The organism is Devosia sp. P3_B2, assembly GCF_056402875.1.
In genome coordinates this window covers 221,001-277,026 of the sequence record NZ_JBFUGO010000005.1, presented here as the reverse complement: position 1 = coordinate 277,026, position 56,026 = coordinate 221,001, and the positions used below count along the sequence as shown (strand labels likewise).

The 56,026-nt window shown below is 65.5% G+C and carries 53 protein-coding genes (2 of these 53 only partly in view); 15 read left to right on the top strand and 38 right to left on the bottom strand.

All coding sequences use genetic code 11. From position 1 onward, the window contains the following. On the top strand, window positions 1–584 hold the 3' portion of the coding sequence (gene nagA, locus AC1DV8_RS10105; RefSeq protein WP_477157369.1) for an N-acetylglucosamine-6-phosphate deacetylase. 538 nt of this gene lie to the left of the window's left edge; the window shows 584 of its 1,122 coding nt (coding positions 539–1,122); its start codon lies beyond the left edge, outside the window; it ends in the stop codon at window positions 582–584. Here the strand turns inward: nagA and AC1DV8_RS10100 are convergent. Beyond that, complete coding sequence (locus AC1DV8_RS10100) at window positions 581–838, bottom strand: hypothetical protein (RefSeq protein ID WP_477157368.1); 258 nt, start codon at window positions 836–838, stop codon at window positions 581–583. The genes nagA and AC1DV8_RS10100 overlap by 4 nt on opposite strands. Before the next feature lie 149 nt (window positions 839–987). Here AC1DV8_RS10100 and AC1DV8_RS10095 point away from each other — a divergent pair, with 149 nt between their 5' ends. Genes AC1DV8_RS10095 through AC1DV8_RS10085 form a run of 3 tightly spaced genes read left to right on the top strand, consistent with a single transcriptional unit; the run spans window position 988 to window position 4,384 of the window. Further along, window positions 988–1,800, top strand: a complete 813-nt coding sequence (locus AC1DV8_RS10095) for a BtpA/SgcQ family protein (protein ID WP_477157367.1) — start codon at window positions 988–990, stop codon at window positions 1,798–1,800. Further along, a complete protein-coding gene (locus AC1DV8_RS10090) occupies window positions 1,800–2,897 on the top strand; it encodes a M42 family metallopeptidase (RefSeq protein WP_477157366.1) in 1,098 nt (365 codons plus the stop codon). Before AC1DV8_RS10095 ends, AC1DV8_RS10090 begins: the two co-directional genes overlap by 1 nt. Next, entirely contained in the window at window positions 2,894–4,384 is a 1,491-nt protein-coding gene (locus tag AC1DV8_RS10085; RefSeq protein ID WP_477150338.1) for an FGGY-family carbohydrate kinase, read from the top strand. The genes AC1DV8_RS10090 and AC1DV8_RS10085 overlap by 4 nt, the downstream gene beginning before the upstream one ends. A gap of 121 nt (window positions 4,385–4,505) precedes the next feature. Here the strand turns inward: AC1DV8_RS10085 and AC1DV8_RS10080 are convergent, their stop codons facing one another. The 4 genes from AC1DV8_RS10080 to AC1DV8_RS10065 form a co-directional block, all read right to left on the bottom strand. After that, the gene (locus AC1DV8_RS10080; RefSeq protein WP_477157365.1) at window positions 4,506–5,441 is read right to left on the bottom strand and encodes a carbohydrate ABC transporter permease; all 936 of its coding nucleotides are present in this window, start codon (window positions 5,439–5,441) and stop codon (window positions 4,506–4,508) included. Beyond that, window positions 5,441–6,535, bottom strand: coding sequence for a carbohydrate ABC transporter permease (locus AC1DV8_RS10075; RefSeq protein ID WP_477157364.1), 1,095 nt, complete (start codon window positions 6,533–6,535; stop codon window positions 5,441–5,443). Before AC1DV8_RS10075 ends, AC1DV8_RS10080 begins: the two co-directional genes overlap by 1 nt. A gap of 88 nt (window positions 6,536–6,623) precedes the next feature. Beyond that, window positions 6,624–8,258: an extracellular solute-binding protein gene (locus AC1DV8_RS10070; RefSeq protein ID WP_477157363.1), complete on the bottom strand. Its 1,635-nt coding sequence runs from the start codon at window positions 8,256–8,258 to the stop codon at window positions 6,624–6,626. A gap of 296 nt (window positions 8,259–8,554) precedes the next feature. Beyond that, window positions 8,555–9,007: an RbsD/FucU family protein gene (locus AC1DV8_RS10065; protein WP_477157362.1), complete on the bottom strand. Its 453-nt coding sequence runs from the start codon at window positions 9,005–9,007 to the stop codon at window positions 8,555–8,557. Between the two features lie 68 nt (window positions 9,008–9,075). Between AC1DV8_RS10065 and AC1DV8_RS10060 the strand changes: the two genes are divergently transcribed. Beyond that, window positions 9,076–9,819 (top strand): creatininase family protein, encoded by a 744-nt coding sequence (locus AC1DV8_RS10060; RefSeq protein WP_477157361.1) that lies wholly within the window; start codon window positions 9,076–9,078, stop codon window positions 9,817–9,819. 112 nt (window positions 9,820–9,931) lie between these two features. Here the strand turns inward: AC1DV8_RS10060 and AC1DV8_RS10055 are convergent, their stop codons facing one another. From AC1DV8_RS10055 to AC1DV8_RS10030, 6 genes are all read right to left on the bottom strand, one after another. Then, window positions 9,932–10,633, bottom strand: coding sequence for an ABC transporter ATP-binding protein (locus AC1DV8_RS10055; protein WP_477157360.1), 702 nt, complete (start codon window positions 10,631–10,633; stop codon window positions 9,932–9,934). Next, window positions 10,633–11,421: an ABC transporter permease gene (locus AC1DV8_RS10050; RefSeq protein WP_477157359.1), complete on the bottom strand. Its 789-nt coding sequence runs from the start codon at window positions 11,419–11,421 to the stop codon at window positions 10,633–10,635. Before AC1DV8_RS10050 ends, AC1DV8_RS10055 begins: the two co-directional genes overlap by 1 nt. Before the next feature lie 90 nt (window positions 11,422–11,511). Continuing rightward, on the bottom strand, window positions 11,512–12,354 hold the full coding sequence (locus AC1DV8_RS10045) for a DUF2793 domain-containing protein (protein ID WP_477157358.1): 843 nt from the start codon (window positions 12,352–12,354) through the stop codon (window positions 11,512–11,514). Window positions 12,355–12,409: 55 nt separating this feature from the next. Then, a complete protein-coding gene (gene mce, locus AC1DV8_RS10040; protein ID WP_477150329.1) occupies window positions 12,410–12,835 on the bottom strand; it encodes a methylmalonyl-CoA epimerase in 426 nt (141 codons plus the stop codon). Beyond that, window positions 12,832–14,955, bottom strand: a complete 2,124-nt coding sequence (gene scpA, locus AC1DV8_RS10035; protein ID WP_477157357.1) for a methylmalonyl-CoA mutase — start codon at window positions 14,953–14,955, stop codon at window positions 12,832–12,834. The genes mce and scpA overlap by 4 nt, the downstream gene beginning before the upstream one ends. Next, window positions 14,952–16,928 carry an acetyl-CoA carboxylase biotin carboxylase subunit gene (locus AC1DV8_RS10030; RefSeq protein WP_477157356.1) on the bottom strand — a complete coding sequence of 659 codons (1,977 nt, stop codon included), beginning with the start codon at window positions 16,926–16,928 and terminating at the stop codon, window positions 14,952–14,954. The genes scpA and AC1DV8_RS10030 overlap by 4 nt, the downstream gene beginning before the upstream one ends. A 141-nt stretch (window positions 16,929–17,069) precedes the next feature. On the opposite strand from AC1DV8_RS10030, the gene AC1DV8_RS10025 reads away from it, so the two are divergent. Then, the gene (locus AC1DV8_RS10025) at window positions 17,070–18,020 is read left to right on the top strand and encodes a hypothetical protein (protein ID WP_477157355.1); all 951 of its coding nucleotides are present in this window, start codon (window positions 17,070–17,072) and stop codon (window positions 18,018–18,020) included. Window positions 18,021–18,040: 20 nt separating this feature from the next. Here the strand turns inward: AC1DV8_RS10025 and AC1DV8_RS10020 are convergent, their stop codons facing one another. From AC1DV8_RS10020 to AC1DV8_RS09995, 6 genes are all read right to left on the bottom strand, one after another. Continuing rightward, window positions 18,041–18,469 (bottom strand): endonuclease domain-containing protein, encoded by a 429-nt coding sequence (locus AC1DV8_RS10020; protein WP_477157354.1) that lies wholly within the window; start codon window positions 18,467–18,469, stop codon window positions 18,041–18,043. A gap of 91 nt (window positions 18,470–18,560) precedes the next feature. Continuing rightward, window positions 18,561–20,093 (bottom strand): acyl-CoA carboxylase subunit beta, encoded by a 1,533-nt coding sequence (locus AC1DV8_RS10015; protein WP_477157353.1) that lies wholly within the window; start codon window positions 20,091–20,093, stop codon window positions 18,561–18,563. A 137-nt stretch (window positions 20,094–20,230) separates the two neighbouring features. Continuing rightward, entirely contained in the window at window positions 20,231–20,497 is a 267-nt protein-coding gene (locus tag AC1DV8_RS10010) for a YiaA/YiaB family inner membrane protein (protein WP_477157352.1), read from the bottom strand. 42 nt (window positions 20,498–20,539) lie between these two features. After that, window positions 20,540–21,223, bottom strand: a complete 684-nt coding sequence (locus tag AC1DV8_RS10005; protein ID WP_477157351.1) for a PspA/IM30 family protein — start codon at window positions 21,221–21,223, stop codon at window positions 20,540–20,542. A 371-nt stretch (window positions 21,224–21,594) separates the two neighbouring features. Continuing rightward, entirely contained in the window at window positions 21,595–22,200 is a 606-nt protein-coding gene (locus AC1DV8_RS10000; protein WP_477150322.1) for a TetR/AcrR family transcriptional regulator, read from the bottom strand. A 266-nt stretch (window positions 22,201–22,466) separates the two neighbouring features. Next, window positions 22,467–24,296 (bottom strand): OmpA family protein, encoded by a 1,830-nt coding sequence (locus tag AC1DV8_RS09995; RefSeq protein ID WP_477150321.1) that lies wholly within the window; start codon window positions 24,294–24,296, stop codon window positions 22,467–22,469. Between the two features lie 181 nt (window positions 24,297–24,477). Between AC1DV8_RS09995 and nadC the strand changes: the two genes are divergently transcribed. The 5 genes from nadC to AC1DV8_RS09970 all read left to right on the top strand — a co-directional run bounded on the left by nadC (window position 24,478) and on the right by AC1DV8_RS09970 (window position 31,448). Then, the gene (gene nadC / locus AC1DV8_RS09990) at window positions 24,478–25,362 is read left to right on the top strand and encodes a carboxylating nicotinate-nucleotide diphosphorylase (RefSeq protein WP_477157350.1); all 885 of its coding nucleotides are present in this window, start codon (window positions 24,478–24,480) and stop codon (window positions 25,360–25,362) included. Continuing rightward, complete coding sequence (gene cysQ / locus AC1DV8_RS09985; RefSeq protein WP_477157349.1) at window positions 25,359–26,171, top strand: 3'(2'),5'-bisphosphate nucleotidase CysQ; 813 nt, start codon at window positions 25,359–25,361, stop codon at window positions 26,169–26,171. The genes nadC and cysQ overlap by 4 nt, the downstream gene beginning before the upstream one ends. Window positions 26,172–26,313: 142 nt before the next feature. Further along, the gene (locus tag AC1DV8_RS09980; protein ID WP_477150318.1) at window positions 26,314–26,862 is read left to right on the top strand and encodes a PadR family transcriptional regulator; all 549 of its coding nucleotides are present in this window, start codon (window positions 26,314–26,316) and stop codon (window positions 26,860–26,862) included. A 15-nt stretch (window positions 26,863–26,877) separates the two neighbouring features. Further along, a complete protein-coding gene (locus tag AC1DV8_RS09975; RefSeq protein WP_477150317.1) occupies window positions 26,878–28,098 on the top strand; it encodes an efflux RND transporter periplasmic adaptor subunit in 1,221 nt (406 codons plus the stop codon). Continuing rightward, the gene (locus AC1DV8_RS09970; RefSeq protein WP_477157348.1) at window positions 28,095–31,448 is read left to right on the top strand and encodes an efflux RND transporter permease subunit; all 3,354 of its coding nucleotides are present in this window, start codon (window positions 28,095–28,097) and stop codon (window positions 31,446–31,448) included. The genes AC1DV8_RS09975 and AC1DV8_RS09970 overlap by 4 nt, the downstream gene beginning before the upstream one ends. 67 nt (window positions 31,449–31,515) lie before the next feature. On the opposite strand, the gene AC1DV8_RS09965 is transcribed toward AC1DV8_RS09970, so the two are convergent. The 14 genes from AC1DV8_RS09965 to AC1DV8_RS09900 all read right to left on the bottom strand — a co-directional run bounded on the left by AC1DV8_RS09965 (window position 31,516) and on the right by AC1DV8_RS09900 (window position 44,450). Further along, on the bottom strand, window positions 31,516–32,505 hold the full coding sequence (locus AC1DV8_RS09965; RefSeq protein WP_477157347.1) for an acyltransferase: 990 nt from the start codon (window positions 32,503–32,505) through the stop codon (window positions 31,516–31,518). A gap of 131 nt (window positions 32,506–32,636) precedes the next feature. Further along, entirely contained in the window at window positions 32,637–34,535 is a 1,899-nt protein-coding gene (locus tag AC1DV8_RS09960) for an ABCB family ABC transporter ATP-binding protein/permease (RefSeq protein WP_477157346.1), read from the bottom strand. Further along, a complete protein-coding gene (locus tag AC1DV8_RS09955) occupies window positions 34,535–34,852 on the bottom strand; it encodes an ArsR/SmtB family transcription factor (protein ID WP_477150313.1) in 318 nt (105 codons plus the stop codon). Before AC1DV8_RS09955 ends, AC1DV8_RS09960 begins: the two co-directional genes overlap by 1 nt. A 191-nt stretch (window positions 34,853–35,043) precedes the next feature. After that, window positions 35,044–36,726, bottom strand: a complete 1,683-nt coding sequence (locus tag AC1DV8_RS09950; protein ID WP_477157345.1) for a LysM peptidoglycan-binding domain-containing protein — start codon at window positions 36,724–36,726, stop codon at window positions 35,044–35,046. 77 nt (window positions 36,727–36,803) lie between these two features. Continuing rightward, the gene (gene cimA / locus AC1DV8_RS09945) at window positions 36,804–38,402 is read right to left on the bottom strand and encodes a citramalate synthase (RefSeq protein WP_477150311.1); all 1,599 of its coding nucleotides are present in this window, start codon (window positions 38,400–38,402) and stop codon (window positions 36,804–36,806) included. Window positions 38,403–38,412: 10 nt separating this feature from the next. Further along, a complete protein-coding gene (locus tag AC1DV8_RS09940; protein WP_477157344.1) occupies window positions 38,413–38,901 on the bottom strand; it encodes a GFA family protein in 489 nt (162 codons plus the stop codon). Between the two features lie 7 nt (window positions 38,902–38,908). Next, window positions 38,909–39,451, bottom strand: coding sequence for a GFA family protein (locus tag AC1DV8_RS09935; RefSeq protein ID WP_477150309.1), 543 nt, complete (start codon window positions 39,449–39,451; stop codon window positions 38,909–38,911). Next, window positions 39,448–40,407, bottom strand: a complete 960-nt coding sequence (pip, locus tag AC1DV8_RS09930; protein WP_477157343.1) for a prolyl aminopeptidase — start codon at window positions 40,405–40,407, stop codon at window positions 39,448–39,450. The genes AC1DV8_RS09935 and pip overlap by 4 nt, the downstream gene beginning before the upstream one ends. Further along, window positions 40,404–40,904, bottom strand: coding sequence for a GFA family protein (locus AC1DV8_RS09925; RefSeq protein WP_477150307.1), 501 nt, complete (start codon window positions 40,902–40,904; stop codon window positions 40,404–40,406). The genes pip and AC1DV8_RS09925 overlap by 4 nt, the downstream gene beginning before the upstream one ends. Beyond that, complete coding sequence (locus AC1DV8_RS09920; RefSeq protein ID WP_477150306.1) at window positions 40,891–41,274, bottom strand: VOC family protein; 384 nt, start codon at window positions 41,272–41,274, stop codon at window positions 40,891–40,893. Before AC1DV8_RS09920 ends, AC1DV8_RS09925 begins: the two co-directional genes overlap by 14 nt. Continuing rightward, window positions 41,271–41,663 (bottom strand): VOC family protein, encoded by a 393-nt coding sequence (locus AC1DV8_RS09915; RefSeq protein WP_477157380.1) that lies wholly within the window; start codon window positions 41,661–41,663, stop codon window positions 41,271–41,273. The genes AC1DV8_RS09920 and AC1DV8_RS09915 overlap by 4 nt, the downstream gene beginning before the upstream one ends. 121 nt (window positions 41,664–41,784) lie before the next feature. After that, window positions 41,785–43,182, bottom strand: coding sequence for a cysteine--tRNA ligase (cysS, locus tag AC1DV8_RS09910; protein ID WP_477157342.1), 1,398 nt, complete (start codon window positions 43,180–43,182; stop codon window positions 41,785–41,787). A gap of 218 nt (window positions 43,183–43,400) precedes the next feature. Continuing rightward, window positions 43,401–43,847: a hypothetical protein gene (locus AC1DV8_RS09905; RefSeq protein WP_477150304.1), complete on the bottom strand. Its 447-nt coding sequence runs from the start codon at window positions 43,845–43,847 to the stop codon at window positions 43,401–43,403. 129 nt (window positions 43,848–43,976) lie between these two features. Then, window positions 43,977–44,450, bottom strand: a complete 474-nt coding sequence (locus AC1DV8_RS09900; RefSeq protein ID WP_477157341.1) for a c-type cytochrome — start codon at window positions 44,448–44,450, stop codon at window positions 43,977–43,979. Window positions 44,451–44,758: 308 nt separating this feature from the next. Between AC1DV8_RS09900 and AC1DV8_RS09895 the strand changes: the two genes are divergently transcribed. Next, window positions 44,759–45,922 (top strand): DUF2865 domain-containing protein, encoded by a 1,164-nt coding sequence (locus tag AC1DV8_RS09895; protein WP_477150302.1) that lies wholly within the window; start codon window positions 44,759–44,761, stop codon window positions 45,920–45,922. On the opposite strand, the gene gltX is transcribed toward AC1DV8_RS09895, so the two are convergent. The 3 genes from gltX to AC1DV8_RS09880 all read right to left on the bottom strand — a co-directional run bounded on the left by gltX (window position 45,867) and on the right by AC1DV8_RS09880 (window position 50,089). Then, window positions 45,867–47,192 carry a glutamate--tRNA ligase gene (gene gltX / locus AC1DV8_RS09890; RefSeq protein WP_477157340.1) on the bottom strand — a complete coding sequence of 442 codons (1,326 nt, stop codon included), beginning with the start codon at window positions 47,190–47,192 and terminating at the stop codon, window positions 45,867–45,869. The genes AC1DV8_RS09895 and gltX overlap by 56 nt on opposite strands. After that, complete coding sequence (locus AC1DV8_RS09885) at window positions 47,189–48,913, bottom strand: NAD+ synthase (RefSeq protein ID WP_477157379.1); 1,725 nt, start codon at window positions 48,911–48,913, stop codon at window positions 47,189–47,191. The genes gltX and AC1DV8_RS09885 overlap by 4 nt, the downstream gene beginning before the upstream one ends. 102 nt (window positions 48,914–49,015) lie before the next feature. Beyond that, window positions 49,016–50,089, bottom strand: coding sequence for a hypothetical protein (locus tag AC1DV8_RS09880; RefSeq protein ID WP_477157339.1), 1,074 nt, complete (start codon window positions 50,087–50,089; stop codon window positions 49,016–49,018). Between the two features lie 231 nt (window positions 50,090–50,320). On the opposite strand from AC1DV8_RS09880, the gene AC1DV8_RS09875 reads away from it, so the two are divergent. Continuing rightward, window positions 50,321–50,749, top strand: a complete 429-nt coding sequence (locus AC1DV8_RS09875) for a response regulator (protein WP_477150299.1) — start codon at window positions 50,321–50,323, stop codon at window positions 50,747–50,749. On the opposite strand, the gene AC1DV8_RS09870 is transcribed toward AC1DV8_RS09875, so the two are convergent. The 4 genes from AC1DV8_RS09870 to rpiA all read right to left on the bottom strand — a co-directional run bounded on the left by AC1DV8_RS09870 (window position 50,750) and on the right by rpiA (window position 54,909). Further along, complete coding sequence (locus AC1DV8_RS09870; protein WP_477157338.1) at window positions 50,750–52,132, bottom strand: class II 3-deoxy-7-phosphoheptulonate synthase; 1,383 nt, start codon at window positions 52,130–52,132, stop codon at window positions 50,750–50,752. A gap of 65 nt (window positions 52,133–52,197) precedes the next feature. Further along, window positions 52,198–53,571: a glutathione-disulfide reductase gene (gorA, locus tag AC1DV8_RS09865; RefSeq protein WP_477157337.1), complete on the bottom strand. Its 1,374-nt coding sequence runs from the start codon at window positions 53,569–53,571 to the stop codon at window positions 52,198–52,200. 67 nt (window positions 53,572–53,638) lie between these two features. Further along, on the bottom strand, window positions 53,639–54,178 hold the full coding sequence (locus AC1DV8_RS09860; RefSeq protein WP_477150296.1) for a DUF2059 domain-containing protein: 540 nt from the start codon (window positions 54,176–54,178) through the stop codon (window positions 53,639–53,641). Between the two features lie 38 nt (window positions 54,179–54,216). Beyond that, entirely contained in the window at window positions 54,217–54,909 is a 693-nt protein-coding gene (gene rpiA, locus AC1DV8_RS09855; RefSeq protein WP_477157336.1) for a ribose-5-phosphate isomerase RpiA, read from the bottom strand. 234 nt (window positions 54,910–55,143) lie between these two features. On the opposite strand from rpiA, the gene AC1DV8_RS09850 reads away from it, so the two are divergent. Next, window positions 55,144–55,737, top strand: a complete 594-nt coding sequence (locus tag AC1DV8_RS09850; RefSeq protein ID WP_477150355.1) for a L,D-transpeptidase — start codon at window positions 55,144–55,146, stop codon at window positions 55,735–55,737. A 94-nt stretch (window positions 55,738–55,831) separates the two neighbouring features. Beyond that, window positions 55,832–56,026: the beginning of a GTP 3',8-cyclase MoaA gene (gene moaA / locus AC1DV8_RS09845; RefSeq protein ID WP_477150294.1), read on the top strand. 846 nt of this gene lie beyond the right edge of the window; 195 of the gene's 1,041 nt are visible here — the first part of the coding sequence; the start codon lies at window positions 55,832–55,834; its stop codon lies beyond the right edge, outside the window.

The following is a 56,026-nucleotide window of genomic DNA, read 5'->3' as shown; positions in this document are numbered from 1 at the left end:
AGATCGCGCGGCTGGTGCGGGCCGGAATCGTGGTCAGCATCGGACATTCGGATGCTTCGTTCGACGTGGCGTCGGCGACGATCCGGGCGGGCGCCAGCATGGCGACGCACCTGTTCAATGCGATGAGCCAAATCGGCAACCGCGACCCGGGCGTGGTCGGGGCGGCGCTGCATCACGGCAGCGTGTGGGCTGGGCTGATTGCCGACGGCATCCACGTGAACCCGGCGACGCTGCGGCTGGCGCTGCGAGCCAAGACCGGACCGGGACGGATTTTTCTCGTGTCGGATTCCATGTCGCAGGCGGGTACGGACATGGCGAGCTTCGAGCTCAATGGGCGGACGATCTATCGCAAGGATGGCGCGTTGCGGCTTGGTGACGGGACGCTGGCAGGGGCCGACCTGACGCTGGATGCGGCGCTACGATACGCGCATTTTGAGCTGGGGCTGGAACTGGGCGAGTGCCTGCGGATGGCATCGCTGTATCCAGCGCAGGCGATCGGGGCGGAGGGGCTCGGGCGGTTGGTGCCGGGCGCGCCGTTCGTCTGGTTCGGCGATGACCTGAGGGTGCGGACGCTGCCCGCCTAGTCGCGAAAACTGTAGCGCGGGGCGTTTTCGGGCTGGAGCAGGATGGCGCGCAGCTCGGTGTCACCGGCTGTGTAGTCGACCTTGACGGGTGGCGGGCCGGAGAACGCCTGGATGCCGATCCAGCCGGCGACCAGCGCGCCGGCGAGGATGCCGGCGCCGGTGAAGCGGTACTTGCGGGCGCGTTTGGCGATCCGTCCCGGCAGCAGTAGCAGCCAGAAGATGGGGACCAGGAGGAGCAGAAGGAGCAGTTCCATCGGGGGAACCTCGCACTCATTCCCGCGCAAGGTACCGGATCGTGGTTAAGGATTGGTGTGGAACACGCTTACCGCCCGTCGCGGGCCGTAGACGCCGGGCTTGGCCGCTGCTACGCATAGGCGTCTAGTAAAGCGGTTTACAAGAAGCAATGACAAGCAAATTCAAGACGGTGTTCGGCGACAAGAAGCCGGTGATCGCGATGGTGCACCTTGGCGCCCTGCCCGGCGCTCCGCTGCACGACTACGAGGGGGGCGTGGAGGCCATCGTCGAAGGAGCGCGCAAGGATTTGCGGGCGCTACAGGCGGCGGGCTTCGATGCGGTGATGTTCGGCAACGAGAACGACCGGCCGTATGAGTTCAAGGTCGATACCGCGTCGACGGCGACGATGGGCTACGTGATCGGGCGGCTGCGCTCCGAGATCACGGTGCCGTTCGGGGTGAACGTGCTGTGGGACCCGGAAAGCTCCATCGCGCTGGCGGCGGCGACCGGGGCTCGGTTCGTGCGCGAGATCTTCACGGGCACCTATGCCTCGGATATGGGGCCGTGGACGCCGGATGCCGGCAAGGCAGTGCGCTACCGCGACCGGCTGGGCCGGCAGGACCTGGCGCTGCTCTACAACGTCTCGGCCGAGTTCGCGTATTCGCTGGACCAGCGGCCGCTGAGCGACCGGGCGCGGAGCGCGGTGTTTTCGTCGATCCCCGATGCGATCCTCGTTTCTGGCGCGATTACCGGCGAGGCAGCGAAGATGGTTGACCTCGAGGCGGTGAAGCGAGTGCTGCCGACGACGCCGGTGCTGGCGAACACGGGCGTGAAGCATGCGACGGTGGCCGATGTGCTGGCGGTTGCGGATGGCTGCATCGTCGGCTCGTCGCTGAAGGTCGACGGCGACACCTGGAAGGCCGTGGACGCCGACCGGGCGGCCGAGTTCATGCGGCTGGTCCGCGCAGCACGGGGCTACTGATGAGCTTGAAGCAATGGGTTATTGACCTGATGCTGATCCCAGGGCTCTCCGGGTATGAGGGGCGCGTCAGGAAGTACCTGAAGGCGGCGATGGCCGGGTTGGGGATCACCTCGACGACCGACCGGATGGGCAACCTGATCGCGACGCTTGAGGGCGACAAGGGCGCGCCGAGTGTGATGCTGTTCGCGCACATGGACCAGCTCGGGCTGATCGTCAGGAAGATCGAAGCCAATGGCATGGTTCGAGTCGAGCGGCTGGGCGGCGTGCCGGAGCGGGCACTGCCGTCGACGGAGGTGCTGTTTTGCATCGGCGAGGGCAAGGATGTGCCCGGGCTGATTGCGCACAAGAGCCACCACGCGACGTCGCAGGACGAGAAGTACAAGGTACTGCCCTACCCCGAGCTCTATATCGACGCCGGGTTCAAGTCGGCAGCCGAGGTGCTGGCGGCGGGGATCGATGTGGGGACGCCCATCGTCTACGCGCCGAAGGTGACCGAACTCGCCAACGGGCGGATCGCCGGCACGGCGGTGGATGACCGGGCGGCCTGCGCTGTGATGATCGAGGTGGCGAAGGCGCTCGCTGATGTGAAGAAGCGGCCGACGGTGCATTTCGTGTTCTCGGTGCAGGAGGAGTTCAACCTGCGTGGCGCGGTGACGGCGGCGCAGGTGCTGATGCCGGATGTGGCGATCCAGCTCGACCTGATCCTCGCGACTGATACGCCCGACATGGCGGCACGCGGCGACGTAAAGCTCGGCGGCGGGCCGGCGATCTCGCTCTACTCGTTCCATGGGCGGGGGACGCTGAACGGCACGCTGCCGCATCCGGCGATGGTGAAGCTGTTCGAGGATAGCGCTGAAGCGAAGAAGCTGCCGCTGCAGCGGAGCGCGCATATCGGGGCGCTGACCGACCTCAGCTATGTGCAGCTGGTGGGCCAGGGCGTCGCGTCGATCGATGTGGGCTTCCCGATGCGCTACTCGCACTCGTCGCTGGAGGTTTGCGACATGGCCGATCTCGAGCAACTGACGATGCTGCTGGTGGAAGCGCTGCCGCGGATCGACAGCAAGTTCAGCCTCGACCGGGATGATTACATCGGATGAGGCACTATCTCGGCATCGATATCGGGACGTTTGAATCGAAGGGCGTGCTGGTGGATGCGGAGGGGCGGATCGTCGCCAGCGCCGCCCGGCCGCACAAGATGCTGGTGCCGCAGCCCGGCTGGGCCGAACACCGGCCACGCGAGGACTGGTGGGGCGACTTCTGCTTCCTGAGCCAGGCGCTGATCGCCGATAGCGGCGTCGACCCCAAGGACATCGTGGCGGTGGCGGCGAGCGCCATCGGGCCGTGCATGCTGCCGGTGGATGCCGACGGCGAGCCGCTGATGAACGGCGTGCTCTATGGCGTCGATACGCGGGCGGCCAAGGAGATCGAGGAGCTGACGGCGCGGATCGGCGAGGATGTTCTGCTCAGCCGCTGCGGCAATGCGCTGACCAGCCAGTCGATCGGGCCGAAGATCCTGTGGCTGAAGCGGAACCGGCCGGAGATCTACGCCAAGACCGCGAAGATCCTGACCTCGACCACCTACATCGTGCAGAAGCTCACCGGGCGATACGTGATCGACCATTATTCGGCGGCAAATTTCTCGCCGCTCTATGATGTCGAGAAGCTGGCTTGGACCGATGAGTTGGCGGACGACATCATCGGGTTGGACAAGCTGCCCGAGGCGATCTGGACCACCGATATTGCCGGGACAGTGACGGCGGAGGCTTCGGCGGCGACCGGGCTGGCGGTGGGGACGCCGGTGACCACGGGGACGATCGATGCGGGCGCCGAGGCGCTGAGTGTCGGGGTGCTCGATAGCGGCGACATGCTGCTGATGTATGGCTCGACCATCTTCATCATCGAGATCACGCCGGTGCGGGTACCGGATGCGCGGCTGTGGTATGCGCCGTGGTTCTTCCCGGGCAAGCACGCGGCGATGTCGGGGCTCGCGACAAGCGGAACGCTGAGCCACTGGTTCCGCGAGCAGTTTGCCAAGGAGCTCGACCCGGCGACGGCGGTGATGGCGCTGGCGCTCGAGGCGGAGGGCTCACCGCCTGGGGCAAACGGGCTGGTGATGCTGCCGTATTTCTCGGGCGAGCGGACGCCAATCCACGATACCGAGGCCAAGGGCGTGCTGTTCGGAATGGACCTGACGCATACGCGCGGTGACATCTATCGCGCGATCTTCGAGGGCATCGCCTTCGGCACGAACCACGTGTTCGAGACCTATGCCGATGTGGGGCAGCCGCCCAAGGCGATCCTCGCGGCGGGCGGCGGGACGAAGAACCGGGTGTGGGCGCAGGCGACTTCGGACGTTTCGGGGCGGACACAGATCGTGCGGCAGAAGACGGTGGGGGCGTCGTATGGCGATGCGTTCATCGCGGCGCTGGCGATCGGGGACGTGCAGCCGGATGATATCCGGACGTGGAACCCGGTGGATCATGAGATCACGCCGGATGCGGGGTTAGCGGAGCTGTATCGGCGACGGTATCGGGTGTTCCGGGAGCTGTACGAGCGGAACAAGGATTTGATGCGGGAGCTCTAACCCCGGCATCGAGTACCTAGCGCACCCCCTCCGAGCTTCGCTAGGTCGCTTTGCTCCCAAGCTTCGCTTGCCTCCCCCGTCAAGGGGGAGGTTGGGTCTGGTGGTTGTGGCCGGATCGCGCCTAGCCCTTGATGCTGCCGGCCGTCAGGCCCTTGATGATGTAGCGTTCGAGCAGGATGCCGACGACGACCAGCGGGGCAATTGCCGCGGTCGATAGCGCGGCCATGCTCCACCAGTTGATGCCTTGCGAGCCGGTTTGGCTGGCGACCATGACGGGGAGCGTCTTGGCGTTGGAGCCGGTGAGCAGCGCGGCGAAGAAGTACTCGTTCCAGCACAGGATCAGGCTGAGGATGAAGGCGGCGACCATGCCGGGGAGCGCCATCGGCAGGATGATGCGGAGGAAGGTGCCCCAGGGGCCGAGGCCATCGACCTGCGCAGCTTCGTCGAGTTCGATCGGGATGGTGTCGAACTGGTCCTTCATGATCCAGATGACGATGGGCAGCACGGTCAGCGTGTAGAGGAGGATCAGGCCGGTGAGGCTGTCGAGCAGCGCCAGCTCGCGGTAGAGGACGAGGAACGGCAGCGCGAGAACGACCGGCGGCAGGATGAGCTGGCTGAGGAAGAAGAAGCTCAGGTCCTCGTTCTTCATCCAGAGGAATTTGTACTGGAAGCGGCTGAGGCCGTAGGCGGCGAGCGCGCCGATGGTCACGGCCAGCGTCGAGGCGCCGAAGGCGGTGTAGACCGAGTTGAGGAACCGCCCGAGGAACTCGTCGCGAACGGTCGAGATCTGGCCGATGGTGTCGGGGGAGAGGCCGAGCGAGCGCCAGCCCAGCCAGTTGGGCTGGTAGTCGACCCACGGGATGAGGTGGCCGAGCTGCACGTCCTTGGCCACCTTCATCGAGGTGGTGATGGTCCAGTAGACGGGGAACAGCGAGACGAAGGCCCAGAATACCAGCGCCGCGTAGATGCCGATGCGGCCGAGCAGCCACTTGGTTCGGCGGACCGCAACACCGGTATCTGGGTGGGCCGCGGCGGAGATTGTTGCTTCGGCGGCCATCAGGTCATTCTCCGCATGCGCTTGCTCAGTACCCTCAGCAGTATGGTGATGAAGACCACGATCACCACCAGGTAGAACATCGCCAGCATGGTGCCGTAGCCGACGTTCGAGCGGTCGCGGTATTCGCGATAGATGAAGCTCGAGACGCTGTCGGTGGCGCCGCCGGGGCCGCCGGAGGTGACGGTGATGATGATGTCGGCGAGCTTCAATTTGAAGATGATGCGGAGGACGATCGCGGTGATCGAGACGGGCAGCATCAGCGGGAAGGTGATCTGCCAGAAGCGCTGCCAGGGCGAGGCGCCATCGACTCTCGCGGCCTCCATGACTTCCTTGGGCATGGCCTGGAGGCCGGCCAGCAGCAGGATCATCACGAAGGGGATCGAAACCCAGGCGTCCATCGCCTCGATCCAGAGCCGGGCGACCCAGGGGTCGGTGAAGAAGCTCGGGTTGTTGAAGCCCAGCCAGCGGGCGAAGCGCGCCACCGGGCCGAAGCGGTATTCGAGCATCGACTTGCCGACCATCCAGCTCACGGCGACGGGCGACAGCATCAACGGAATGAGGAAGACGACACGCCAGAATTTTCGCGCGCGAATCTCGGCGTTCAGAAGCAGCGCGAGGCCGAAGGCGATGGCGTACTCGACGAGGACGAAGAGGACATAGATCACCATGTTGCGCAGGGCGTTCCAGTAGAACGGGTCGCGGACCAGCTGCACCAGGTTGTCGAAGCCGTTGAACTTCTGGCCGGTCAGGGAGGCGAGGTTCCAGTCGGTGAAGGCGATCGACAAGCCGAACAGGGTCGGGAAGATCGCCATGGCGACGGTGAAGAGCGCGGCCGGCAGGATGAACAGGGCCTTGAGGCCCGCCTCGCCGCGCATCATTACCATGCCGGTGCCGAGGGCGACGGCCCAGAGCACGTAGGCGTAAAGCGTCGGACGCCAATCCCTGAGGCCGAGCGGCAGGATGCCCGCCGAGTTGAGCGCCTGCAAGAGGCCGACGGCCAGGAACAGGACGGTGGCGGCGGCGATGAGCGCCCTGCCCGCTTCCTTGCGGCGGGGCGTAACGACGCCGTAGCTTGGTGATTCAGTCAACGCCATCCACGCCTCATCGAACAGTTCGGGCTCAGAACGAAATCGGCTGGTGACGGTCCGCCACCAGCCGTGGATTGTCAATCAGCGCAGGGCGTCAGAGCCCAAGCGAGGCCTTATAGAGCTTGATCTGATTGTCGCGACCGATCTGGTCGGTGATCTTCTCCCAGGCCGCGGCGATGGCGTCGGCGGTTTCCTGAGCGCCGGCGTACTGGCCGTTGATGCCCTTCACCAGTTCGTCCTCGGCGATGGAATAGTACTGGAAGATGCCGGGAATACGCGGCTCGATCGCCGCGTTCGGGTGATTGTAGCTGTCGAGGTTGGAACCGAGATAATCCTCGACGAAGGCGCGATCGTAACCGGCCGCTTCCCACTCCTCGTACTGGAAGTGCGAGTTGCGGTAGGGCTGGAAGCCGGACGGATAGGCGGCGGTCCACAGCGAGATGTCCTTGCCACCGAGATGGGCAGCGGCGGACCAGGCAGCTTTACGCTTCTTCTCGTCGGCGGAGACGCGGCTTGTGACGTAAACGCCCCAGCCGATATAGGCCATGTTCGGAGCGAAGTTCTCCTTCTCTTCCCAGGCGCTGGTCTTCGAATTGTAGACCTTCTTGGCACCAGGGTTGATCGAGAAGCCAACGACATCGCCGACCACCGAGGTATCGGAGGTGCGGGCGTTGGAGCCGACGTCGCCCCACCAGGTGAGGGCCGCGCCGGTGCCGCCGAGGAACTGCGAGAAGGCAGTGGCGTTCGGATCGGCGTTGAGCTGATCAGGCGGATAGGCCTTGGCCTTGACCAGATCGAGCACGTCCTGGATGCCCTGCACCCAGGCCGGGTTGTTGACGCGCGGCTTCATGGTGTCGGGGTCGAACAGCCAGGCCGGATCGTCCGGATGCTTGGCGTAAGCGGCAGCGCGGTCTTCAAGGAAGTAGAAGCCGAAGCCGCCCCACTGGTACTTCAGCGGGTCGATGAAGCCGTAGGCCGGGGTTCCGGTGATCGGATCGTTCTTACCGGCAAGGGCCGTGGCCAGCGCCGGGAAATCTTCCCAGTGCGTCGGAACGTCGGCCATGCCACTGATCGAGCCGTCGCCGAAATAGTCCTTGCGGTAGGCGAAGGTGTGGCAATCGCCGTCTATGTTGATGCGGTAGGTCTTGCCATCCCAGGTGCCGACCGGCGCCTTCAGATAGTCCACGAGGTCGTCGGCCTCGATCTGGGTCTTCACCCAGTCGGGCATCTCGTCGAGCAGGCCCTTGCTGGCGGTATCGCCCTCGAAGGGTGCACCCATCTCGACGATATCAAAGTCAACGGTGCCGGTGGCGATCGACTGCTGCAGCCGCGGGTTGTAGTCGGCCTGGGCGAGGTCGATCCAGTTGATCTTGGCGCCGGTATAGGCTTCCCACGGCTTCAGGAAGCCGCGGAACAGGAAGTTGTGCAGGTTCTGGTTGTTGAGGCCCATGAAGGTGAGCTCAACGCCGGCGAATTCACCCTCGGCAACGTTGGCCTTGGTGGCGGCGAGGCAGAGTTCGCCGACTTTCTGCCAGTCGGCATCGGTGGGCGAGCCCTTGCCGACGCCCGGAATCTGCAGGATCTGGGCGCGCACGCTGTCCTGGGCGAATGCACGGCCAGCGAAAGAGCTGCTCAGGGCAGTGCCGGCGGCAAGCGCGGCAGCGCCCTTCAGGAAGTTGCGGCGGTTCGCCTGCATGGCAGCAACCGCGTTGTAGAGTTCGAGTTTCACGTCAGTTCTCCCTCAAATCGCCGCTCGAGCGGCGTTGTCGCCTCCGCGCCGGCGCTCGATGGGAAACTGAACGGCAGGTCGGGCGGCGCCACAGCGCAACCCAAGTCCCTCAACCCCTGCCTAAGTCCCTCCCCAGGGAGCGCATCCTTATGTGCGGGATGCTGATGAATGGTACGGAGCTAACATGTTAGAAGTCAACAGGTTGGCGGCGCGAGCCGGCGCACCGGACTGCACAAAGAGCACTTGCATTCATGGGTGAGCGGCACTTGCTTTCACCAATGAATGCGCACTTCCGCCTATGCTTCGGGCGGCAGGACGCCCTTCTTGAAGACAAAGCAGCCATAAAACCGGCGCTCGCCCGTCTGGATGACGACGTAGGATTGCTTGGCGGCCTCATAGAAGGCGAAGCGCTCGATCGAGCCCATGGGAGATGGCTTACCCTCGGCCTTGTCGATGGCGGCCTGGACCTCCTGCTGCACCGCGGGCACCTCGTCGGGCTTGCCTACGATTTCCATACGCAACGCCGGGTGCGGCACGAAGCTATCAAGCGGCATCAGCGACAGGATCGCCTCGGCGGCGCGGCCGGCGGTGACATTCTCCAGCTTCAGGAGCTTTCCGTAGACGGTCTGGCGCGCGATCGAATCCGAGGGAAAGTTCATGTCGGCGATGATCAGGTCGTCGCCGTGCCCCATGGATTTGAGCGCATGCAGCACGTCGGCATTCAGAATTGGGTCGATCCCCTTGAGCATGATTTTCTCCCCTGCCCTTGCCGGCTAATGTCCATGGAAAGCCGGAGACACGCAAGCGAGGGGAGACGATGCGTTACGAGATGATGCTGCCGCACCAGATTCGGCGGGCGATCGAGGAGAACTGGCCGGTGGTGCTGCCGCTGGGGGTGCTCGAGTACCATGGCGAGCACATGGCAGTGGGCATGGATACGCTGGTGGTGATCAAGGTGCTGGAGCGGCTGGAGGCCGAGATGAACCTGGTGATCCTGCCGCCGTTCTACTACGGCGCCGCCAGCTACGCCGTGGAGCCGCCGGAGGGGAACGGCTCGATCCAGGTTGGCCAGCAGGCGCTGGCGCCGTTTGCGGGCGAGCTGTTCCGCAGCCTGTTGCGGGTGGGATTTCGTAACATCCACTTCTTCATCCACCACCAGAGCGAGAACTTCGCGGCGGGAATGCCGACTGACCTCAGCTTCAAGTTCGCGGCGCGGCAGGCGATCTTCGCGTGGCTCGAGGAGCATCGGGGCGAAGGCTGGTGGGGCCAGGCCGGGATGGACGACTACTACCAGCAGCACGCAACAGGCGACGACCCGTTCAACTGGATCAAAGGCCACCCGCTGATGACGGCGGAGATCATCAGCAAGTACCCGTTCGATCACGCGGGGATCGGCGAGACCTCGCTGATGCTGGCGCTCTGTCCGGAGGCGGTGGAGATGGCCCGGATCGACGACGCGAAGTGGTACACGCGCAGCGCCCGCGAAGGGACGGCGGAACTGGGGTGGAAGGGCGTCACGATGATCGAGGAACATCTGAGGGAGGTGCTGTCAGCACCGTAGCGCCCGGTTGGTCGATCGCTGGGTTGGAGGCGAAGGCGACGCGGAGGCCTGAGGGCGGCCCCGGGTGACGTACTAACGAGAGGCAGGGCGATCAGTGGCCCAAGGGAAATCCTCAGCCAAACGCCTTCACCTTGCCCTTTTCCATTTCGAGCCGCTTGTTACAGGTCTTCGCGAGCAGCTCTTCACTGTGGCTGGCCAGCACAATGATGCCCGCCTTCTCGGCCAGCAGGTTCATCCGGTCCGTCGCCTTCTTCTGGAAGCTCGCGTCCCCTGCCCCGATCCATTCGTCCATCAACAGAATCTCCGGCTCCATCGTCGTGGCGATGGCGAAGGCGAGGCGGGCGCCCATGCCTTGGCTGTAGCTCTTGAAGGGCAGGTCGATGAATTCGCCGAGTTCGGAGAACTCGATGATCTCGTCGGTGCGCTCGGCGATTTCGGTTTCGGTCCAGCCGTTGATCAGGCCGCGCAGCAGGATGTTGCGGCGGCCGGTGGCTTCGGGGCGGAAGCCGAGGTTGATGTTGAACAGGGCATCGACCTTGCCGCGGATGTCGAGGCTCCCGCCAGTGGGCTCGTATATCCCGTAGAGCACCTTGAGCAGCGTGGTCTTGCCGGCGCCGTTGGCGCCGACGAGGCCGAGGCGATCGCCGGCCTTGAGTTCGAAGCTGACGCCATCGAGGGCGGTGACGAAGCGATGCGAGCCGCTGCCCGAGATGGTGCCGCCGGTTTGCGGCAAGCGCTTGTCGCGGGGGCGGAGGGTCAGCTTTTCCCGCACCTGGTAGTTGAGATGCAGATCGTGGGCGCGAATGGAAACCATCAGACGATCAAAGCCACCTGGCGACGGAAGGTGCCGAGCAGCAGGACGGCGATGGCCCACATTGCCAGCGTGATGATGAGGCAAACGCCGAAGGAATTGAGCGGCGCGGTACCGTCGACGATCGGCTCGCGGACGATGTCGAGGAAGTAGGTGAAGGGGTTCCAGTAGTAGAGCGCGGTACGCAGCGGATCGCCGCCGGCGTTGCCCCAGAATACCGGAGTGGCGAACATGGCGACGCGCATCAGGTTGGCGACGACAAACTGGCTATCGGGGAAGAACACGCCGAGGAAGGCAAAGACCGTCACCACAGCGGGGGAGGCGATGAGCACAAGGGCGATACCCAGCGCCGACCACATCCAGGCACCGGTGATGGCTACCCCGGCAAGGAGCAAGATGATGACGCAGCCAGCCAGGGCGTAGCCGGAACGGATGAGGTTCTGCAGCGTCAGGCGCATGACGTAGACCGACAGCGGAAGGGTCGTGCCCTTGATGAACCCCTCTTCGCGTTCGAACAGCGATACCGCCTGGGTGATCGTGTCGGTGATGTAGAGCCAAACGAGGAGACCGACGCCAATGTAGATGGCGTGCAGCGGGTCCAACGGCGCCGGGGTGAAAATGAAGATGAAGGTGGCTGCGAAGGCGAAATAGTTGACCAGCAGCCAGAGGGGGCCGAGCGTTGTGCGACGGTGCTGATCGAAGATGTCTTCCGTCGCCAGCGCGATCCAGACGCGCCGCTGCTCGTAGCCGCCAATGATGTCGGTGAGCGCGTTGCTGAGAATCTTGAGCATGGGTGCCCCGGGCGGTTCGTCGCGTGCTCGCCTAGCACAGGGCGACCCCGGGGCCAATTGCAGCAATGCCACGTTGGGCGATTGCCACCGCTAACTGACGATGGCGCGGTCGGCGAGGCGGCGCCAATCGGTGCCGTCGGAGAAGGCGAGCGTGGCGCCGCCGGATTCATCCGCGAAGTAGATAAGTTGGCCMGCGCCGGCGCKGGCGGCGGGGGCGGTGGCGACGGTGTAGGATTTGGGGCGGATCGGGCCATCGACGTCGAGACGGACGGCTGGCGCGGCGGTGCCGATGCCGATGTGGCCGGTGGCCGGATCGACCACTAGGGCCTCGTGCCAGGTGGTGCCGTCCGGGCTGGTCTTGAGGTGAAGCTTGTCATCGCCGGTGGTGCCGAGTTCGGCGCGGCCGGAGAAGCCGGTCTGGTAGAGGAGGCTGGCGGACTGCCCGGCACCCGCCTTGTTGAGCTTCAGTTGCACATTGCCGGAGCCGGGGGTGACGTCGTCGTGGCTAAGGAGGATGGCGTCGGATTTGACGGCGAGGCGGTTCGTGCCGTCGGCGGCAGTGTTGAGGCCGAGTTTGGCCGCGGTGGCATCGAGGCCCAGCGTCGGCTGCCAGGCGCTGCCGCTCCAGGCGAGGAGGCCGTTTTCGTCGAGCACGAAGGCGAGCCAGCCCGGTTCGGGGGCGTGGAACAGCCAGATGGCGCCGTCGTGGGTGGCGATCTGGTTGGTCTTGCCGGACCATGGGCCGGTGGGGCTTGGGCCGACGATGTAGCGAGCGCCGGTCGCGGGGCTGGACGGCGGGGTGGAGAGGTCGCGGTCGAGCACGGCGAGTTGCGCCAGGGTGTCGAGGGCGGCGATCGCCTCGTTGTGGGTGATGTGCTTGCCGGCCTGGGCCGGGAGGATGAAGGGGAGCTTCAGGTGGGTGCTGGTGGTCATGGTGTCCTCGGGTTGGTGAGCCGAGGATAGGCGGGCGGTTTCGCGCGGGGATAAGTCAGGCGGGCTGCAGCTCGGGCTTCACCTCTTCGAGCTCGATCAGGGTGCCGTCGAAATCCTTGGGGTGGAGGAAGAGGACCGGGAGGCCGTGGGCGCCGATGCGCGGCTTGCCGTCGCCGAGGACGCGGGCGCCGGCTTCGGTGAGGGTGCGGGCGGCGCTGGCGAGGTCGGGGACTTCGTAGCAGACGTGGTGGATGCCGCCGGAGGGGTTGGTTTCGAGGAACTTGCGGACGGGGGAGTCGGCGCCGAGCGGGGTCATCAGCTCGATCTTGGTGTTTTCGAGGTGGACGAATACCACGGTGACGCCGTGTTCGGGCAGGTCGTGCGGGTGGTGCACGTCGGCGCCGAGGAGATCGCGATATTTCGCGGCGGCGGCGGCGAGATCGGGGACGGCGATGGCGACGTGGTTGAGGCGGCCGATCATCGGTTGCTTAGCTTTCCCTCGATCTGGTTGAGCACGCTGAACGCGGCTTCCAGCACGTTGGTGCCGGGGCCGAAGATTTCGGCGACGCCGGCATCGCGAAGGAAGGCGTAGTCCTGTTCGGGGATGACGCCGCCGACGATGACAGTGACGTCGCCGAGGCCCCTGCCCCGCAGCTCGGCGATCAGTTCGGGGACCAGCGTCTTGTGGCCGGCGGCGAGGGAGGAGACGCCGACGGCGTCGACCTTGAGCTCAGCGACGTGGGTGGCGACTTCCGGGGCGGTTTCGAACAGGTCGCCCATGTGGACCGTGAAACCGAGGTCGGCGAAGGCGGTCGCAATGATTTTTGCGCCGCGATCGTGGCCGTCCTGGCCCATCTTGGCGATGAACAGCGCTGGCGGGCGGTGCTCGGCCTTCTCAAAGGCGGCGATGCGCTCCGTGAGCGCGGCGTATTGCGGGTCGGCGGCGTAGCTTTCGGCGTAGACGCCGGAGATGACGCGGGTGATGGCGGAGTGGCGGTTGAAGACCTGCTCGAGGGTCGCCGAGATTTCGCCGAGGGTGGCGCGGGCGCGGGCGGCTTCGATGCTGGCGGCGAGGAGGTTGCTGTCGGTGCGGGCAGCTTCCTGCAGGGACGCCAGAGCTGCGGAGAGCCTGTCGGGATCGCGGGTGCGGCGGACTTCGGCGAGGCGGGCAACCTGCTCGTCGCGGACCTTGTTGTTGTCGATCTCGCGGATCGGGATCGGGTGCTCGTTCTCGAAGCGATAGCGGTTGACGCCGACGATGACGTCTTCGCCGCGATCGACGCGGGCCTGGCGGAGGGCGGCGGCCTTCTCGATCTCGAGCTTTGGCGTGCCGGCTTGCACGGCGGCGGTCATGCCGCCTTCGGCCTCGACCTCAGCGATCAGGGCTTCGGCGCGGGCGACGAGGTCCGCGGTGAGGCTCTCGATGTAGTAGGAGCCGCCGAGGGGGTCGACGACGTCGGTGACGCGGCTTTCGTGCTGCAGGATCAACTGGGTGTTGCGGGCGATGCGGGCGGAGAATTCCGTTGGCAGCGCAATGGCTTCGTCGAAACTGTTCGTGTGGAGGCTTTGGGTGCCGCCGAGCACGGCGGCCAGCGCCTCAATGGTGGTGCGGACGATGTTGTTGTGCGGGTCCTGCTCGGTCAAAGACACGCCGGATGTCTGGCAATGGGTGCGCAACATCAGCGATCGGGGGTCTTTGGCACCCAGTTGGACCATGATCTTCTGCCAGAGGGTGCGCGCGGCGCGGAGCTTTGCTACCTCGAGGAAGAAGTTCATGCCGATGCCGAAGAAGAAGCTCAGCCGGCCGGCAAAGGCTTCGATATCGAGGCCGCGGGCCTGGGCGGCGCGGGCGTATTCGCGGCCGTCAGCGAGGGTGTAGGCGAGCTCCTGGACCGCCGTCGCGCCGGCCTCGTGCATGTGGTAGCCCGAGATCGAGATGGAGTTGAACTTCGGCATGTTCTGGGCCGTGTAGGCGATGATGTCGCCGACGATCCGCATGCTCGGCTCGGGCGGATAGATGTAGGTGTTGCGGACCATGAACTCCTTGAGGATGTCGTTCTGGATGGTCCCGTCGAGCTGGGCTGGCTTTACCCCCTGCTCTTCCGCCGCGACGATGAACATGGCGAGCACCGGGAGGACGGCGCCGTTCATGGTCATCGAGACGCTCATCTGATCGAGCGGGATGCCGTCGAACAGGATCTTCATGTCCTCGACGCTGTCGATGGCGACGCCGGCCTTGCCGACATCGCCGGTGACGCGTGGGTGGTCGCTGTCATAGCCGCGATGCGTGGCGAGGTCGAAGGCGACGCTCAGGCCCTTTTGGCCGGCGGCGAGGTTCTGGCGGTAGAAGGCGTTGGACTCGCGGGCGGTGGAGAAGCCGGCGTACTGCCGGATGGTCCACGGGCGGTTGGCGTACATGGTGGCGCGGACGCCGCGGGTGAACGGGGCGGCGCCCGGGAGACCGGGGTCGGCGGCGTCTTCGGGGAAGTAGGCCGGGCGGATTGGGAGATCGCCGTAGTCGCGGTTGAGCGACTCGACCGGGGTGTCGCGGAGGTCCTTCTGCGCGAGCTTTGCCCAGTCGGCGAAGGTGGGGCCACTCATATCGCCTCGAACTCCAGGATCACCTCGTCCACCGCGAGCACGCTGCCGGCCTGGACGCGGACTTTGCTGATGCGGGCGCGCTTTTCGGCTTTCAGCACGTTCTCCATCTTCATGGCTTCGACGATGGCGAGGGTCTGGCCGTCTTCGACGATATCGCCTTCGGCGACGTCGATGCGGACGATCTGGCCGGGCATCGGGCAGAGGAGGAATTTACTGAGGTCCGGCGGCAGCTTGACCGGCATCAGCGGCATCAGGTCGGCGACCTGGGGCAGCAGCACCTTGGCGATGAGGTCGGCACCGCGGTGGCGGAGGCGGAAGCCGCTGGTGAGGCGTTGCACCTTGACGTGCAGCAGGTGGCCGTCGACGCGGCCGATGCAGATGGAGTTGCCGGGCTTCCAGCCGCTTTCGACCAGCAGCTTCTTGCCGTCGGGGGCGGTGAGCCAGTACTCGATGCCGTCGGCGCGGACCGAGAAATCCCAGCGCTGGTTGCCGATGATGACGGCTCGGGGTTCCGGGGTGGTCGGGTAGAGTCGCTTGTCGAGGGCGAAAGCGGAGCAGCAGGCGAGCGCGGCGAGATGCGTCAGTGATTCCGCATCCAGCTCTACGCCGCTGAAACCGTTGGGGAATTCTTCGGCGATGTAGCCGGTGGTGAGGCGGCCGGAGCGGAAGCGCTCCTGGCCCATGACGGCGGCGAGGAACGGGATGTTGTTGCCGACGCCTTCGAGTTCGAACTCGTCGAGGGCGTCTTCCATGGCGTCGATCGCCTCGATCCGGGTGGGCGCCCAGGTGCAGAGCTTGGCGATCATCGGGTCGTAGAAGGTGGAGATCTCGCCGCCATCGGCGACGCCGGTGTCATTGCGCACCACGAGGTCGGGCGTCGCCTGCTCGGCTGGCGGGTGATAGCGGGTGAGCCGGCCGGTGGAGGGCAGGAAGTTGCGGAACGGGTCCTCCGCGTAGATGCGGCTCTCGATGGCCCAGCCGTTGAGCGGGACTTGCTCCTGCGCGAGTGGCAGTTTTTCGCCGGCGGCGGCGAGGAACATCAGTTCGACGAGGTCGAGGCCGGTGATCAGCTCGGTGACCGGGTGCTCGACCTGCAGGCGCGTGTTCATCTCGAGGAAGTAGAAGTTGCGGTCCTTGTCGACGATGAACTCGACGGTGCCGGCTGAGGTGTAGCCGACGGCCTTGGCGAGGGCGACGGACTGCTCGCCCATCGCCTTGCGGGTGGCGGCGTCGAGGAATGGCGACGGCGCCTCCTCGATGACCTTCTGATTGCGGCGCTGGATCGAGCATTCGCGCTCGTTGAGCCAGAGCACGTTGCCATGCTGGTCGCCGATCAGCTGGATTTCGATGTGGCGCGGCTCGGTGACGAACTTTTCGATGAAGATGCGATCATCGCCGAAGCTGGAGGCGGCTTCGGACTTGGAGCGCTCGAAGCCTTCGCGGGCTTCGGCGTCGCTGTGGGCGATCCGCATGCCCTTGCCGCCGCCGCCGGCCGAGGCCTTGATCATCACCGGGTAGCCGATGGAGCGCGAGATGGTGACCGCTTCCTCGGCATCGGCGATGAGGCCCATATGGCCGGGGACAGTCGAGACGCCGGCCGCCGCGGCGAGCTTCTTACTGGTGATCTTGTCGCCCATCGCCTCGATGGCTTTGACCGGCGGGCCGACGAAGATGATGCCGGCCGCGTCGAGGGCGGCGGCGAAGCTGGGGTTTTCGCTGAGGAAGCCGTAGCCGGGATGCACGGCTTCGGCGCCGGTGGTCCGACAGGCGGCGACGATCTTTTCGATCGAGAGGTAGCTGTCGCGGGCGGCCGAGCCGCCGATGTGGACGGCCTCGTCGGCGAGCCTGACGTGGACGGCCTCACGGTCGGCGTCGGAATAGACGGCGATGGTCCGGATGCCGAGGCGCTTGGCGGTGCGGATGACGCGACAGGCGATCTCGCCGCGATTGGCGATGAGGAGTGAGGAGAACATCACTGGAGTTTACGCGATCCTGCTGACGGGTTGCGCGGCATTTTCATCAAATGCTGCGGGACGAAGGCTTACGTTCTTAACGCGCAGATAGGCCTCATCCGCACCCCGGCTACGCATCGTCCCGGGGAGGAGGAAGCCCAAATGTCTCACCCAATCCGCAATATGATCGTGCTCTCTGCAACGGCGCTGGCGTTGATCGCCGCTCCGGTGCTGATGAACCACACCGCGCTCTCTGACCTGCAGGCGATAGCAAAGGACAAGAGCGATGGTGGCGGGGACGGCAATGGCGGTGGTGGTGGGAACGGTGGGGGTAACGGCAACGGCGGGGGCAACGGCGGCGGCAGCGAGCACAGCAACGCCGGCGGGAACGGCCACGGGGGTGGCGGTGGTGGCGCCGAAGGGCAGTCGCAGGGCAAGGCCAAGAAGGTCGCCGATACCGAGACGGTGACGACGACCACGGCCAAGGCGGCCAAGACCAAGAACCTCAACGCCCAGCTGGCCGGGCTCAATTCGCTGAAGCGCAACATCAACGGGCTGATGAACAGCTCGGACAAGCGGATGGAGCAGGTTCGTGAATTTGTCGCGGCCAGCGCGGCGCTGGAAACGGCGACGGCAAACCTCGCTGCCGCCAACGAGACCCTGGCGGGCCTGCAGACCGAGCTGGACGCGATTATCGGTACGTCCGTATCCGGACTGGTCGCCTTCGATGGCTCGACGGTCTACGACACCCCGACGCTCGACGGGCTCAATGCCCGGCTGGGCGAGCTCGAAACGGCGATTGCCACCGACCCGACGAACCAAGCTGCGATCGATGAACAGACTGCGCTTGTCGCGGCGCTGGAAACCATCAATGCCAGCCCCGAACTGGCGGCGGTGAATGACCAGCAGCTGGTGATCGACGGATTGGAAACCGAGATCGCCGAGTTGGAGCCGCTGACCGGCGAGGACGCCCTGAAGGCCGCGCTGCTGGCGGCCGCCAACAAGAACCGCGTAGCCGAAGCGGGTGGCGAGGCTTATCTGACGCCGGAAATCATGGCTTGGGCGACGGCGCGGCTCGACGCCCTGACGGATCAGTACCAGGCGCAGCAGTAGGGGTGCATGGGCGGGGGAGCTCATGGCTCCCCCAGCGTTGAGCTCGGACGGGCAGTCGTCTCCCTCCCCCGTTGCGGGGAGGGATCAAGGGTGGGGGGAGCGGCTACGCTGGATGGCTCGGCCAGCGCGGCGACGATCGTCAGATAGACGCCCTCCGGGTTGTGGGTGACTTCGTTGTTCCAGAAGCGGAGCACGCGATAGCCGCGCCCGACGAAGTAATCATCGCGAACGGCGTCATTGGCTTGAGCGAACTCCGTCGTGTGGGGCTCGCCGTCTACCTCGATCACAAGGGCCGGGTGACGGCAGGCGAAGTCCGCATAGTAGGCGCCGATCTCGACTTGCCGGCGGAAGTTGTAACCCTGCCGGCGGAGCGGGTGGAGGATCGCCCACATGCGGCGCTCGGGCTCGGGGGGGTTGCGGCGGAGCTTCCTCGCGAGTTCGGTACTCAATGGTGGCTCCCCGCCGGCATCGCGCGTGCGGCTCCCCCCACCCTTGATCCCTCCCCGCAACGGGGGAGGGAGACGACTGCGCGATCGCGCGTCACAGCGGGATGTTCCCGTGCTTTTTCAGCGGGATGACCGCTTTCTTTCCCTTCAGCATCTCGAATGCCCGGGCCACACGCCGCCGCGTTTCATTTGGCATGATCACGTCGTCGATGAAGCCGCGTTCGGCGGCTACGAAGGGGTTGGCGAAGCGGGCTTCGTAGTCAGCGGTGCGTTTGGCGATCTTGTCTTTATCGATCAGCTCGGAGCGGTAGAGGATCTCCGTGGCGCCCTTGGCGCCCATTACCGCGATTTCTGCGGTGGGCCAGGCGTAGTTGACGTCCGCACGGATGTGCTTGGAGGCCATGACGTCGTAGGCGCCGCCGTAGGCCTTGCGCGTAATCACGGTGACCTTGGGGACGGTGGCTTCGGCGTAGGCGAAGAGCAGCTTGGCCCCGTGCTTGATGATGCCGCCATATTCCTGGGCGACGCCGGGGAGGAAGCCGGGGACGTCGACGAGGGTGAGGATGGGGACCGAGAAGGCGTCGCAGAAGCGGATGAAGCGGGCGGCCTTTTTGGAGCTGTTGATGTCGAGGCAGCCGGCGAGGACGAGGGGCTGGTTGGCGACGACGCCGACGGTGGAGCCGTTGAGGCGGATGAAGCCGACGAGGATGTTGCCGGCGTGGTCCTTCTGGATCTCGAGGAAATCGCCTTCGTCGGCGATTTTGAGGATCACCTCGCGCATGTCGTAGGGTTTTTGGGCGCTGTCCGGGATCAGGGTGTCAAGGCTGGGCTCGGCGCGGTCGACGCTGTCGTTGACGGCGACGACTGGAGGCTTGTCGGCGGCGCTGAGCGGCAGGAAATCGAACAGGCGGCGGACTTCGAGCAGGGTTTCGATGTCGTTGTCGAACGCGGCGTCGGCGACGGAGCTGACCTTGGTGTGCGTGGAGGCGCCGCCTAGCTCTTCGTGGGTGACGATCTCGGAGGTGACGGTTTTCACCACGTCCGGGCCGGTCACGTACATGTAGGAGGTGTCCTTCACCATGTAGATGAAGTCAGTCATCGCCGGGGAATAGACCGCGCCGCCGGCGGTGGGGCCCATGACCACGGAGATCTGCGGGATGGCGCCGGAGGCCTGGACGTTGCGCCAGAACACTTCGGCGTAACCACCCAGCGCCGCGACGCCTTCCTGGATGCGGGCGCCGCCCGAGTCGTTGAGCCCGATGACGGGGGCGCCGTTCTGCACGGCGAGATCCATGATCTTGCAGATCTTCTGGGCGTGGGTTTCGCTCAGCGAGCCGCCGAAAACGGTGAAATCCTGGCTGAAGACGTAGGTCAGGCGGCCGTTGATGGTGCCCCAGCCGGTGACGACGCCGTCGCCGGGGATGATGGTCTTTTCCATGCCGAAATCCACCGCGCGGTGGGTGACGAACATATCGTATTCTTCGAAGCTGCCAGGATCGAGCAGGACATCGAGACGCTCGCGGGCCGTGAGCTTGCCTTTGCCGTGCTGTGCGTCGATCCGCTTCTGGCCGCCGCCGAGACGGGCGTCGGTGCGCCGCTGATCGAGCGCGGCGATGATCTTTTGCATGGAGTCCCCTGCCCTTAGTCGCCCGGGTTGACCGGTTAGTCGAAGCGGAGAATGGGACGGAGCGCGGGAAAAGGCAACGTGGGCGAAAAGCCCCGAGCGGTGGCCCGGGGCTTCTTTCATCGGTGGTGAGTGGGAGCTTACTGGTTGCCGACGTAGTCCTTGAGGATCTTCTCGTTCTTGGCCTGCTCGAGCTGGCGGACGACGTCGCGGGCGTTGCGGTCGTCGGTGCGGTATTTGACGAGGTTCACGAGGCTGCCCATCAACAGCACGATGCCCATGCCCCAGTAGCCTTTGGTCGAGAGGTCGACCGGCGCGAGCCAGAGCGACAGCGAGAGCAGGAACAGCGCGGCGGCGACGCCGGCGGCGTTGAAGGCGATGTAGATCTGGTTGTTGTCGGAGTTCATTTGTCAGGTTCCCTTGGGTTTGAATGCGGTTGAGGTTGAGGCTTAGAGGATGGTGGTGGACTTGAGGCGGGCGAGCACGTCGTCGGCGCGAACCTTGGTCTTGTCGCCGAAGCCGGCTTCGCCGAGGCGGTCGCGGATGCCGCTCTGGGTGAGGCCGGCGTCAATCTCGTCGAGGACTTCGCTTTCGGCGAACGGGTCGGGGCCGTTGACAACGCGGGCGATGAGTTCCTCTGCTTCGCGGATCGAGGTGGTGGAGCCGATCGAGCGGTTCAGCGACTTCTGTGCCTTGCGTTCGGCATCGGCGGCGCGGGCTGAGATCATCCCCTGCCGCAGGTCGAGGATGCGGCGATGGGCTTTCTCGACCGCGGCCTGGGTGCGGGCGACGCGGTTGGCCAGCTGATCGAGCGTGTCGCGACGCACGGCGCGCTCGTTCTCGAGATTGGCGATGGCCGATGCGGCGTCGGCAGCGAGGTCTTCGCGGCCGGCAGCCAGCGCCTGGCGGGCCCGGGTTTCCAGATCGGCGATCTGGGTGTTGAGGCGGCTGAGGGTCTGTTCTTCGTTGCGCTGGCGGATGATCAGCGCGGCCAGCGTTGTCTTGGCGAGCGACAGCGCGCCCTCGGCTTCGCGGATCTTCTGCTCGATCAGGTCGATGGCGAAATGGTCGGTGAGCTGCTCTTCGGCACGGGCCGAGGCTCCCAGGAATAAGGTCTTCAGAACGTTCAACATCGCAGTACGTCTCCCTTCGGTTGGTGTCGGCGTTTAATTGAACGCTGTTCACGAGGATCAACATACAGGGTTTTAAACGGTGTTCAAGTGGAAAATTGAACGGCGTTTAGATTGGAGTTTAAGCTAAGTGGAATCAATGGTTTGGGTGGGAAATGAGGTGAGCTTTGGCTGTGGAGAACAGACCATATCCGGCCGTCATCCCGGCGAAAGCGCGGACCCACTGCTCGGAAAGATTCGGCGGTAGCGACACCATCCGGTCTTTCACGGATGGGTCGGAGAAGGCGTTCGTGTGGAGGGTGTCGTGCACTGGGTCCCGGCTTTCGCCGGGATGACGGCTGGTGGTGGTGGGAGCGTCGAGCGCAACCGCCCGCCTACTTCGCCCGGTGCGTGTAGGCGAGGATGTGCATGTCGACCAGTTCGTGGACGACCTTGCCGATGTCGCGGTCCATGACGAGGCTGAGGCGGCCGGAGCTGTCGAGGGAGACGACGGAGTGGATGGAGGCGAAGACCAACTGGCCGGACTGGCGGGCGGTCTTCTCGTCGAGATCGGGGCGGATGTCGGTAAAGCACTGGGCGATGATGCGGATCAGCGAGGCGATGGCTTCGATGTACCAGGAGGGGACCGGCTGATCGGCTTTGCGGCGGAACTCGAACAGGGCGTTCCAGAGGTTCCGCTTCAGGGTGATGTAGCCGAGGAAGGCATCGGCGTAGTTGTGGAGCATCTGGCGGGGATCGGACGATGGGGTGGCGTCGGCGAAGGCCTGGGCGAGGCCGACCAAGGTGCGGGTATTCACCTGGGTGACGATGTCGTCGAGGTCCTTGAAGTGGTGGTAGAGGGTGCCGGCGGTGTAGCCGATGGCGCGGCTCAGCGAGCGGGCGGAGAATGCGTCGATCCCCTCCTCCGCGATCAACTCCTCGGCGGTGTTGACGACTAGGCTCGCCAGTTCTTCTTTTGAGTGATCGGCACGACGGGCCATCGGCAACTCCAACTGAACGTTGTTCAATTAGACTGAGGGATTGTGGCTTGTCTAGGGTGGGCATCGAGGTTGTGGCCGCCCCCTCCACCGGCTTCGCCGGTCCCTCTCCCCCGCCACGCGGGGGAGGATCACGGGGCATCGATGGGGGTGGCTCGCCCCACCCTTGATCCCTCCCCGCGATGGGAGAGGGAGACGACTGGGAGTTTTGGCGCACAAGGAAGAGCCCCGGGCCGTGGCCCGGGGCTCTGTGCTTGATGATCCAGCGATCAGCTCGCCTTAGGCGTCACCAGCGAGGTGATGCGGCGGACGGTGACGCGACGGTTGGCACGCTCTTCGCCGTCGGTCTCGACCTTCAGGTAGCGCTCGCCATAACCCTGCGTGGTGAGGTTCTCCGGCGGGATGTCGTAGAACTCGGTGAGCAGGTTGGCGATTGTCTCGGCACGCTGATCGGAGAGGACGAGGTTGGATTCGTCCGAACCGACGGCATCGGTGTGGCCTTCAATGAGGAAGGTCTCGCCTGGGTTGCGGTCGAGGATCTTCTGCATCGCGGCGGCGACCTTGCCGAGCGAGCCGACCTGGTCGCGGCCGAGTTCGGCCGAACCGGTTTCGAAGGTCAGGTCGCCGATCTCGACGCGGCGGACCGTGTCGCGGATACGGGCAGAGCGCTTGACCTCGTCGACGGTGTAGACGCGGGCGGCCTGTTCCAGCGGCGGCTCGCTGAGGAACAGCTCGATATCGTTCTCATCGGCGCGTTCGCTGTAGAGCACGTATTCGTTGACCGGGATCGGCAGGAAGAAGGGCGGCAGGTCGTCGCCCGGATCGCGCCAATCGTCGTCGCGATCGTCGTCAGCGTAGAAGACGATGATGATGCGCGTGCCGTCCGGTAGCACCTTTACGCGGCGGATGATCTCGCCATCGCGGTTCCACACCGTGATGATGCGGGTGCCGTCGGGACGGATGACGGTCTGGCGGTAGCGGTCGTTGTCCAGCCGCTCGTACGTCACGTCGTTGTCGCGGCCTATACGGTCACGGTCCTTGTAGGGCGTGAAGATATCGAAGTTGATGCCGATCTTGATGATCAGCCGATCGTCGTCGGTCTTCTGAACGACATCGGCATTCTTCGGCGGTTCGGCGACCGGCAACTGATCGACCTTTTCACCAGGCGTTACCACCGTGGCTTCGACCTGTTCGGCAGGCGGCGGTGCGGCGGCCTGTGCATCTGCATCGGATGCCGGAGCCGCAACGGGTTCGGCGGGCTTTTCGGCAGGCGCAGGCGCCTCGGTGCCGGCACCGGCGGCGTCCTTGGCGCTATCGAGCACCGGAGCGACGGGAGCATCGGGGGTCTGCTGGTCGGTGACCTGCTCGAGCGGCTGGCCGGACTGGTCGGTGGCAGGGGCCGCCGGGGCTTCGCCCGGAGCGGCAGGCGTAGCCGGAGCTGCCGGGGCACCACCCATCAGGGCCAGGCACTCGTCGAGCGACTGGATGCCCAAGCGGTTGCACTCGGCGAGGAAGGCGGCTTCGGCCGTCGACTTGGCGCCGGCATCGGTGCCGGAACTGGCCGCGACATATGCCTCGAAGGCGGCCTTGAGGGCCGGATCGTTGGCAGCAGCGGGCTGCTCGGCAGGCGCTGGCTCAGCCGGGGGCTGATCGGCAGGTGCGGGTTCGGCTGCGGGCTGCTCAGCAGGAGCGGCAGGTGCCTCAGCAGCAGGCGCGGCAGGCTCCTCAGCGGGAGCGGCCGGTTGTTCGGATGCTGGAGCCGGTTCTTCAGCGGCCGGCGGCGCAGGCTCTTCAGCCGGCGGAGCGGGTTCTTCAGCCGGAGCGGCTGGCTCTTCAGCCGGAGCAGCGGGCTGCTCGGCTGCCGCGGCACCGGTGGCGAGTGCGATACACGCCTCGAGTTCGGGCGTGCCGACGCGCTGGCATTCAGCGAGGAAGGCGGCTTCGGCGGCGGCCTTGGCGTCGGCGTCGGTGCCGGAACTGGCTGCGACATAGGCATTGTAGGCGGCGGTGAGACCCGCATCCTGCGCCATGGCCGGAAGCGGCATGAGTGAGAGCAGACATAGGCTCGTGGTGGTCAGCAACAATCGCTTGAGTTGCATGCTTATTCTCCAGTTTTCTTGTTATGCAACAGCCAACCCGCCCGGAACTGCGCTTACTACTCAACGGGTTGGCGGGGGTTTCGTTCCGGCTATGAAACTAACGGTCCGCCGGCTGAACGCCCGTGGCATTGCTTGCCAGGGCGCCGTCGCGTAAACCGACCACGCCATCAGAGCCCAGCAAATGCGCGACACTGCCACCATCGCCGCCCCGCCCCCTGCCCTTGTCGAGGACGCAGTCCGACGGGCACTTGCCGAGGATCTCGGACTAGCCGGCGACCTGACCTCGCAGGCGACGATCCCGGCGGGGGCCGTCGCAACGGCGACGCTGTCGGCGCGCGAGGCCGGGCTGATCGCCGGACTGCCGCTGGCGCTCGAAGTGTTCCGGCAGGTGGGCGGCGGGGTTTCGTTCGACCCGCAGGTGGCCGACGGCGCCACAGTGGCGAAGGGTGACATCGTCGCGGTGGTGGCCGGCGATGCGCGGCAACTGCTGGCGGGGGAGCGGACGGCGCTCAACTTCCTGAATCATCTCAGTGGCATCGCGGCGCATACGCAGAAGTTTGTGCAAGCGGTCGCCGGAACGGGTGCGCGGATCTGCGATACGCGCAAGACCACACCCGGGCTGCGGGCGTTCGAAAAATACGCGGTGCGCTGCGGCGGTGGTTCGAACCACCGCTATGCGCTCAGTGACGCGATCCTGATCAAGGACAACCATGTCGCGGTGGCGGGCGGCGCCGGCAAGGCCTATCGCGCGGCGCGGGCAGCGGCTGGGCATCTGGTGGCGATCGAGATCGAGGTGACGAGCCTCAGCGAGCTCGAGGAGGTTCTGGATGCGGGCGCCACTATCGTAATGCTCGACAATATGGACAACGAACTACTGAGGGCAGCGGTTCGGCTCAATGATGGGCGGGCGCGGCTCGAAGCTTCTGGCGGGGTGACGCTGGAGCGGGTGCGCGGCATCGCCGAAACCGGCGTCGACTATATCTCATCGAGCCAGATCACCATGGGCGCCAAGCCGCTCGACCTAGGACTGGACGTTGAAGTCCAAAGAGTCTCGGAAATCCAATGAACAGCGACTTCACCGCACTGATGAACGAGGCTGCGATCGAGGCGGCCGAGGCGATCCGCGAGGTGTATCAGCGGGGCGCCGTCGCGATGGAGAAGGCGGACGGCTCGCCGGTAACCGAGGCCGACCAGAAGGCCGAGGCGATCATCCTCGCCGTACTCGAGGCGACCGGCGTGCCGGTGCTGGCCGAGGAGAGCGTGGCGGCCGGGCGGATTCCCGAGCTGGGCGAGCGCTTCTTCGTTGTCGATCCGCTCGATGGCACCAAGGAGTTCCTGAAGCGCAACGGCGAGTTCACCGTCAACATCGCCTATTGCGAGGGCGGCCATCCGGTGAGCGGCGTCGTGCTGGCGCCGGCGACCGACGATATATATTGGGGCGGGACCGCCGGGGCGTTCGCCGGCAAGGTCGTCGGCAGGCAGATCACCGATATTCGCGCACTGCGGGTGAGCGAAACCGAGCACCCGTTGCGGATCGTCGCCAGCCGGTCGCACGGGCATGCTGCACTGGCCGAGCTTTGCGACACCCTACAGGTGGCAGAAGACGTGTCGGTGGGTTCGTCGCTGAAGTTCTGCCTTCTTGCCAAAGGCGCAGCGCAGCTTTACCCGCGGTTTACCCCAACTTCGGAATGGGACACCGCCGCAGGCCAGGCAGTGCTGCAGGCGGCGGGCGGTGTGGTACTGGGTCTCGACCGGTTGCCGCTAACCTGCGGACACCGGGACGCCAGCTTCCTCAATGCTTGGTTTGTGGCCGCTGCCAGCCAGGAACTCGCGTTGAAGGCACTGGTCGAAATGGTGCGTCTGGCCGACGCCTGACGGGAAACCGTTAGTATTCAAACGGTTGGCCATGAAGAAAATGCATGGCAGCCCGTACTTCACCCCTTGTTGCGCTTTCTCGCGGCTCCATATATAGGCCCGGCATATGCTGGTCCGTTATATGCCAGCCGGATAGGAAGCCATGAACGTCAGAACCATCTGCCTTGCCATCCTCTATGATGGCGAAGCTACTGGATATGAGATCAGGAAGCTCTCCGTTGAAGGGGAGTATTCGTATTTCATCGACGCCAGCTATGGCTCGATCTATCCGGCTTTGGCCAAGCTGGAACAGGAACAGCTAGTCACTTCGCGTGTCGAGCAACAGGACGGCAAGCCCGCCAAGAAGATCTACTCGATCACAACAGCGGGCCGTTCGGCCTTCATCCAGTCACTATTCGAAAAGCTTGGCGAGGACGAGTTCCGCAGCGAATTTCTGCTGTTCCTGCGCTTCGCCTCCGAGCTTCCCCAATCGCTGGTCGAGCAGCGTCTGAACGAGCGAATCGTCGAGGTCGACGCAACGCTCAAAGACTTCGACCGGCTCAAGCAACAACACAACCACCCCGGTGACGCCTGGGTCATCGATTATGGGCGCACTTGTATGCAAGCGGCCCGTGATTACATCGAGGCACATGGGGCCGAACTGATAGCGCTGGCGCGTCCGGATCGGGACGATGCCGCTGCGGCGGAATAGAGGGACTTTCAGATTATGCGAGCAATCATTTCTTACGGCGTTGCCGGCGCCATCGTCATAGCTGGAGCCCTGTGGCTCGGCAGCGGCGTATTTGTGGCCGGGGGCAACGGCCCGGGCAACGGCGAACGGCCGATCATTCCATTCCTGCACAGCAGCGCTACGGCTGCCGAGCATGAGTCCGAGGCGGGCGGGATCGACCCGCACCTGACCATCGCCGAGCGCGTCGCCGAGAACAATGGCGGCGAGGGCACGGTGCGCTCAGTGCGGACCGAGACCTACAAGGTTCAGCCGATGCCGCTGGACGTGCCGCTGCGCGGCCGGACCAAGGCCAAGTCGACCGCGACGATCACCCCCGAGACCAGCGGCATCGTCACTGCGGTGAACGTGACCAAGGGTCAGCTGGTGAAGCCGGGCGACCTGATGTGCACCCTCGACGAAGGCACCCGTGCCGCTGCGGTGGCGCAGGCCGAGGCCGCGCTGGCCCAGGCACAGACCGCCTACGACTCCAACAAGGCGCTGCGCGACAAGGGGTTGGCCGCCGCCAACACCGGTATCGCCTCGGAAGCGACGCTGCGCCAGGCGCAGACCGCGTTCGACCAGGCCCGGCTCGAGTTCGACCGCGCCAAGGTGACCACCAAGGTGTCCGGCATCGTGCAGGACCCGATGGCTACCGTGGGCAGCGTGCTGAGCCCCGGCCAGGCATGTGCGACGGTGGTGGAGCTCGATCCGATGCTGTTCATCACCAACGTACCGGAATCGCGGATCGCCCGCGCCGAACTGGGCCTGCCGGCTGCGGTGACGACCGTCACCGGCCAGACGGTCGAGGGCAAGGTGAGCTTCATCGCGTCTCTTGCTGACGAGGCGACCCGGTCGTTCCCGATCGAGATCGAATTGCCGAACAAGGACGGCAAGGTGCTCTCGGGCATCACCGCCACGGCGACGGTCAATCTGGGCACCGTTCCGGCGCATCTGCTGCCGCAGTCGGTGCTGACGCTCGATGACGACGGCGCACTTGGGGTGCGGGCCGTCAAGGACGGCGTCGTCGAGTTCTATCCCGTGACGATTATCTCGGACTCCCGCCAGGGCGTCTGGGTGACCGGGCTGCCGCCGACGGTGGACGTCATCACCGTGGGCCAGGAATTCGTCGTGCCGGGCCAAAAGGTCGACGCGACCAACGTTACGGGGACGCCGGCTTCGAGCGAGGCCGAAGCCGCTGCTGAAGGGGTGCAGTCATGATGAATTTCCTCGAACGCGTCCTGCGCATGCCGCGGGTCGTGTTGACGGTGATGGTGCTGTTGCTGTTTGCCGGCTTCAGCGCCTACGTGTCGTTGCCCAAGGAGAGCTTCCCGGCAATCGACATTCCGTATTTCTACGTGTCGACCAGCCAGACCGGCGTGTCGCCGCGCGATGCGGAGCGCCTCCTGGCCAAGCCCATCGAGGATCGCGTCAAGGACATTGACGGGCTCGAGAACTACACCTCGACCGCGACCACCGGTCACGCCTCGGTGTTCCTCGAGTTCAACGTGAATGCCAACAGCGACAAAGCGCTGGCCGACATCCGCGCCAAGCTCGACGGCGTCGCCGGCGACCTGCCGGACGATGCGACGGTGCCGTCGGTGACCGAGATCTCGTTCACCAACCAGCCCTCGATCTCGGTGGCGCTCTACGGCGACGTGCCGGAACGCACTCTGGTGCAACGGTCCAAGGACCTCAAGGAAGCACTCGAAGATATCCCGACCGTGCAGAGCGTGACCATTTCCGGTTCGCGCGACGAGATGCTGGCCGTGACCATCGACATGAACCGGCTCGAGGCGTTCAACCTCACGGCCGGCCAGCTGCTCGATGCGCTCGCCAAGAACAACATGGTGGTGCCGGGCGGTACGCTCGATACCGGCCGTGGTTCGTTCAACGTCGAGGTGCCGGGCCTCATCACCAACGCGCAGGACGTCTATTCGCTGCCGATCAAGACCGACGGCAATACCGTCGTCACCTTCGGCGACGTTGCGACGATCACCCGCACCTTCCAGGACGCTACGCAGTTCGCCCATGTGAACGGCCAGCCGGCCATCACCCTGGGCGTCATCAAGGAACTCGGAACGAACGTCATCGACGTTTCCGACCAGGTCCGCAGCGTGACGACCGCGTTCACCAAGGATTGGCCGACCGGCATCCAGCACAGCTTCCTGATCGACCAGGCGGACCAGACCAAGAACCTGTTCCGCTCGCTCGAAGCGGCGGTGCTGACCGCTGTGGCCCTGGTGATGGTGACGTGCGTCGCGACGCTCGGCGTGCGCCCAGCGCTCATGATCGGTACTTCGATCCCGATCTCGTTCATGATCGCGTTCCTGATCGTGCAGATGCTCGGCATGACCATCAACATGATGATCATGTTCGGCCTGGTGCTCGCGGTGGGCGTGCTCGTCGACGATCCAATCGTCGTGGTGGAATACGCAGAACGAAAGCTGCAGGAGGGTGTCTCGAAGAAGGAGGCATTCATCCTCGCGGCACGCAAGATGTTCGTGCCGGTGGTTTCGGCCACCTTCACGACGCTGGGCGCGTTCGTGCCGCTGCTGTTCTGGCCGGGCATCATCGGCAAGTTCATGAGCTACCTGCCGATCATCGTGATCGTGGTGATGTGCGCCTCGCTGCTTTCGGCGCTGGTGTTCATGCCGGTGATCGGTGCGATCATCGCCTCGACCCATGTCGACGCCAAGGCCAAGGAAGCCGCGGACGTCGTGATGTATCCGGACAAGTTCGACACCAAGAAGGTGAAGGGGCCGACGGGCGTCTATGTGCGCACGCTGCAGCACCTGATCCGGCACCCGATCCTGACGCTGCTCGGCGGCTTCACGATCGTTGGCCTGATGTTCTACACCTACATCGCCAACCCAACCGGCATGGAAGCCTTCCCGGCTTCCGAGGCCGAGTTCGGCACCGTCAACGTGATCGCTCGCGGCAACTACTCGCCCGTCCAGGTCCGCGACCTACTGGCCGAGGTCGAGACGCAGATCCTGCAGGTGCAGGGTGTGCAGGACTCGATCATGACCTTCTCGGGCGGTGGCGGCGACGGCTTCTCGAGCGGCGGTCCGCCGGACACCATCGGGCAGTTCAACCTGCAGCTGCAGCCGTGGAACGAACGCGTCAAGGCCGAGGAGATCTTCCAGAGCATCCGTGAGCGGGTGAAGGGCATCTCAGGCCTCGAAGTGCAGATCGCGGCGCAGGAGAACGGTCCGCCGGCCGGCAAGGCGATCAACCTGACGGTCCAGAGCACCAACTATGCCGACCTGGCACCGGTGGTGACGAAGCTGCGCAACTACGTCGAGAACGATCTCGGCGACACCATCGACGTGGAAGACGGCCGCCCCTCCCCCGGTATCGACTGGGAAGTGACGATCGATCGCGCCGCTGCGGCCAAGTACGGCATCGGCGTGCGTGAGCTCAGCCCCTACGTGCAGTTGGTGACGTCGGGCGTGAAGCTCGGCTCGTACCGGCCTGACGATGCGGACGACGAACTCGATATCCGCGTGCGCCTGCCGCTCGACGAGCGCAGCTTCGACAGCCTCGACTCGCTGAGGATCGTGACCGAACAGGGCCTTGTGCCGGTCTCGAACTTCATCAAGCGCGAGGCGGTGCCGAAGGTCGCCAATATCAGCCGTAAGAATGGCCTCTATGTCATGGGCGTGGCTGCCAACCTGAACCCGGGCATCGCGGCGGACGCCAAGATCGCCCAGCTCAAGGAGTGGGTGAAGACGCAGGACATCCCGGCGACGACGACGGTGAAGTTCGGCGGTGCCGACGAGCAGATCGGCGACACCAACGCGTTCATCATGCAGGCGCTGGCTGCAGCGCTGTTCATCATCTTCCTGGTGCTGCTGCTCGAGTACAACAGCTTCTACCAGGTGCTGGTGACGCTCTCGACGGTGGTCATGTCGCTGGCGGGCGTGATGCTGGGTATGGTGGTCACCGGGATGAGCTTCTCGGCGATCATGACCGGCCTCGGTATCGTGGCGCTGGCAGGCATCGTGGTGAAGAACGGCATCGTGCTGATCGACACCTACAACCACTACAACCGTGGTGACGGGGTGGAGCCGACCAAGGCGATGCTGATCACCGCCGCGCAGCGCGTGCGGCCAGTGCTGCTCACCGCAACGGTGACGGCGCTGGGCGTGATCCCGATGGCGGTGAACGTCGAGTTCGACTTCATCCGGCGCGAAATCGTGTCGGGCGGCCTTGCCGGTTCGTGGTTCACGCACCTGTCGGCAGCACTGGTTTCGGGCCTGTTCGTCTCGACCGCGCTGACGCTGGTGATGGTGCCGGTGATGATCACCGCGCCGAGCGTGATCAGGAACGGTTGGCTCGGCCAGCTGGTCGGCTCGATCTTCGGAGCGATCTGGAACGTCCTCGCATGGCCGTTCCGGGCAATCTTCGGCGGCCGCAAGCACGTCGCGGTGACACCGGAAGGCGAGACGGTCGAGATCCCGGCCGACATCGACAGCTCGAAGCGCTTCATCAAGACCGAAGGTTCGGGCCTGGTGGAAACCGAGCAGGACGGCGTCACGGTGGTCAGCCGCCAGGCGGCCGAATAGCCGAAAGGCAGATACGAATTGGAAAGGCCCGGAGCGATCCGGGCCTTTCGTTTTTGGGGGTTACACTCTAGGCCCTTGCCGGGCGGCTCCCGAGAGCCGAGCGGACGGCGCGAAAGGCTACGGTCAGGCCCAGGCTCACCCCGAAGCCCAGCGCGATCATCAGCCAGGAATAGCGGCCGAGGCCGAGGTCGGAGGCTAGAACTTTCAGTACCAGCAGGTGGATGAGGTAGGCGCCGAAGGTGGCCTGGCCGAGGGTGGACCAGAGCGGGCTCTTCAGCTCGAGGCGCATGAACAGGATGGCGACGGAGAGGGCGTAGCCGAGGGTGGCGAGGGAGTAGTCGTGGCCCAGCGCGTAGCGGCCGACGATGAAGTAGCCCTCTGCAACATGAAGGGCGGCGAAGGCGAGCGCCGCCAACACGAGGGCGGCGATAGGCAGGCTCTGCAGGTCGTCGCGGCGGCGGCGGAGGACGATGCCGGCGACGAGGAAAACCGGTGCGAAGAACAGGCCGTTGCGATCCATCCAGAACGGGAAGCCGTGGCCGAACAGCGGTTTGGAATAAGCGCCGATGACGGTCCCCGCTGCATAGAGCAGCAGCGTCGCGGCGATGGTCCAGCGCAGGCCGATGAACTTCAGCAGTGTCGCGACGACGGCCGTGCCGAGGACCAGCGCGGGCAGGAACCACAGGTGGAATGCCGGACCGCCGCTCCAGATGAGGAGCGTCACCCCCCATGGCGAGAGCTCGAAGCCGGGCCGGCCGGGATTGTCGAGGAGGCGAAGGACGACGGTCAAAGCGAGAATCGCCGCAAAGGCCGGGAGGACGCGCCAGGCGACGCGGCCGACGAGCTTGAGAGGGCGCGCGAGGTCGGCGTCTTTCCAGAAGTAGGCCGACATCAGGAAGAAGACCGGTACGGCGAAGCGGCTCAGTTCATCGAGCACGAAGCCGAGCGGCTTGTCGTCGGAGAAGCCGCCGCCCGCGACGTGGAGCGTCACGATGCCGAGGAGGCTGAGGACGCGGAGCGCGTCGAGCGAGGCGTTGCGGGATGGTGCTGAGGTCATTGGCCGACGCTGTGATGGTCGGGCGCAACGAATTGGTCAAGGGGTGGGTTGCATGCGGGCTCTGAAGTCGGAGCGACTGGCCATCTCCACCCGGCATGGGGTGGGAATGGCCACAGCCGCAATGCGACGGCCTACTCCGCTGCTGGAAGCCCGCGTTTGACGAAGCCCTCTGGGTCGTTGGCCGCGCGGCGGGCGAGTTCTTCGGCCTCGGAGGCCTCGCGCTGGCGGCTCCACATCTGGGCGTAGAGGCCCTGCCTGGCAAGGAGGCCCGAATGGGTGCCGCGTTCGGCGATCTGGCCGTCGCGGAGGACGATGATCTCGTCGGCATTGACGACGGTGGAGAGTCGGTGGGCGATCACCAGCGTGGTGCGGTTGGCCGAGACCACGTCGAGGGCGGACTTGATGTCTTCCTCGGTCTTCGAATCCAGCGCCGATGTGGCCTCGTCGAGGATGAGGATCGGTGGACCCTTGAGGATGGTGCGGGCGATGGCGACGCGCTGCTTCTCCCCACCGGACAGCTTGAGGCCACGCTCGCCGACCTGGGTCTGGTAACCCTTGGGCAGCGACTCGATGAAATGGCCGATCTGTGCCTGCTCCGCGGCCTTCCTCACCTCGGCATCGGTGGCGTCGGGGCGGCCGTAGCGGATGTTGTATTCGATGCTGTCGTTGAACAGCACGGTATCCTGTGGGACCATGCCGATGGCGGCGCGGAGGCTCTCCTGCGTTACGTCGCGGAGGTCCTGGCCGTCGATGGTGATCTTGCCCTCGATGACATCGTAGAACCGATAGAGGAGCCGCGAGATGGTCGACTTGCCGGCGCCCGACGGGCCGACGACCGCAATGGTTTTGCCGGCCGGGACCTCGAAGCTGATGCCCTTGAGGATCGGGCGATCGGTATCGTAGTGGAACTTCACGTCGTCGAACTTGACCACCGGGCCGGTGACGGCCAGCGGCTTGGCGCCGGGCTTGTCCTGGATCTCGGGGGCGCGATCGAGCAGCTTGAACATCTCTTCGATGTCGGTGAGGCCCTGGCGGATCTCGCGGTAGACGAAGCCGATGAAGTTGAGCGGCCGGTAGATCTGCATCAGGAAGGTGTTGAGCAGGACGAAATCGCCCAGCGTCAGGGTGCGGTTCATGACGCCCAGCACTGCCATGACCAGGATGACCACGGTGCCGGCGTAGAAGATCAGCGCCTGGCCGAAGTTCAGGAACCCGAGCGAGGTCCAGATGCGGATGGCGGAGCGCTCGTACTTTTCCATCGAGGCGTCGAAGCGCCGGGCTTCCATCTTCTCGTTGGCGAAGTACTTCACCGTCTCGAAGTTGAGCAGGCTGTCGATGGCCTTGCCGTTGGCATCGGTGTCACTGTCGTTCATGTCGCGACGGATCGAGATGCGCCAGTTCGAGGCCTTGATGGTGAACCACAGGTAGAGCCAGACGGTGACGACAAGCACGCTGAGGTAGCTGACGCCGAACATGACGATGAAGATCACGCCGGTGATGATGAACTCGACCAGCGTGGGGGCGGTGTTGAGCATCGTGAAGCGCACGATGGTCTCGATGCCCTTGGTGCCGCGCTCAATCACCCGGCTCAGGCCGCCGGTGCGGCGGGCGAGGTGGAAGCGCAGCGACAGCTTGTGCAGGTGCTCGAAGGTCTGCAGAGCGAGCTTGCGCACCGCGTGCTGGCCGACCGAGGCGAACAGCACGTCGCGCAGCTGCTGGAAGCCGGCGTCGATGATGTTGCCGACCCCATAGGCGACGACGAGGACGATGGGCACGGCGAGCCCGAGGATCAACCCAGCATCCGGCGTCGAACCATCGAGGCTGTCGATGATGCCCTTGTAGACAAAAGGGATCAGCGTGGTGGCGACCTTGGACACCAGCAGGGCGCCGATGGCGAGGATGACGCGGAACTTGAGGTCCGGCCGGCCCTCGGGCCACATGTAGCCCCAGAGATTGCGGACGGTGGCGAGCAGGCCGCCCTCCTCCGCGCTAACGGTGGGGCGCTTGGTTGCCTCTTCGGCAGTAGACATCAGGCGAGCTCTTTGACCGGGAGATCGGTGGTGGTGAGGCCCGAGAACAGGCCGTTGCAGGCGATGCCGAACTCGGCGAGGCGATCGGCCCGGAGCGAGTAGCAGTTGCGCGTGCCCTTGGGATGACGCTCGACCAGCCCGGCATCGAGCAGCACCTTGATGTGCTGGCTGACGGTGGACTGCGCCAGCGACAAATTCTGCGTGACATCGGTGCAGCAGCAATCGCCCGCACTCTGGGCGGCGAGGATGCGCAGGATGTTGAGCCGGACGGGGTGTCCGAGCGCCCGCATCACATTGGCGATGTCATCGTCGTGCATGGGGTTCATCGTCATTCAGCGATAAAAGATCGGCCGCGGCAAGGCAAGGCGAAACAGCCTGCCCTACTGGGCAGTTGAACGGGATTTGCGGCGGGGCGCTGTCAGGGAATGGGGGTCGGGCGATGGCGTATGCGGCCGCCCCTCCACCGGCTTCGCCGGTCCCCTCCCCCACTTCGCAGGGGGGGATAACCTCAGTCGTCCGTGACCAAGGGCAGGTCGAAGATCTGGCCGGGGAAGATGCGGGAGGGGCGGCGGATCAGGTCGCGGTTGGCGTGGAAGATAGTGCGGTAGTGGATGCCGTGGCCGTAATAGCGGTGCGCGAGGCTCCACAGCGTGTCACCACGGCGGATGATGGCCTTGCCGACATTGTACCGGCCGCTATCGGGATCACCGAACGGCAGGAGGCGCAGCACGGTGACCGGCTGGCCGGCGGGCTTTGGGGCCGGCACCACCAGGTCCGCAAGCAGCGCGGGGGCATCGGGCGGGTCGAGCGTGATGGTCGCCGGCTCGTGCGTGATGGTGTCGATCGGCGGCAGAGTGGTCGGCTGGAGCTCCGATGGGCGCAGGATGTCGACGGAGGCGGACTCGCGCTGAGGGTTTACAGCGGAGAGTTCGGGCAGCGGCTCGGGCTCTGACGGAGCCGGTAGGACGATGGCTTCCTCGATCGGCGGATCACGGGTGACGGGCGGCGGTTCGGGCTGGGCGGGGGGTGGCTCGGACAGTTGCGCCGGCTCTGGTACGGCAAGGGGTGCGGGCTCGGAGGTTGAGGCAACTTCTTCCGGTGCGACCGTGGTTGACGGAGTGGCCGGCTCGGCCGGAACCGTCGGCGCCGTGGCCACGGCTTCCGCGACCGGATCCGGTCCAGCGGCTGGAGCGACACCACTGCCGAGGTCGGGGGGGTCGGCGGGCTGCTCGTCGGGTGGCGTGCGATCGTGCGGCAACTCGATCTCCACCGTGATAGCCGCGGTGCCGAGCAGCTTGCCGGTCTCGGGTTCGATCGCTTCGATGCGCAGTTCGCGGCGCGGGCTATCGAGCAGGTTGCTGCCCTCGACCAGCCAGCGGCCCTGCTCGACGGGGCTCTCGCCGATCAGCTCGCCATCGGCGTAGAGCCGCATCAATGCGCCGACGGGACCGGAGCCGGAGACAAAGCTCTGCTCGCCATCGAGTTCGATGGCGTCAATGGTCGGGGCCAGCACCAGCGGCGCGGCGATGACGGGCGTTGCGTCGGACTGGGTCTGGACCGGCGCGGTGTTGGCCAGATCGATGCCCAGTGGCGCGACTGCGAAGGGTGGGATCTGGGTAGGCACAACCGCCGGCGATGCAGGCGCGGGTTCGGGAGCCTCTGGGATCGAGCCCGGCGGTGGGGTGAGGTCGGCCTTCCACATCGGCGGATCGTAGGCAGTAGCGGCTGGCGCGTGGGCAGTTTCCGGGATGGCGGAGGTTTCCGCCGCTACAGCCATTTCAAACGCCGCAGGCTGATTGTCGGGTGGTACGCCACTCGGCGCGGCACTGTCGGCTTCCGCCGCGGCGGTGGTTTCGACGATGCTGGCCTCGCTCGACGCGGTCGGGGGCGGCTCTGAAGCGGCGGGCACCGGTTCGGGTACGGAGGGCCGCGGTTCGGTCGGGATGGCGGGCTGCGGGTCGACAGCGGCCACGGGCGCCGACACTGGGCTGAGCGCAGGTGGTGCCTCCGGAACCTGCTCGGCCGAGGACCCGGGCACCGTGCCCGGGAGATCGAACTTGCGGTCGGCCATGTCGCGCAGGCAGGTGACGACGCCGCGCGGATCGGCGGAACAGGCATCGACGGCGGGGATGCCGATGACGCCGAGCGCGACGGCCAAGGTCACCCCGGCGGCGCCGAGGGCGATGAGCAAGTTGCGGCGATCGTCGGTCCGGCTCAGCGAGGCCTCCGGGAGTATAGGGGCAACCTGCCCCATACCGTTCCGGCGTCTCAGGCTGCCTCTGACTTCATCAATTTATACGTAATCGACTCGTAAAGCGCCTCAAATGAGGCGTCGATGATGTTGGTGTTGACGCCGATTGTATACCAGCGCTCGCCGGTGCCATCGCGGCTTTCGACCAGCACACGGGTGACCGCGCCCGTGCCGCCGTCGAGGATACGGACCTTGAAATCGACCAGTTCGAGATCGGCGATACGGGCCGAGAACACGCCCAGGTCCTTGCGCATGGCAAGGTCGAGCGCGTTCACCGGGCCGTTGCCTTCAGCCACCGACATCAGCAGTTCGTCGCCGATGCGGATCTTCACCACCGCCTCGGTGACGACGACCTGCTCGCCCCGGGCGTTGTGGCGACGCTCGACGCTGGCGCGGTAGCTCTCGACGTCGAAGAACTCGGGGAGCGTGCCGAGCACGCCGTGGGCGAGGATGAAGAAGGAGGCGTCGGCGCCGTCGTAGGAATAGCCGCGGGCTTCGCGCTCCTTGACGGTGCGGAGCAGCCGCTCGAGGCGCGCGTCGTCCTTGGCGAGCTCGATGCCGTGGCGCTTGAGCGCGGCGAGGAGGTTCGACTTGCCGGCCTGCTGGCTGACCATGATCGAGCGCTCGTTGCCGACGCTCTCGGGGGTCACGTGCTCGTAGCTCGAGACGTCCTTGGCGAGGGCGGAGGCATGGATGCCGGCCTTGGTGGCGAAAGCCGAGGTGCCGACATAGGGCGACTGCCGCGCCGGGGCGCGGTTCAGCAGGTCGTCGAAGGCGCGCGAGATCGAGGTCAGGTCGCTCAACTGCTCGGGCGTGACGCCGGTCTCGAAGCGATCGGCGAAGCCTGGCTTCAGCATCAGCGTAGGGATGAGGGTGACGAGATTGGCGTTGCCGCAGCGCTCGCCGATGCCGTTGAGGGTGCCCTGGATCTGGCGGACGCCGGCAGTGACGGCGGCGAGCGTATTGGCTACGGCCTGGCCGGTATCGTCATGGGCGTGGATGCCCAGGTGATCGCCGGGAGCAACCTTCAGCACTTCGGCTACGATGTCGGCGATCTCGGACGGCATGGTGCCGCCATTGGTGTCGCAGAGCACGATCCAGCGGGCGCCGGCGTCGAGGGCGGTTTTCACGAAGCTCAGCGCGTAGGGGCGGTTGGCCTTGTATCCATCGAAGAAGTGCTCGCAATCGACCAGCACTTCCTTGCCTGCGGCAACGCCGGCCTCGACGGTTTCGCGCAGGTTGCCGAGGTTCTGCTCGGGGGTGATTTCGAGCGCTACCTTCACCTGGTGGTCCCAGGCCTTGCCGACGAAGCAGGCGGCATCGGCGGCGGAATTGAGGATGGCCTGGACGCCCGGATCGTTGCCGACCGAACGGCCGAACCGCTTGGTCATGCCGAAGGCGGTGAAGGTGGCGTCGCGGGTGCGGCTTTCGGCGAAGAACTGATCGTCGACGACGTTGGCGCCCGGGTAGCCGCCCTCGATGTAATCGACGCCGAGGCGCTCGAGCAGCGCGGTGACCGAGATCTTGTCCTCGAGCGAGAACTCGATGCCGGCCGTCTGCGCGCCGTCACGCAGCGTGGTGTCGAAGAGGTAGAGGCGTTCCTTGTGGGCAGTCATCGTGAGGTACTCAGTTACGGGGCGGCCATTCGGCCGTGTCGTGGTCGGGGTGTTGCCGGTTGGAGGCACTAATTCGCCCGAGCCGGCCTTCTGGGTCGACCGAATAGGTCGCGGTATCGCCCGGCAGCTCGGCAATGTGGGCGTACCAGCTGACGCGGCTCTCGTTGCCGTATTGCACGACGGGCGGCACGCGGTCCGGCTGGTCGAAGGCGCCGGAGAGGATGCCGATGTCCGGGGCCCAGGGGTAGTCGAAGATCAGCGGCGTGCCGCAGTTCTTGCAGAAGCCGCGGTTGGCGAGCTCGGAGCTCTTGAACCAGCTGATCTCGCCGCGGGTGACGTGGAAGTTCACCTTGTCGACCGGGCAGATGACCGCGAACGGGCCGCCGACGGCCTTCTGGCACATGCGGCAGTGGCAGACATGCACACCCTCGGGCTGCTGATCGACGCGGAAGCGGACAGCGCCGCATTGGCAGCCACCGCTCAGATGAACTTGAGACATCGGACTTTCAGACATGGCTTACTCGCGGGACCCAGTCGGTCGTGTCGTGGTCGGGGTGCTGATGGTTCGACGCCCGGATGGCGGCGATGTCGTCGGGCGACTCGGCTTCTTCGGTGGTGCCGACTGCTTCAGCGCCGGGCAGCAGGGGGAAATCCGGATGCCGGCCTTCGAGGCCAAGCTGGTAGCGGATCGGGATCAGATGCGGCTCGTCGAACGAACCGATGGTCATCGACACGTGCGGACCGCCGAGGCTGCGGTAGTAGAGCGGCGTACCACAATCCCGACAGAAGCCGCGGGCCGCAACGTCGGAGCTGTTGAACTCGCTCGGCTTGCCGCGGGTCCAGGTCAGGTGCTCGTGGCGGATGCCGACGAGGTCGGCGAAGAAGTTGCCCGACGCCTTCTGGCACATGCGGCAGTAGCAGACATGCGGGTTGTCGCGCAGTTCGGTGGCGTGCCAGCGCACGGCGCCGCACTGGCAGCCGCCCGAGTACTCGCGGAAACGATAGCTGTCGTTGCTCGTCGTCACTTGGCTCGTCGTCACTTGGCTCACATTCCGCCTCCTGCGAACCGGTCCGTTGCTTCGATGAGATGATGGAGGATGCCCGGCTGGCCAAGCGCGTGCCCCTGCCCTTCGACCATGATGAACTCCGCCTCCGGCCAGGCCTGGTGTAGCTCCCACGCAGTCTGCGGCGGGCAGCAGACATCGTAGCGGCCCTGGACGATGACGCCCGGGATGTCGCGGACCTTGCCGGCGTCGCGGATCAACTGGCCCTCGTCCATCCAGCCGGCATGGACGAAATAATGGTTCTCAATCCGGGCAAAGGCGAGCGCGTATTCCTCGCCGTAGAAGGCTTCGCTGACCTGCGGATCGGGCAGCAGCGTGATGGTCTCGCCTTCCCAGCGGGCCCATTCGCGCGCCGCGCCGAGCCGGATGTCGCGATCGGGGCTGATGAGCCGGCGGCGATAGGCGGCCATCATGTCGTGCCGCTCCTCGGGCGGGATGGGCGCGACGAAGCGCTCCCACTTGTCCGGGAAGAGCAGTGAGGCGCCGTGCTGGTAGTACCAGAGCAGTTCCCAGCGGCGGAGCGTGAAGATGCCGCGCAGCACCAGCTCGGTGGCGCGCTCGGGGTGCTTTTGGGCGTAGGCCAGCGCCAGCGTCGAGCCCCACGAGCCGCCGAACACCAGCCATTGCTCGACGCCCACCATCTCGCGCAGTCGCTCGATATCGGCAACGAGGTCCCAGGTGGTGTTGTGCTCGAGTTCCGCAAAAGGCGTGGATTTGCCGCAGCCGCGCTGATCGAACAGCAGCACGTCGTAGCGGGATGGGTCGAACACCCGGCGCTGGTTGGGGCTGAGGCCGCCGCCCGGGCCGCCGTGGAGGAACACCGCCGGCTTGGCGCCCGGCGTGCCGACGCGCTCCCAATAGACACGGTGCCCGTTGCCGACGTCGAGGTAGCCGGAGGCATAGGGTTCGATCTCGGGATAGTAGGTACGCAGGGCGCTCACGCGGGGAAACCTTGTCTGGGCGGCCATTCGGCCGTGTCGTGGTCGGGGTGCTGGTGGCTGACCACCGCGGCATTGAAGGCGTCGATCTCGGGCGCGGCGCCGAGCGGCCGGGTGGGCAGCGCGGTCAAGCCATCGAAGAAGGCGAGTTTGCCGTGGGCGTTGACCTGGCGGGTCGGGGCCGCGACGGTGGGATCGTCAAAGGCGCCGATGGCCATTTCCAGGCTGTCGACGCCGGTGTCATAGGCGAGCGGCGTGCCGCAATCGCGGCAGAAGCCGCGGCGGGCCCGGTTGGAGCTCTGGAACCAGGCCGGGGCGCCGCGCGACCAGGTGACCCGGTGCCCGGTGACCAGCGGCCCGAAGAACCCGCCAAAGGCCTTCTGGCACATGCGGCAATGGCAGATCGCGGCGCCGCCCAGCGCAGCAACGCTGAAGCGCACGGCGCCGCACTGGCAGCCGCCGGTGAAGGGCGCCTCACCGGTCGACTTACTCTGGGGCATGGCAGACGGCTTCGATGTTGTGCCCGTCCGGATCGTAGACGAAGGCTGCATAGTAGTTGGCGTGGTAGTGCGCGCGGATGCCCGGCGGGCCGTTGTCCTTGCCGCCGGCCGAGATCGCGGCGGCATAGAACGCATCGACCGCCGCCCGGGTATCGGCGCGAAATGCCAGGTGCACCCGGCCGCCCGTCAGCTTGCCGCCATCGCCGATCCAGAGGAACGGCTGGTCGGAGCCGAGGCCAGCGACGTTGCCCTCCTCGCCCTCGAATTTCATATGCGTCTTGATGCCGAGCGGGGCCAGCGCCTTCTCGTAGAACGCCAGGGAGGTCGGGTAGTCGGCAGTCGAAATGGCTACGTGATCAAGTGCGCTCATTGGCGTCCTCCCTCTGGGCCGACATAGACGGCCTCGACATTGTTCCCATCTGGATCGAGCACGAATGCGGCGTAGTAATCCGGAGCATAGTGCGGACGCAGCCCCGGCGGGCCATTGTCGCGGCCACCGGCGGCCAGCGCCACGGTGTAGAAGGCCTCGACGGCGGGCCGGCTGGGGGCGACGAAGGCGACATGGGAGTCACCGCTGCGGATCAGCTTGCCGGTGCCGATCCAGAAGGTGGGGCCGGCGTCGTCGCCATAGCCGGCGGACTTCACCCCCTCGTACTCGAACTCGGCGAGCAGCTTGATGCCGAGGGCGCCCAAGGCGGCGGTGTAGAAGTCGCGGGAGCGAGGGAAATCGGCGACCTTTAGGCCGACGTGGTCGATAATGGTCATGGGTGCTTCCCTTGGCTGAACTGCCCCTCACCCGCCTCGCTTCGCGAGGCACCCTCTCCCTCAAGGGGAGAGGGGAGGCTGGCGCTCGATGGTGTCAAACCACTCCGATCCGGGCTCACCTCACTACCTCCCATTTCGTCTGCCGCTGACCGGTCTCATCCTTGTAGTCCATCAGTTGGACACCCTGTGTCAGCAATTCCGCTCGGATCGTGTCAGCCTTTGCGAAGTCCTTGGCGTTGAGGGCGGCGAGGCGGGCGGCTACGGCCTCCGCGACGCCGGCGGGCGCGTCTGTGGCGGCTGTCAGCAGGCCGTCGGCGGTGAAGCCGAGGAACTCCAGCGTCGCGGCGAGGCAGTTGGCGGCGGTTTCGGTGCCGCGGTTGGCTTTGCGAGCAACGACGTCCAGTGCCACGGCGGCGCGGTGGAAGTTCAGGTCGTCGGTGAGTTCGGCGACGACAGACGGCTCGGGCGGGGTGCCGGGCTTGGGCTTGGCGGCGCGTTGCCAGTCGCGGAGCTTCTGTTCGGCTTCCTCGAGGCGCTTCACCGAGAAGTCGATCGGCTCGCGGTAGTGGGTCATCAACATGGCGAGGCGCAGCACTTCGCCGGGCCATTTGCGGCCGCCGAATTTGTCGGTCTCCAGGAGCTCGTGCATGGTGATGAAGTTGCCGAGGCTCTTCGACATCTTCTGGCCCTCGACCTGCAGGAAGCCGTTGTGCAGCCAGTAGTTGGCCATCACCTCGGTGCCGTGGGCGCAGCGGGACTGGGCGATTTCGTTCTCGTGGTGCGGGAAGATCAGGTCGAGGCCGCCGGCATGGATGTCGAAGACTTGGCCGAGATAGCGCTCGCTCATGGCCGAGCACTCGATGTGCCAGCCAGGGCGGCCCCTGCCCCACGGGCTGTCCCAGCCGGGTTCATCGGCGCTGGATTGTTTCCAGAGCACGAAGTCGGCCGGGTTCTTCTTGTGCGCATCGACAGCGATGCGGGCGCCGGCGAGGTTGTCCTCGAGGTTGCGGCCCGAGAGCTTGCCGTAGTCGGGCATCGAGCCGACGTCGAACAGCACTTCGCCGGCCGCCTCGTAGGCGTGGTGGCTGCCGATCAGCGTGGTGATGAGCGACTGCATCTCGGGGATGAAGTCGGTGGCGCGCGGCTGGTGGTCGGGCTCGAGCGTGCCAAGTGCCGCGACATCCTTGAAATACTGCGAGGCGGTCTTCTCAGTGACCTTGCGGATCGCCTCGTTGAGCGGCAGGCCGGGGTAATCACGCACGGCGCGCGCGTTGATCTTGTCGTCGACGTCCGTGATGTTGCGGGCATAGGTGACATGGTCGGCGCCGTAGATGTGGCGCAGCAGCCGGTACAGAAGATCGAAGACGATCACCGGGCGGGCGTTGCCGATATGGGCATAGTCGTAGACCGTAGGCCCGCAGACATACATGCGGACGTTGTTGGGATCGATGGGGACAAAGTCCTCCTTCGCCCGGGTCAGCGTGTTGTGGAGCTTAAGTGTGGTCTCGCCCAAAGCCAGTGTTCCTCGCGCACGATGAGACGCTCGCGGCCGGATTCTTCGGGACTAGATTCAGGATGAAGAAAACCGAGCCGTAAGCAGATGCCTAGCGGATAATAATGCAGCCGAAAATGCAGTTTGCGGTGCCGGTTTTCATGGGGCGCAATCTGACTGCAGCCCCGGCAAAAAGCAAGGGGCGCCGAAGCGCCCCTGCCGAGGAGGTTTTTGCGAGGTTACTGCGCGGGTGCAGCGGGTGTCGCCGGCGCGGCGGCCGGATCGGCCGGTGCGGGGGCCGGCGGCGTCGCAGCCTGCATGGCGGCGGTGACCTCTGGGCTGGCGAAGCAGGTGGTCAGGCCCTCGCGGGCGGACTCGGAGACCTTCTCGTAGCTACCATGGGCGGTGTGCGCTTCGTCGGTGCCTTCGCCGCGCAGATCGGCGGCGAGGATGTCGACGTCCTTCTGCGGCAGATCCTTGAAGGCGCCGGTCAGGCAGCCGCAGAGCGGGGTGAGGATCAGCGAGGAATCGACACCAGCCGGGACTTCGCCGAGCAGGAAGGCCTCGGCGGTGAGGCAGGACTCGGTGAACTTGGCGAAATCGGCCGGGGTCTGGGCGAACGCGGCGGGCGTCGCGGAAATGGTCATCAGGCCGACAAGCGCGGCAAAAACGGTACGAACTTGCACGGGGGTACTCCTACGAGCGCGTGGCGCGCGACGGCGCACCTATCACACAAACCCTGCCGCGACTATCGGGCGGAAATGCAGCGGGCGGCCCGTTGCCGGACCGCCCGCGTGCGTTTGGCGCGTAAAACGTCAGGATTTCTGGCGGAACTGCTGATGGCACTCGCCGCAGAACCCGCCGATGGTCTTGATGGTGGCGGAATAGGTGGCGGTGTCGCCGGCCTCGGCTGCGGATTTCAGCGTCGTCGCCGCAGCGACGGCCTTGGCGAGAATCGCCTGGAACCCGGCATTGTTCTCCCAGATGGCCGGCAGCGCCTCGCTGTCGCCGACCGCGGAGCCCTCAGGGAACAGCACGGTGAGATTGGAGAAGTTGGTGATCAGGTGGCCAGCAGCGGTGGCGGCTTCGGCGCCGCTCAGTCCGCCGGCAGATTTGAGGATGCCGCCGTCCTCTTTCATGATGGCCTGGCGCTTGGCCACCATCTCCTCGGGGGAGAGCGAGGCAAGCGATGGATCGGCGGTGATGGTCACGTCCTGGGCGAAGGCGAAGGTCGCGGCGGCGGCCACGACAACGGCCAGCGCGAACGCTGCGATTCTATTCGACGGCATTGTGCAACTCCTGAAGGTCCTGGGGGATCGGGCCTGGTGACGCTGGATTTGCCAACGGATACCGCTGCTTGGCAAACATCCGGGCGGGAGCGTAGCCGTGATTTCTGCGGGCGGGCAGCCGGCTCGACCTCACAAACTCGGGGTGCCCAGTCACGGCTGCGTTATCGTCGCGAGCGTCGGTTGCGGGGTTGCTTATCGGGCGTTAACCCACGCCCGTGCTGTGTTAGAGATGAACGAATCTCACGGCGCTGTCTCGCTTTAGGCGTATTGGCCGACTAACGGAGGGCCACACGATCCGGTTCGAACTGATGACTCGCGCCTGGCCCAGGGCCACGACATTCCTCCTCCGCTTTGCGGTGCTGCTGTTCACCGCTTGGGTGGGGCTGCTGATCGACGTATCGACGGCCTACGCCCAGGCCGACAGCTGCGCACGCTTGCAGTCGACGCTGCGTTCGCTCGACCGGAACTCCGATTTCCAGAACTCGCAGGGTGGCCAGCTGAAGCGGCTGCAGCGCGAGGTGCAGCGCTCCGAGAGCGCCTATGTGCGCCAGGGCTGCAATGACGACGCCAAGGCCGGGCGCAAGCTCAACGGCGAGTGCCGGGCGCTGGCGCGCGAAGTGCTGCGCGGGCGCGAGGATGTGAAGCAGCTGTCGCAGAGCGTAGACACCGGGGAAGCCGTGGCGCAGCAGCGCGAGGCGATCCTGCAGGAAATGGCGCGCTTCGATTGCGACGGCCGCTCGCGCGTCAACGTGCAGCGCGAAGGCCGCGGCAACCTGTTCGAGCAGCTGTTCGGGGGGTTCACCGAGGACTTCGACGGCGAGGGCGGGATCCGCGGTGACGAGTTCGACCCGTATGGCGACTACCACACGGTGCGTACGCTGTGCGTCCGCAAGACCGACGGGTTCTGGTGGCCGATCAGCTATTCGACGCTGGTGGATTATGTCTCCAACGACGCACAGCAATGCCGGGCGCAATGTCCGGGGCTGGATGTCGACCTCTACTACTATGACAATCCGGGGCAGGAACCGGAGCAGATGATCAACGAATGGGGCGAACCCTATTCGTCGCTGCCCAACGCATTCAAGTTCCGAACCGAGTTTGACACCGCCAGCAAGTGCACCTCGACGCAGGACCAGGGGTCTATCACCCTGGCCGAGCTACCGACCGGTGGCACGCGGGCCATGGTGACGTTCCGCGGCGCGACCTTCCCGCTGCCGCTGCGCGACGGGCGGCGGATTGCGTCGACGGTCATCGACGCACCGGTGACGCAGGTGGCGGAGTTGACCACCTTTGCGGATGTGCCGCTGCCGCGCCGGCGCCCTGCCGCGCCCGGCGAGACGCCGAAGCCGGTGGTGGTGGCCGTGCCGGTGGTGGCCAATCAACCCGAGCGGATCGTGCAGTTCGGCGACAAGCGCGTCAGGGTAGTCGGGCCAAGCACGCCGTACGCCCCACAAGTGGCAGCAGGGACTTAAGCTCGGGCCCCTGCTCCCGCCCGGTGAGGGCGAGACGAAGCGGGTGAAACAGCGCCCTGCCCTTGCGGCCCGTGGCGGCCTTCAGGCTTTCGGTCCATTTGGACCAGGTGGTTTCGTCCCATGGCTCGGCAGGCAGCAGGTCGCGCGCCTGGGACATGAACTCGCGGTCTTCGTCGGCGATGACCGGGGTAACGGGGCCTGAGACCAGCGTGCCGAGATCGGCAATATCGCCGAATACCGACAGATTGCCGCGCAAAGCGAGCCAGAGCGGTTCGGAGGCGAGGCCGAGTGGCTCGAGGCGCGGACGGGCCGTCTCGTAGGGCATCTGGTGGAGGATGCGGGCGTTGAGGCTCGCGAGTTCGGCGGGATCGAAGCGGGCGGAGCCGTGGGAGACGGCGTCGAGCGTGAACACCTGGCCTAGCGCTGCGAGGTCGGCATAGGGCTCGAGGGGCAGGCTGGTGCCGGTTAGTACTGCCGCCATCGCCACGGCCATCGGCTCGAAGCCGGCCTCGCGCAACTCGGCCAGCGACAGCGAGCCGAGGCGCTTGGAGAGGCCCTCGCCTTCGGCGCCGGTCAGGAGGTTGTGGTGGGCGAAGGCGGGAACCTTGCCGCCCAGAGCCTCGATGATCTCGATCTGCGTGCCGGTGTTGCTGACATGGTCCTCGCCGCGGATCACGTGGGTGATCGCGAGATCGATGTCATCGACCACCGAGGGCAGCGTGTAGAGGTAGGAGCCATCGGCACGGATCAGCACCGGATCTGACATCGAGGCGGTGTTGACGGTCTGCGGGCCCTTGATCAGGTCGTTGAACTCGACCGGGCGGCCGTCGAGCTTGAAGCGCCAGTGGGGCTTGCGGCCTTCGGCTTCGTATTTCGCCTTCTGCTCGGGGGTGAGGTTCAAAGCGGCGCGATCGTAGATGGGTGGGCGGCCGAGCAGGCGGGCGCGGGCGCGTTTGCCGTCGAGCTCTTCCTCGGTTTCGTAGGCGGGATAGAGCCGGCCGGCGGCGATCAGCTTGTCGCGAGCCGCGTCGTAAAGCGCTGTGCGGTCGGACTGGCGGACTCGCAGGTCGGGGGTAATGCCGAGCCAGGCGAGATCGGCGTCGATGCCGCGGGCGAATTCTTCGGTGGAACGGGCGGTATCGGTGTCGTCGAGGCGGAGGATGTATTGGCCGCCGTTGACCTTGGCGAACAGCCAGTTGATCAGCGCCGGGCGAGCGTTGCCGAGGTGCAGGCGGCCCGTCGGCGACGGGGCATAGCGGACGATGGTCATTCGAGGCCCTTGCTATCCAACCGCGCCATCGGCTCGGCGATCAGGTTTTCGTCGCGGTAGCCGTTGGTGATCGGGTAGCGGCGGCCGAGGCCGAAGGCCTTGCGCGAGATCTTCACGCCGGGGGCCGACTGTCGGCGCTTGTATTCGGCGATGTTGACCAGCTTCTCGATGCGCTTGACCAACGCACGGTCGAAGCGGCCATCGCCGCGTGCCACGATTTCGGCGACGCTGAGCTCGAGTTCGACCAGCCCGACGAGGATCTCGTCGAGGATCGGGTATGGCGGCAGCGAGTCCTGGTCGGTCTGGTTGGGGCGGAGTTCGGCCGAGGGCGCCTTGTCGATGATGTTCTGGGTGATCACCAGGCCATCGGGGCCGAGGCAATCGGCCGGGCGGTGCTTGTTGCGCCAGTCGGCCAGTTCGTAGACACGCATCTTCAGCATGTCCTTGATCGGGTTGAAGCCGCCGTTCATGTCGCCGTAGATGGTGGCGTACCCGACCGCCATCTCGGACTTGTTGCCGGTGGTGAGGAGAAGCGAGCCGAGCTTGTTGGAGACGGCCATCAGGTAGACGCCACGCATACGCGACTGGATGTTCTCTTCGGTGAGGTCCTGCGGGCGATTGCCGAACACCGGCTGCAGCTCGTTGAGGGCTGCTTCGACCGGATCGCCGATCGAGACGACGTCGTAGCGGACACCGAGCCGTTCGGCGCAATCCTTGGCGTCGGCGAGACTTTCGGGCGACGTGTAGCGATAGGGCAGCATCAGGCAGTGAACGTTCTTGGCGCCGATGGCATCCACCGCCATGGCCGCGACGATGGCGCTGTCGATGCCGCCCGAGAGGCCGAGCACGACGGACTTGAAGCCGTTCTTCTTCACATAGTCGCGCAGGCCGAGGACGCAGGCGCGCCACGGCGCTTCGTCGACGCTCGAGAGCGGGGTCACGTGCGGGTCGGTGCAGCGCCAGCCGTCTTCGGTGCGGGCCCAGTTCGACATCAGGATCTCGGGCTCGAAGCTCTTCGCCTGCACGACGAGGCGGCCGCCCGGCTCGATGCCGAAGCTGGCACCGTCATAGACCAGTTCGTCCTGGCCGCCGACCTGGTTGAGATAGAGCAGCGGCACGTTGTCTTCAGCCACGCGGTCGGTGACCAGCTTGTAGCGGGTGGCCTGCTTGTTGCGCCAATAGGGCGAGCCGTTGGGGCAGAGAAGGATGCGCGCGCCGTGGTCGACGAGGTGGGCACAGACCTCGGGGTGCCAGATATCCTCGCAGATCGGGATGCCGATCGAGACGCCCTTGATGGTCACCGGCTCCTGCAGCTCGGCGCGCTCGAAGTAGCGCTTCTCGTAGAAGATGTCGTCGTTGGGCAGCTCGCGCTTGTAGCGGCGGGCGATGACGGTGCCCTGCTCGCAGACGATCACGGCGTTGAAGAGCTTGCCTTCCTCGCGCCAGATCGTCGGCATGATGGCGGTGACGCTGGTGCCGGCGGTGGCGCGTGCGAAATCCTCGGCGGCGGCCATCGCGTCGGCGATGAAGCGCGGCTTGAACAGTAGGTCGTCGGGGAAATAGCCGGTCAGGAACAGCTCGGAGAACAGGAGGATATCGGCGCCCTGCCCGGCCGCATCGGCCAGCGCCTCTTTGGCCAGCGCCAGGTTCTGCGCGATGGCGCCGACCGTCGGATTGAGCTGCGCGAGGGCGATGCGGAGACGATCGGTCACGTTAGAAATCCGAGCCGTTTGAAAACGCGGCAAGACTTATCCGCTCACCCCGGTCGGGGCAAGCGGACAGCCGGTCATGCTGGATCTGATCAGAGAAGTCTGATCAGGAGATCAGAACGAGTAGGTCAGCTCGGCGAGGAGGCCGTAGCGGAGCATCGAGAAGGGATTTGCGGTCTCGATGTAGTTCTGGTTGGTCACGGTCGGCGCCGTATCATAGTTCGGCGCCTCACCGGCATCGCTGTCGCTGGGGTCGGTGAGCGTGATCGCTGAGTACGTCGCGTCCACCGTGCCCTGCAGATACCACGCACGCCCACCCACGCGGACCGTGAGGTTCTCGATCGGTGTCATTCCGACCATGACTTCGGCCATGCCGCCATAGCCCCAGCCCTCGATCTCGGTCGCCGACGATTTGACGAAGCTGTAGTTGCCCAGCGGCGTGAGGAACAGGGGGTCGAAGCCCGCGCCTCCGATGACGCCCGACACCGACGCATAAGGAACGGCAGCGACTTCGCCAGTGATGTCGAACATCCCGTCGGCCAGCTTGGCGCGACCTGAGAGGCCGAGGCGGAGCATGTTCACGTCGATGTTGTTGTCGACGCTGTCAAACGGCAGGAAGATCTCGCCCGTACTCGAGTCATAGGACACATCTCCAGCCGAGGTTGCCGTTGTGAAGTTCGAGCGCGTGGAGCGTGGGGAGTCGTTCCAATACTGGTAGCCCGCGAAGACGCCCACTCCGGTCCCCGCCCCGTCACCAAAAGTGTTCCAGCCGAAATCGGCGCCGACATAGCCAATCTTCCCGTCGCTGATCGCCCCGTCGCCGTTAACTGGGTCGGTGTAGGTGCCACCGATGGCCGCCGAGTACCCGGCCCAAGCTTTGGCGTAGGTGCGCGTTGCGTCTTCCTCGACCCGCAGGTGCAGCTCGACGATGTGGGAGGTGTCGTTGTTCTCGAAGGTCGCGCCCGTCGCTTCGAAGCTCTGGTTGCCCATCGAGTACCAGTAGCGCAGACCCGTTTCGATGTGGATGCCGTCGCTCTCGTCGCCCATTTCGTTCCAGTCCTTGGGCTCGACGGAGTAGGCGCCGCGGTAGATTTCCTCCGGCGACATGTCGTCGCCCCAGTCCGCGGCGAGGGCCGGGCTGCCGATGGCGGCGGCAAGAACGACGATGCTCGTGGCCAGACGGGACATGGAAAACTCCGCTACAGTACTGTTCTCGTTTATGCCCCGTTAGGGTTAATGTTCCGCTAAACGGCAGTGGCACAATGCAATCGAACGCCCGCAAGCCCTTCGAACTGCACGATTTGCTAACGCTGACGAGGTTTTCCACTGCTACAGGGCGGCTATGCGCCATGGGACTGCAACCCTTGGGCGGGCAGATGAGTTGCACCAGCAATACAGCCGACCGAGTTAGGCAGACTTATGAGCAGCAAGATATTGGTTGTGGAGGACGAGATCTTCATCGCGATGGCGTTTGAAGACCTGTTGCACGACCTGGGCCACGAACCGATCGGCATCGCCCCCGACAGCCGGCGCGCCATGGCATTGGCGTCAGAGGCCGAGCTGGCGTTTGTCGACCTCAATCTCGCGGACGGACCAACCGGCGTCGAGGTTGGGCGCGCCCTCGCCGACCGTGGGGTAACGGTGATCTATATGACTGCCAATCCGGAGCAGCTCGGCGACGGCGTCCCCGGCACCATCGGGGTCATTCCGAAGCCGGCCGACAACAACGAACTTCGCCAGGCTGTCGAGTACGCGATCGCCGTGCGACGCCGCCACCAGGCGGATGCCCGTCCGCCGCTTCGGTTGAAGCTGTTCGACGGGCTCGGCGCCAGTGCCGCCGTCGCCTGACTATTCCGCCGCGATGATCCGCTCGCGCACCGGACGCTGTAGCCGCAGTTCCTCGGCGACGAGGAAAGCAAGCTCCAGCGCCTGGCTGGCGTTGAGGCGCGGGTCGCAATAGGTGTGATAGCGGTCCTGCAGGCCAGCCTCGGTGATGGCCGCGACGCCACCGCCGGTGCACTCCGTCACGTCGTCGCCGGTCATCTCAATATGGATGCCGCCGGCATAGGTGCCCAGGGTGCGGTGGATGTCGAAGAAGCTCTTCACTTCGCCCAGCACGCGCTCGAACGGCCGGGTCTTGTAGCCGTTCGAGGCCTTGATGGTGTTGCCGTGCATGGGGTCGGAGCACCAGACGACCACCTTGCCCTCTGCCTTGATCGCTTCGATCAGGCGCGGCAGGTGGTCGGCGATCTTGTCCGAGCCGAAGCGGCCGATCAGCGTGATGCGGCCGGCTTCGTTGGCGGGGTTCAACTTGTCGAGGATGCGCAGCAGGTCGTCGGCGGCAAGGCTCGGGCCGCACTTGATGCCGACGGGATTGCGGATGCCGGAGAAGTACTCGACATGCGCGGCGTCGGCCTGGCGGGTGCGGTCGCCGATCCACAGCATGTGGCCGGAGGTGGCGTAGTAGTCGCCGGTGATCGAGTCCCGGCGGGTCAGCGCTTCCTCGAAGCCGAGCAGCAGCGCCTCGTGCGAGGTGTAGAACTTGGTCTCGCGCAGCGAGGGCGTGTTTTCGCCGTTGAGGCCGAGGGCGCGCATGAAGTCGATGGCGTCGTCGATCTTTTGCGCTAGCTCCTCGAAGCGCGGGTAGGCGGTCGAGTCCTTCATGAACCCCATGGTCCAGTCATGGACGCGGGTCAGGTCGGCGTAGCCGCCCGAGGCGAAGGCGCGCAGCAGGTTGAGCGTTGCCGCCGACTGCCGGTAGGCGAGCAGCAGGCGCTCCGGATCGGGGACACGGGCGGCTTCGGTGAAGGCGATGTCGTTGATGATGTCGCCGCGGTAGCTCGGCAGCGTCACGCCATCGATGGTCTCGGTGTCGGACGAGCGGGGCTTGGCGAACTGGCCGGCGATGCGGCCGACCTTTACCACGGGCTTGGACGCGCCGTGGGTCAGCACCACCGCCATCTGCAGGAAGACGCGGAAGAAATCGCGGATGTGGTCGGCGCCGTGCTCGGCAAAGCTCTCGGCGCAATCGCCGCCCTGCAGCAGGAACGCCCTGCCCTCGGCGACTTCGGCCAACTGGTGCTTCAGCTCACGGGCCTCGCCGGCAAACACCAGCGGCGGGAACTTCCTGAGCTGCGCCTCGGCCGCTTCCAGTTTCGCCGCGTCGGGATAAACCGGCACCTGCGAAATGGGTTTCTGTCTCCAGCTTTGCGGCGTCCAAGTCGTCGGCATAGGCGTCATCTCCCGGTCGGCGGGCGGAATAGCAGGGGATTGGGGCGATGCCAAGCCGCAGCGGTCTACTGCTTTTGGCCGCCGCGATAGACGTAGCTGGGCTTCTTGAAGGTCACCAGTTCCTCGGCGGCGGTCGGGTGCATCGCCATGGCACGGTCGAAATCGGCCTTGGTGGCGTTCATGCCCATTGGGATCGCCGCCATCTGGATCAGCTCGGCGGCGCCCGGGCCGAGGATGTGGACGCCCAGCACCTTGCCGCCATCGGCGAGGGTGATGAGCTTCATCATCATGCGGTCCGACTTCAGCGACAGCGTGTTGATCATCGGGCGGAAGCGGGTGATGTAAACGTCGATGTCGCCGTGCGTCGCGGCATCGTGCTCGGTGAGGCCGACGGTCCCGACTTCCGGCTCGCCGAACACCGCCTCGCCGATCAGCGAGTGATCGACGGCGATTGGATTGTTGTTGAACAGCGTCTCGGCAAAGGCCTGCCCTTCGCGAATGGCAACGGGGGTCAATTGAGCCCGATTGGTGACGTCGCCGACGGCGTAGATCGAGGGCACGCTGCTCTGTGAGTATTTGTCGACGGCGATGCCGCCATCCTCGCCAATCGCCACACCGAGCTCTTCGAGGCCGAAGCCGGTGACGTTCGGCGTGCGGCCAGTGGCGAACATCACCGCACCGAACGGCGCATCGACGCCATCGGAGAAGCTCACCGTGATGTCGTTTCCAGTCTGGCGAAGACCGCGCACGTTAGTCTGGTGGATGATCTTGATGCCGCGGGCTTCGAGACCGGCCTCGAGCCCGGTGCGCAGATCCTCGTCGAAGCCGCGCAGCAGCTTTTCGCCGCGATAGACGATGGTGGTGTTGACCCCCAGGCCGGCAAAGATGGTGGCGAACTCGACCCCGATGAAGCCGCCCCCCTCGATGAGGATCGAGTGCGGCAGTTTTTCGAGGTGGAAGGCCTCGTTCGAGGTGATGCCCAGTTCCTTGCCCGGGATATCGGGGATGTAGGGGTGGGCGCCGGTGGCGACGAGAATGGTCTTGGCGGTGAGCTCGCGGCCAGACTTGACGAGCTTGACGCTGTTTGGCCCGGTGAGCACGGCGCGGTCGCGGATGATCTCGGCGCCGGGCTTTTCCAGCCCCGCGACATAGGCCGCCTCGAGCCGGGCGATCTCCTTGTCCTTGTTCACTACCAGAGTCTGCCAGTCGAAGCTGGCATCGACGGTCCACCCGAAGCTCGGGGCGATCTCGAACAGGTCCTTGAAGCGCGAGCCGTAGACGAACAGCTTCTTGGGCACGCAGCCGCGGATCACGCAGGTGCCGCCGACGCGATACTCCTCGATGATCGCGACCTTGGCGCCGTACGTTGCGGCTACGCGCGCCGCACGCACGCCACCCGAACCGGCACCGATCACCACGAGATCGAAACTGTCACTCATCGCATACCCCGAACGTAAAAAGGCCCCGCGCGATGGCGGGGCCTGCAATCAGATAGGGTGCCGAAGCTCAGGTGTCGATACCCTTGGCCTTCAGCTCGGCGCGAACCCGGGCGAAGAACTCGGTGTTGAGGTTCGACGAGAACACATCCATGACGCGGCTGATGGTGCCGCTCAGCGTGGCGTTGGACTTGGCCAGCTTGATGCCGGTCGGCGAGGAGTAGAAATCGACGATCTGCTGCAGCTCTTCCTGGGTGAAGGAGAGCGCGTAGATGCGCGCGAACTGGTCGAACAGCTCGCCTTTCTTGCCCTTGTAGGTGGAGATGACAGCCTCGATCGCGGCGTTCAGCGGCTCGGCGATCTCCGGATTCTGCGGCAGCAGCTGCTTGTAGGTGTTGATGCCCGCCTGCACGACGCTGGCTTCATAGAGGCCGCCGGTGTCGGTCAGGTCGACATACTTGCGTGCCAGCGCCAGGTGCTCGGGCGCAATCTCGGTCGGCGACTGGCTCATGGCCGGCAGCGCGACGAAGCTCGAAAGGATCAGCGACAGCACGGCGGCGACAAGCATCGGCGCGCGCTTGAAGGTGGACGTCATCAGCTTGGTGCCCATTGGTTGTGTTTCCCCTATAGCCTCTATCCGAGCGGCTCTCAGCCGTCCAGAACGTCGACACCGGCGGGACCGGCCACGTAGGCCCGCTTGCACAGCCCGATGAACAGGCCGTGCTCCACTACGCCCGGGATGTCGACCACGGCCTTCGCCAGCGCTTCTGGCTGAGGAATACGGCCAAAAAAAGCGTCAAGGATAGCGTGCCCGCCGTCGGTTACGTAGGGCGTTCCATCGGCTTTGAGGCGACGGCGCAGATCGCCCTCGGCATTGAAATCGGCCATCACGACGCGGATCGCAGCGGTCGTGGCGCCAAGGCCGAAATGATTGACCTCGATCGGCAAGGGGAAGCGGCCGAGCATCTCGACCCGCTTGCTGGCATCGGCGATGACGATCATCCGCTTGGAAGCCGTAGCGACGATCTTCTCGCGCAGCAGAGCACCGCCAGCGCCCTTGATCAGCGCCAGGCCCGGACCGATCTCATCGGCGCCGTCGACGGTGAGATCGAGTTCGGGCGTGGTTTCGAGATCGGTGAGCGGAATACCAAGGCTCCGCGCCTGCGCGTCGGTGACCTCGGATGTCGGGATGCAGACGACTTTCAGCCCTTCCTGCACGGCGCGGCCGACGAGGTCGACGAAGTGCTTCGCCGTCGAGCCTGTGCCCAGGCCCAGGCGCATGCCGCTCTCTACTTCTGCCATCGCCGCAGCGGCGGCGCGGAACTTCGGATCATCTGACACAACAAGGCCCTCCCCTGCGCCGGACCTAGGAGAGGTGCGAGGGCCTGTCAACCGGCGGCTTCACGCAGAGGTGAATGGAAATGTCGCTTCGCCGCAACACAATGTGGCTTGGGTGTTCGGAGTTTGTCCGAATCGTGGCATCGCCATTCACGGCCTGTTAGGAACAGTCTATCAACCATAACTGACTGGCTCGCTAGCAGGGTCAATTTCGTCAAGAGGCGCAGTTTGAAGAACATGTCCAAGAGCAGAATAGCGATTGCCGCCTTGTTGTCGGCGATCGTCAGCCTGTCGGTAGTTGCTCCGGCCGCGGCGGCACGGATCTACAATCCCGATTCCAACATCTGGGAAGACTCGACCACCGTCAAAGCCCGGACCAAGCGCGGCAGCCCGATCGCCCGCTCGATCGTCAACTACGAAACCAAGTTCAAGCCAGGCACCATCGTCATCGAGACCTCGGAGCGCCGGCTTTACCTGGTGCTCGCCGACGGCAAGGCGATGAAGTACGGCGTCGGCGTCGGCCGTGACGGCTTCCGCTGGTCGGGCCAGCACCGCATCACCCGCACGGCCGAGTGGCCGGGTTGGACGCCGCCGGCGCAGATGCGCAAGCGCGTTCCGGACCTGCCGGCCTATATGCCCGGTGGCCCGGACAATCCGCTGGGCGCCCGCGCGCTCTATATCGGCTCGACGCTGTACCGCATCCATGGCACGTCCGAGCCGTGGACGATCGGCCAGGCCGTGTCGTCGGGCTGCATCCGTCTCACCAACGAAGATGTTACCGACCTCTACGAGCGCGTGAAGGTCGGCGCGCTGGTGGTCGTTCACCAGTAACGACGGATCAAGTTTTCGATTTGGCCGGCCCTGGTGGCCGGCCTTTTCATTTTCAGTGCTAGGCGGCGACCGGCTGGTTGCGGTAAAAGGCCTGATGTCCCTGACGCTTCTCGAACAGCCGAACCTCGCGCCCACCGGTGCAGAGCGCCCGCTCATCGATCGATATGGCCGGCGGATCACCTATCTGCGCGTGTCGGTGACCGACCGCTGCGATTTCCGCTGCGTCTATTGCATGTCCGAGCACATGACGTTCCTGCCCAAGCACGAAGTGCTGAGCTTTGAGGAGATC

Bases quoted from the DNA above. Each gene is read 5' to 3' on its own strand.
- cysQ (WP_477157349.1), top strand. From the start codon at position 25,359: ATGAACAGCGACTTCACCGCACTGATGAACGAGGCTGCGATCGAGGCG.
- AC1DV8_RS10050 (WP_477157359.1), bottom strand. From the start codon at position 11,421: ATGCTCAAGATTCTCAGCAACGCGCTCACCGACATCATTGGCGGCTAC.
- cimA (WP_477150311.1), bottom strand. From the start codon at position 38,402: ATGACTGCCCACAAGGAACGCCTCTACCTCTTCGACACCACGCTGCGT.
- nadC (WP_477157350.1), top strand. From the start codon at position 24,478: ATGCGCGACACTGCCACCATCGCCGCCCCGCCCCCTGCCCTTGTCGAG.
- AC1DV8_RS09940 (WP_477157344.1), bottom strand. From the start codon at position 38,901: ATGTCTCAAGTTCATCTGAGCGGTGGCTGCCAATGCGGCGCTGTCCGC.
- AC1DV8_RS09880 (WP_477157339.1), bottom strand. From the start codon at position 50,089: ATGTCCCGTCTGGCCACGAGCATCGTCGTTCTTGCCGCCGCCATCGGC.
- AC1DV8_RS09975 (WP_477150317.1), top strand. From the start codon at position 26,878: ATGCGAGCAATCATTTCTTACGGCGTTGCCGGCGCCATCGTCATAGCT.
- AC1DV8_RS09965 (WP_477157347.1), bottom strand. From the start codon at position 32,505: ATGACCTCAGCACCATCCCGCAACGCCTCGCTCGACGCGCTCCGCGTC.
- AC1DV8_RS10055 (WP_477157360.1), bottom strand. From the start codon at position 10,633: ATGGTTTCCATTCGCGCCCACGATCTGCATCTCAACTACCAGGTGCGG.
- AC1DV8_RS09875 (WP_477150299.1), top strand. From the start codon at position 50,321: ATGAGCAGCAAGATATTGGTTGTGGAGGACGAGATCTTCATCGCGATG.
- AC1DV8_RS09960 (WP_477157346.1), bottom strand. From the start codon at position 34,535: ATGTCTACTGCCGAAGAGGCAACCAAGCGCCCCACCGTTAGCGCGGAG.
- AC1DV8_RS10095 (WP_477157367.1), top strand. From the start codon at position 988: ATGACAAGCAAATTCAAGACGGTGTTCGGCGACAAGAAGCCGGTGATC.
- AC1DV8_RS09850 (WP_477150355.1), top strand. From the start codon at position 55,144: ATGTCCAAGAGCAGAATAGCGATTGCCGCCTTGTTGTCGGCGATCGTC.
- AC1DV8_RS09925 (WP_477150307.1), bottom strand. From the start codon at position 40,904: ATGCCCCAGAGTAAGTCGACCGGTGAGGCGCCCTTCACCGGCGGCTGC.
- AC1DV8_RS09955 (WP_477150313.1), bottom strand. From the start codon at position 34,852: ATGCACGACGATGACATCGCCAATGTGATGCGGGCGCTCGGACACCCC.
- AC1DV8_RS10085 (WP_477150338.1), top strand. From the start codon at position 2,894: ATGAGGCACTATCTCGGCATCGATATCGGGACGTTTGAATCGAAGGGC.
- gltX (WP_477157340.1), bottom strand. From the start codon at position 47,192: ATGACCATCGTCCGCTATGCCCCGTCGCCGACGGGCCGCCTGCACCTC.
- AC1DV8_RS10030 (WP_477157356.1), bottom strand. From the start codon at position 16,928: ATGTTCTCCTCACTCCTCATCGCCAATCGCGGCGAGATCGCCTGTCGC.
- gorA (WP_477157337.1), bottom strand. From the start codon at position 53,571: ATGAGTGACAGTTTCGATCTCGTGGTGATCGGTGCCGGTTCGGGTGGC.
- AC1DV8_RS09860 (WP_477150296.1), bottom strand. From the start codon at position 54,178: ATGGGCACCAAGCTGATGACGTCCACCTTCAAGCGCGCGCCGATGCTT.
- AC1DV8_RS09900 (WP_477157341.1), bottom strand. From the start codon at position 44,450: ATGCCGTCGAATAGAATCGCAGCGTTCGCGCTGGCCGTTGTCGTGGCC.
- AC1DV8_RS10025 (WP_477157355.1), top strand. From the start codon at position 17,070: ATGTCTCACCCAATCCGCAATATGATCGTGCTCTCTGCAACGGCGCTG.
- AC1DV8_RS09970 (WP_477157348.1), top strand. From the start codon at position 28,095: ATGATGAATTTCCTCGAACGCGTCCTGCGCATGCCGCGGGTCGTGTTG.
- AC1DV8_RS10100 (WP_477157368.1), bottom strand. From the start codon at position 838: ATGGAACTGCTCCTTCTGCTCCTCCTGGTCCCCATCTTCTGGCTGCTA.
- AC1DV8_RS10060 (WP_477157361.1), top strand. From the start codon at position 9,076: ATGCGTTACGAGATGATGCTGCCGCACCAGATTCGGCGGGCGATCGAG.
- AC1DV8_RS10090 (WP_477157366.1), top strand. From the start codon at position 1,800: ATGAGCTTGAAGCAATGGGTTATTGACCTGATGCTGATCCCAGGGCTC.
- mce (WP_477150329.1), bottom strand. From the start codon at position 12,835: ATGATCGGCCGCCTCAACCACGTCGCCATCGCCGTCCCCGATCTCGCC.
- AC1DV8_RS09995 (WP_477150321.1), bottom strand. From the start codon at position 24,296: ATGCAACTCAAGCGATTGTTGCTGACCACCACGAGCCTATGTCTGCTC.
- AC1DV8_RS09980 (WP_477150318.1), top strand. From the start codon at position 26,314: ATGAACGTCAGAACCATCTGCCTTGCCATCCTCTATGATGGCGAAGCT.
- AC1DV8_RS10015 (WP_477157353.1), bottom strand. From the start codon at position 20,093: ATGCAAAAGATCATCGCCGCGCTCGATCAGCGGCGCACCGACGCCCGT.
- AC1DV8_RS09895 (WP_477150302.1), top strand. From the start codon at position 44,759: ATGACTCGCGCCTGGCCCAGGGCCACGACATTCCTCCTCCGCTTTGCG.
- AC1DV8_RS10000 (WP_477150322.1), bottom strand. From the start codon at position 22,200: ATGGCCCGTCGTGCCGATCACTCAAAAGAAGAACTGGCGAGCCTAGTC.
- AC1DV8_RS09870 (WP_477157338.1), bottom strand. From the start codon at position 52,132: ATGCCGACGACTTGGACGCCGCAAAGCTGGAGACAGAAACCCATTTCG.
- scpA (WP_477157357.1), bottom strand. From the start codon at position 14,955: ATGAGTGGCCCCACCTTCGCCGACTGGGCAAAGCTCGCGCAGAAGGAC.
- AC1DV8_RS10010 (WP_477157352.1), bottom strand. From the start codon at position 20,497: ATGAACTCCGACAACAACCAGATCTACATCGCCTTCAACGCCGCCGGC.
- AC1DV8_RS10065 (WP_477157362.1), bottom strand. From the start codon at position 9,007: ATGCTCAAGGGGATCGACCCAATTCTGAATGCCGACGTGCTGCATGCG.
- AC1DV8_RS10075 (WP_477157364.1), bottom strand. From the start codon at position 6,535: ATGGCGTTGACTGAATCACCAAGCTACGGCGTCGTTACGCCCCGCCGC.
- AC1DV8_RS10080 (WP_477157365.1), bottom strand. From the start codon at position 5,441: ATGGCCGCCGAAGCAACAATCTCCGCCGCGGCCCACCCAGATACCGGT.
- AC1DV8_RS09920 (WP_477150306.1), bottom strand. From the start codon at position 41,274: ATGAGCGCACTTGATCACGTAGCCATTTCGACTGCCGACTACCCGACC.
- AC1DV8_RS10005 (WP_477157351.1), bottom strand. From the start codon at position 21,223: ATGTTGAACGTTCTGAAGACCTTATTCCTGGGAGCCTCGGCCCGTGCC.